Source organism: Microcoleus sp. B13-B6 (assembly GCF_036705405.1).
GTDB lineage: Bacteria > Cyanobacteriota > Cyanobacteriia > Cyanobacteriales > Microcoleaceae > Microcoleus.
On record NZ_JAUBUJ010000046.1, the window covers coordinates 1 to 56,826 of the forward strand.

Genomic DNA, 56,826 nt, shown 5'->3' on the forward strand with positions numbered 1-56,826 from the left:
CTTACTGGGCGGGCGGCACGCCCATCCCACAAGAAAAAAGGGAAATTATTTAATTGACGATCCTTATCAATTCCGCCGCTAGTGACGACAACTTCGATCGCCAAATCTGGACGTTCCCTATTAGCACCCAACTCCTATGATTTATCTGCTTCCCTTCTGACTAAACCTTCTTCGCTTTCCAATGTCATCGAACCTGTTGGAGTGTAATCTCTATCTGCTTTCATCAAATATATTTGCCGAAAATCACCTATTCTCTCCTTAGCTATTTCGTGTTTTCTTCCAGGCATTTTCTCTATCTCCAGCACTCCCGCTAAAAACGACAATTTAACACCTAGAATATCCCAAATCGGTGCTAAGATTTTGAATTATTGCCAGGTTAATCCGGGAAATAGCAGTGGCCGATCTAATTTTTCTTCTAATATTGTTGTAGTCCTAGCAAACTCGCTCCTTATTCATTAACAATTCCTGCGTTAAACACCTGTTGAGCAGTCAAGTTCAAATCTGGAAAAACAGCCGATTCAATTCTCTCCTCTCCCCGGAACTGCGTCAACTCGTACTCCCCATCAACCAATTGATAAAGCGAAAGCGTAGGTTGTTTGGGATTGCCGATGTAGCGTCTCCCGCCCAATCCCAAATAATCCACAATCCAGTATTCAAGAATGCCCATTTCTTCATAATCGCGTAGTTTAGTAAGATAGTCAGTCTGCCAGTTAGTGCTAACAACTTCTACTGCTAAACGCACCGACGAACCCATTGTGATAATTGATTCTGCTGCCCAACGCGGTTCATTTATCACTTGCTGTCGATCGAGAACGATGACATCTGGCTCATATCCTGATTCGTCGCGATCGGGTTTAAGGACACATTCTTTGGGAAGGAAATAGGGCAATCGGGCATTGCGACATACAACGCCAACTTCTATATTGAGAAAGCCAGAGATTTCTGAATGTTGGCCAGTTCCTTTGGGCATTTCAACAATTACTCCATTGTGCAGTTCGTAGCGGTATTCGGAATTTTCCGGATACCATGCAATAAATTCGTCAAATGTTACTGATTTTGTTAATGCTTGAACCATGTCAATCGCTCCTTGATTCGAGTTATATTTAAAGTTGATTTGAACTATTCCCGCAAAGCCTTAATGAATTCAGTAACAGCATCATATTGATCGAAGTAAGTTACATATCTCACTAACAAAGCAATGTCTAACTCCGGTAACAACTCGCTGCAATCGACTTTTTCGTACTCCTCCCTCAAATAATAGATACTCAGCACTCCATCTTCCCAAAACCAGACTTCAGGTATGCCTAACCGCTTGTATAGTTGAAGTTTATCGATGCCACCGCTGGTGAATACAACTTCGATCGCCAAATCGGGAATTGCCTTTTTAGTCGTCAAATTATATGATTCATCAGGCTCCTTTCTCGCCCCCAGTTCTTTACTACCCAAAGTCGGCCCGCCCTTGATATAAAACCGGATGCCCTTTTCTCTCAGGTATGCTTCTAATAAAGCCCTGATAGTACCCTTTGTCTCTTCATGTTCGGGGCTAACTGTCATAATTTCTAAAATTCCATCTAAGTAAGCAAATTTGATACCGCCGACAGACTCAAAAGCGGCTTCTAGCGATTCAAATTGCGACCAACTCACTCCTCTTAGAGTCAGGCAACTATCGGTGACAGAGTTTTTGACTGCTGTTTGTGTCATGTTTTCTCCTTATCCTTTTTTTAGATTAAGCTTTTGAGAGCGCAACTATTTTCTCAATTTTATTAACTGTTGTTCGATCGCGCGAACCCTACACCTTCAAATGCCATCAGGATCAATGCCCTGACTTCTCAAGTATGCCATTAATCGATCGGCCCTCTGGCGTTCCTCTTCGGCCCTCTGGCGTTCCTCTTCGGTCCTCTGGCGTTCCTGTTCCACCCGTTCCGCACCCCACAGCAGCAAATTGCCATTCTCATCCCACCAGCGCAACCAATAACCCGTTCTCTGAGATTTTTCACCTTCCCAAACCCCCAGAAATAAACCCATTGATTCTATCCAGAATCGCTGATTAGCATCCGGTTCTTGCAATTCGTATTCTCCCGACGCAGAGAGTCTGTACACTTCCAATACTCCCGACTTAGGTTCAAAAATTACATAAATCGGCACTTGCAAAATTCGCTCATAAAACCGCCATTTTCCGTAAGGATATGTCGGTTTATTTGAATATTCACTGCCGTCAGTATCGGATAAAAATTCCATCACTACAGCAGGTACTTCTCCCTCAGCATTGCGCGTATAACTGCGGCGAACTTCTCCTGGTTCTGCTGGCAATACCGACGGAACGTACACCCAATCAGGGGCTTTTACTACTGTTTTGCCGTTAACTTTGGCACAGAGTCCAAAATTGGAAGCTATTAGCATTGAAGCTAGGATAAATCCTGCGAGATCCAAAGCTTCTCGCAAGGCCGCAGCTAAAAGTGGTTGGTCGATGTTTTCCACGGGATCGTCTGGTAATTTAAAGTCATCTGGCAATTTTTCCCAAGTTATATTATACTGACTTTTGGTTACGTCCGGTTTCGATAATGTTTGCGTCATTGGTTTTCTTTGTTTCGATAGAAAGAGTTTTTTGTTAATAGGATTTGGACAATAACTTTAATGCCTGGGTGCGAAAGGCGCACCTTATTAACTAGCTGTAATCTGGGTGTGTATTGCGCTGGTTACTAATTAGAGTATATCGCCACTTTTGTGCAATGGCTGTTTCATTCTCACCAAAAACATGAATTTTGTAGGGGTAGCACGGCCCCTACTCCCCGTGCCTACCCCCGACCTAGAGGATTCGATCGGCAGATCAGACCAAGAGGGCCGGCACGGGGGCACGGCCCCTACCGAGAATGAAACAGCCCTGACTTTTGTGCAAGGGCGGTTATTCAATGATACCCTGTTTTAATGGGTCTTTTCGGGAGCAACTGGTTCTACTGACCGGGCAGTTTGAGAAGGTATAACAGGCAATTTGGGCTGTTTTTGCAAGCGAGGAAATCCAGGATCTACTGATGAATCTCTGGGATGTGTACTCGCATTTACTTTCTCAGAAAGGGGGGCTAATGTTTGAGTCACTTTAACTTGCTGTCGCAGTTGTTCTGTCGAACCCAACAAGCCTCCTAATCCGTTGAACAACCTGCGAATATTGTTGCGGAAAGCCGGATCTCCCGTCAAATCATCCACGTCGGAAGTAATTTTCTGCACGTTCTGAAATGTAGCTCGTGCAGAATCTAGAGTTTGCTGCAATAATAGCAAATTGGCGGGATTGTTTACTTGGCTGGATAAATCTCGCAAATTACTAGAAGCTTGGGCAGCATTCGCTGATAAAACTTCTAAATTGTTCAGCAATTGTCCTTGGTTGATTCGATTAATTGTCGGACTCAAACTGCTGACAGCTACCCGCAGTTCCTGACTGCTTTGATTGATGTTATTCAGAGTTGAGACTAAACTGCCGCGGTTGGTTGCTACTAAAGAATTGACTTGGTTGGCTGTTAATGTAATTTGATTGGCTGCTTGAGTTACTGAATTAGCAGAATTAATCGCAGCTGCAGATACGGCTTTTGTGGAACTGTCCGCCGTAGCTGCTACTTTAGAAACATCAGCGGCAACTCCTGATATTTCCGTCTTGAGCGATTGATTTAAGGTGCTTGCTTCCCCCTTTAATGATTGATTTAAGGTGCTTGCTTCCCCCTTTAATGATTGATTTAAACTTGCTATTTCAGTTTTTAATGATTGATTTAAGCTGCCAAGGTCTCCCCTTACAGATTGATTCAAATTTTTTATTTCCGCTTGTGCCGTTTTAGTTAAAGTCGATAAATCTTGAGTGAGTTTAGCTGCACCTTTAGCTGTGTTGGCTGTATTCTCGGTAAGAGATTTAAGATTGTTAAACAGGGCGGGGTCAGTGTAGAAATTAGCTAGGCGGACTGTGGATTTAATTAGTTCGTCGATAGTGACTCCCGCTTGACCTTTTAAGCGCGAATTTTGGCAGATAATCTCCGGGGGACAGTCGGCACTAACGGGATTGGCGGTAAGTAATGATTCTGGCAAAATCGAGTTGGGGGTAATGTCGATCGACGATTCGCCAATTAAACCCGATTTATTCGCTTCGATCGTAACATCCCTGGGAATCACTAAAGTACCGGGGGCAATCTCCAGCGTCACGTCTACGCCGTTGGAACCCGGTTGGAGGGCGGTAATTTTACCGACGGCAACCCCACGATACCTGATGGGCGTGCCTATTTGCATTCCTTGGGCGCTGCCAAATTCTACGGCGAATTTGTAGCTGCGGTTCCCTATTTGCACGCCCCGCAGCCAGAGCACTAAGCCGCCAAATAAACCGATTCCTACTAAAATTAAGAACCCGACAGAACCTTCTCTTACAGTTCGCGATTGCATATTACCTCCTTTGGCAGTTGATAGTTGGCAGTTGGCAGTTGGCAGTTGGCAGTTGATAGTTGGCAGTTGACAGTTGGCAGTTGGCAGTTGATAGTTGGCAGTTGATAGTTGATAGTTGGCAGTTGGCAGTTGGCAGTTGGCAGTTGTTAATTTTTGTCTGATGTGTTGCCTATAGATTTTAGATAGGCGTTTAGCCTTGGCGAGAGTTCGTCAATAATTGGCTTGAGTGTTTCTACTTGCGTACTTGTTAGTAGTTGCCTAGTATAAGCCCGTCTCAACCAGTGCTTTGTTTCATATAAAGAACCTCTGGCAATCTTGATAAATCGCCGATGATCCTGATAGCTACCTCGACCATCTCCTTCAGCAATATTAGCACCAATACTATCAGCCGATCGAATAATTTGCTTGCCGACAGTATCTTTTGCTAATGCGTCCCATTTTATAACAATATTCCAAATTTCATCAGCTAATTTTTCAGCTAATTTATAAACATCTAACTTCTGAAAGTTTGTTTGTGACATATACTATCTCCCAACAAGACAAACAATTGACCACGACCAACTGACAACGGCCAACTGACAACTGACAACTGACAATTGACAATTGACTATCCAAGCGCTTGAATTGGCCCAGTAACACTGCCGCTAAAAAATTGTCGGATAAGTAAATTATCTGTCGATGCAATGTCATTGACAGTTCCCTCCCACTGCACTTTGCCTCGATAGAGAAATACGATGCGATCGGCAGTGCGGCGGATGGTACTGTCTTGGTGAGTGACGATCGCATAAGTGCTGCAAACACCTTGGGCAGCCTGCAAGTCGCGGATTAAATCTTCAATTACCGTCGAAGCGATCGGATCTAAACCCGCCGTCGGTTCGTCGTACAGCAAAACCTCTGGATTATCCCTGTCATTATCAGGATTCGCCATGATAGCGCGGGCAAAACTTACCCGCTTCCTCATTCCCCCAGACAACTGCGCCGGATAGCGTTCGCCAATTCGCGGCAAACCCACCATCTCCAACTTTTCCTCCACCAATTCCCGAATGCGGCGGCGCGGCAGCTTAGAATGCTGGTAAAGTAAAAAACCGACATTCTCCTCCACCGTCAGCGAATCAAACAAAGCCGCTTGCTGAAACACCATCCCAATTCCGATCGGATCTGCCACGTCGTCCACCCATCCCACCCTGCGCTGTCCCTGAACAAAAACCTCACCGGCATCCGGGGCCAACAAACCCGCAATTATCCGCAAAATAGTAGATTTGCCCGTCCCCGAAGGGCCAATAATTGCCAGGGCCTCTCCCCGATAAATCCTCAGATCGACTCGATCGAGGATCTGGTTCTGGCCGAAGGACTTACTTACCCCCTTGAGTTCGATTAGTGGCTCAGCCATAGCATGTTATCAATAAGTTATCAGTCCTCAGTCATCAGTCTACCTAATGACTCATGACTCATGACTAATCACTAATTACTTAAATTGACTGCCAGAATCAAAACTCTCTTGTATTGTAAATTTGTCAGATCGAGCTGTTCCAATACCCTTAAGACTAATTAACCATGTCAATTAGTTCACTTCCTAAAGCCCTCCGTGTCTTGGCTAAAGCCAAGCAGGTTTTTGCCCAATCCAGAAATCCTTACCCCCCTTCTTTGCGGAACGGGCGAGTTCACCAGTGGTTTAAGTGGTTAGCCCCCGGACTGTTAGTGAAACGGTGGCTGCTGATTAGTGCCAGCGGCGTGGTACTTGCCACTTTGGGTTTAGCGATTTGGACTGGGATGACTCCCATTTTCTTCTTATTGCAATTATTGAGAAATTTTTTGGCGTGGATTGCGGAAGTTATTCCCAATTACGTGTCGGGCCCGATCGTGATTGCTGGCGGGATTTTATTAATTCTGTGGGGACAAACTCGCAGTTTGAACTCTATTACCCAAGTGCTGATGCCCGAAGGGAATGAGGAACTGGTCGATCGACTCCTCAACCACCGCCGCTTGCACCGCGGCCCGAAAATTGTGGCAATTGGGGGCGGTACCGGTCTTTCTAATTTGCTCAGGGGATTGAAGGACTACAGCGCCAAAATCACTGCTATTGTCACGGTGGCGGATGATGGGGGGTCTTCCGGGCGGCTGCGACGGGAAATTGGGGTATTGCCGCCGGGAGACATTCGCAATTGTTTGGCTGCTTTGGCAGATGAGGAAAAGTTATTGACTGAGTTATTTCAATATCGTTTCCGGGCTGGTGACGGTTTGGTGGGTCACAGTTTTGGGAATTTGTTTTTGACGGCGATGAGCGATATTGCTGGAGATTTGGAACAGGCGATCGCCGCGAGTTCTAAAGTTTTAGCAGTGAGGGGAGAAGTGCTGCCGGCTACTCTGAGCGACGTTTCTTTGTGGGCAGAACTGGCTGACGGCCGCAGGATTGAGGGGGAGTCCAGTATTACAAAAGCTAACGGCCAAATCATCAAAATTGGCTGCACTCCTGCTAATCCTCCGGCGTTGCCCAAGGTAGCCCAAGCACTTCGGGAAGCGGATTTTATCATTATTGGGCCGGGGAGTCTTTATACGAGTGTCATTCCGAATTTGTTGGTGCCGGAAATTGCTGATGCGATCGCCAACAGCGAAGTTCCGCGCATTTATGTTTGCAATATTATGACTCAGCCGGGGGAAACTGACGGATACAGTGTTGCAGACCACATTCGGGCGATCGACCGCGCTTGCGGCAGGCCGCTGTTCGATGCTGTAGTAGTTCAAGGAAAAGTCCCTTCTGCAAAGGCTTTGATTCGCTATTCTCAGGAGGATTCTTATCCGGTTGTACTCGATCGAGAAGCCGTAACGCAATTGGGGCGGCGAATTGTCATCGCAAATGTCATGGATGAAGATAAAAATACGGGTTTAATTCGCCACAATTCGCAAAGGTTGGCGGGGATGTTGCTGCGTTGGTACGGCCGCGCGCAAAACATTTAAGCTGCTGACAGTTGACAGTTGACAGTTGACAGTTGACAGTTGACAGTTGACTGTTCACTCATGTTATTGGCTATTGGTTATTGGCCGATCCAAACGAGTAACAAATAACAAATAACAAATGACTAATAACAGATAACAAATAACTAAAATGATACTTTCTCTTCCAGATGCTGAAGCTACGCGCAAGTTTGGTTTTGCGTTAGGTCGATCGCTCCCCCCCGGCACTGTAATCTTATTACAAGGAGATTTAGGTGCAGGCAAAACTACCTTGGTTCAAGGTATCGCTGAAGGTTTAGGAATCTCCGACTCGATCGAAAGTCCTACTTTTACGCTGATTAACGAGTATTTTGGAGGACGAATTCCGCTGTATCATCTAGATTTGTATCGACTAGAACCCCAAGAAGCCGAGGCTTTGCACTTAGAAAGTTATTGGGACGGATTAGAAAGGGATTTGGGAATTGTGGCGATCGAATGGGCGGAAAGATTGCAGTACAAACCAGAAAATTATTTGCAAATTTCTTTGAGTTATCTAGATAACGGGCGGCAAATTGAAGTAATTGGTAATGGCGAGTTATTGGATGGGCAATGGGAAAAGTGAGACAGGGCGATCGAATTTAGATGTTGCACCATTCTCACTCAGCCTGTTAAGAGAGAATGGTGTAACATCTCAGCGCGTACTTACTGCGGACGGTTGACACGAATCAATTTGCCTCTCAAACTTTCTTCACCAGCAATAGCATCATTGATGCGTGTTGCCAACATTTCTACATTCCGATTTTTGGTACAAACAATAATACCAGAGTGGTCTGGCTGTCGGTTGTGCAGCCCGATAAAATCAAACCGATTTAATGTCAAAACAGCTCTATCTTTGCTTATAGCAAATGCTAGCACCTCTGGATCTGGAATCCCAAGTCCTGCTTTTCCTGCTTCCTGAACAGTCAGGATATTGTGACCAAAAGCGCGCAGCAATTGCACAACGGGCAAAGGAAATTGTTCGTCTGCATACAAATTCAGCATGACTCAGGCTTCCTCATTCTTGCAGATTGCTTCTTCGATTTCCTCCAGATGTGCATCAGCATAAGTCCAAACATTGACTAGATCTGCCGCGCGGAGATGGGGATAAAATTGTAGAAGTTCAGCATCGCTTGAACCTTCACGGCGAAAACTTTCAAGCAGCCAAACTGGGATGCGAGTTTTGGCAATGCAAGCATCGCCGCCACACACGTCGGGAGTTTTGGTAATTCCTGGCCAGCTATTGTTTAAACTTTGGGTTAAAAGCCGTATGGCTTCAGCTTTCTCAGTCGGAGTTAAGGCCAGGAGTTGTGTTTCTAGTTCTTCGAGAAGCATGGGTAAAATCGCCTTTGCGAGCGGGAATACCCAATTATAACATTTGAGTTAAATTCATGCTTACTCAGCGTCAAATGTCAAGGCTTCTCCCCTCACATTTGTATCCAATTTACCATTTTCAAAAACAACTTTTCCTCCAACAACAGTCACAACTGGCCATCCAGTCAAATTCCATCCTTCAAAGGAACTCCAGCCGCACTTACTCGCCATCTCTGCGCCGACTACCGGGCGGTATTTCTCCAAATCAACTAAGACTAAATCTGCATCAAAACCCGGTGCAATTTGCCCTTTTTTCGGAATCTTATAAGCCTTAGCAACTGCCGCCGACATCCAATTAGCAACTTGTGCCACTGTACATCTTCCCTCTACTGCTTGGGTCAGCATCAAAGGCAAAGAAGTTTCGACACCGGGCATTCCAGACGGCGTATTCGGATAATCTTGAGCTTTTTCTGCTAATGTATGTGGCGCATGGTCGGTGGCGATAAAATCAATTACGCCGTCTAGTAAAGCTTGCCAAAGTATTTCGTTATCGCGGGGCTCGCGCAAAGGCGGATTCATCTGAGCTAAACTGCCAATTTTTTGATAGGCGCTGGTATTTAACAACAAATGCTGCGGCGTTACTTCTGCCGTTACCCAACTCGGTTTTTCCTGGCGCAAAAACTCAGCTTCTTCTCCTGTCGATAGGTGCAGAATATGCAGTCGGCGCTGATATTTATTAGAAAGTTTTACTGCTAGTTGAGTTGCCAATAAAGCTGCTTGATTGTCTTGAATTTGCGAGTGAACTGCAATATCGGTAATACCAGCAAATTCTTGACGACGCTGGTTGATTCTAGCTTGGTCTTCTGCGTGTACCGCAATTAGTCGATCGCCCTTCGCAAAAATTACCTCTAAATTTGCTGCATCATCCATCAATAAGTCCCCGTGCATCGAACCCATAAACACCTTAATTCCCGGAGTCGGATTGGCATCCAACAAATCGGGTAAAATCTCAGGAGTAGCCCCAATAAAAAAGCCGTAATTGACCAAACACTTCTCGGCAGCGCGACTTAGTTTATCATCTAAGGCAGCTTGGGTTGTGGTCAGAGGTCGCGTATTCGGCATTTCCAGAAACGATGTCACGCCGCCTTTAGCGCAAGCACAGCTAGCGGTAAATAAGTCTTCCTTGTGTTCTAAACCCGGTTCCCGGAAGTGTACCTGGGGATCAATTACTCCGGGCAACAGAGTTAAGCCTTTCGCATCTATTTCTCGATCGCCAGATTCGACAATTTCCGCAGCAACTTGGACAATTTTGCGATCGCAGATTTGCACATCTCCTACCAAAAACTCACCGTTGGGCAAAAGAATGCGAGCGCGACGGATTAACAAACTTGATTGGGTAGTCATAAGATATCCTTAATTCAGTAAACAGCGTGCTAGCATGGAAGCATTATTAAGTTTATAATTCGTATCCAGCTCAGTCACTACAATACCCTATGACTCGTCTAGACAAGTCAGCCGACGAAAAACCTCCGCAAGACACCGAAAATCCTTGGATCGAAGGAATTAAGACGATCGGCTTAGCAGCATTTTTAGCCTTTGGTATCCGCACCCTGGTTGCCGAAGCACGCTACATTCCGACCGGCTCGATGCTCCCAACCTTGCAAATTAACGATCGATTAATCATAGATAAGGTAAGCTATCGATTCCAAGAGCCCCAGCGAGGAGATATTATCGTATTTATGCCTCCTGACCAGGCTAGTTTGTGCACGGGACAGCCACCACCGATCAAAGATGCCTATATCAAGCGAGTGATCGGACTGCCGGGGGACAGTGTGGAAGTCAGAGAGGGAAAAGTTTTTATTAACAAGCAGCCGCTACAGGAAAAATATATTGAAGAAATTCCGCAGTATCCCTACGGGCCTGTAGTTGTAGCTCAAAATTCTTACTTGGTGCTCGGCGACAACCGCAACGCAAGCTGTGACAGTCATTACTGGGGCTTTGTACCCAAGCAAAATATCATCGGTAGGGCAATTGTGCGTTTTTGGCCACTCAACCGCACAGGGTCGATCGACCCCACGCCCCTTTATCCCGCTAAAAATTAGCTACAACCCGCAACCCGCAGATTAAAATCTGCGGTTGTCAGTTTAAAGTACCAATTACTTATTAGCCATTTTCCACGACCAAATAATTAATGGTTAAATGAGATTTAGTATGAGGTTTCGCGATCGAGAACTTTCACAACTTTGTTATACCTCTCCTCAGCTTCTTGCTGCGAATTGCCGATACTCGTCACTCCCAATTTGCCAAACTCCGACAAACAACCCATTAAATGAAACACACTGCCCGTCTCAGTACCGCTGTCAAAGTGCAGTTGATTGTCAGCAATAATATCCATCAAATCGTTCGGTAATAATCCCCGATAGCGCTCTTTTTTCAAATTGTCCGAAGCGACATAATATTTCGGACGGCCCTGCTGGCTGTAAAATAATCCGGTAGTACGATCGTACCGACCGTTTGTTAACAGCTTCAAAGCCATAAACGGATGAGTTGTGCCTCCTTTACGTAAGTTAATTTCTATTGCTTGAAGCTCCCATTTCCCATCGGATTGCTTTACAGCGAGAAAATCTACTCCAAATCTCTCTAAAGCCCCTTTTTTAGCTAAGTTTTGCCCTACTTTCCATCCCAATTCCTGCAACGCTATTCGATAAGATTCGTCGGCAGGAAATCGGCAACCTAAGAAAATTTGACCGTCTGGGCCTCCTAAAATTTGGTCGTGGGTTGAGAGAATTTCTACTTCGCCGCTGGGGACAATTCTGCCTTGAACGCTGGGCGAGAACTTTTCTTCTCCTTCGATAAATGCTTCGGCAATTGCCCCTAATTCGGGAATGCGGCTGCTAAAATTTTCCCAGGTTTCGCCCGTTGCTTGAAAGCGCAAATTATGGAAGCTATCGCCAATTGCCTTCGCTCTTTCTGTAGGCGCTTTACCTGCGAGGGACTTCAGATCTAAAATTGCATTCCCTTCCCCCGAAAAACCTTCATTTAACTTAATTACGATCCGCTGCAAATGTGGCTGCCGTTCCCACAACGCGCCCGCAGCTTCCGCTAAATCTTCCGCATTAAAAACCAACTCAGAACCGTCAGGATAAGGCACGCCACATTCTTTAAAAATTTGCCGGCTGCCGCTTTTTGTTCCCCAGTATAACAGATCGGGATCGCTGGCCCACAAAGGAATCCCCAATTTAACAGATAACTCGCGTTCTAAGGGCGTGGAGTTATAACAAACCATATAAGATTTTGTCGGCCGCACTGCTTGACGAATGCGCTCCATCAAGCGGGGACGGTCTAAAATTTTCTGGGTGAGGGATTTGGCGGAAGCATCGTAAGCACTGAACAGCAAAAGCCGATCGCGCGCGTGAGAAAATGGAATTCCCGGCAGCAATTGCAGGTAATAATCCACAATCATCGGGTGCAATGGCTCCGAGGTAATGTAAATTAAGCGCGTGCGGGGATTTCGCAGGCGAATCAATGAAAATAAATGCCGCTCTTCGTAGTGGTAAACACCCTCAACTTTCTGCATTTCTTGCTGATCTAAGCTGACAGAAGGAATGATAATAATGTCACAATCTCCGCCGTCGAATTCTTCGACTGCTCGCCAACGTTCGCGTAATTCTGTCTGAAGATTGCGAAACTTCTGGGCGGATTCGGAAGATGAATTATTTAACTCTTGCATTGCTTTTTATCCTAAGTATTCAAATAATTATTGCTGATGATGTCGGGTGTGTCAGCCCAGATAAGTACGGACACTGCACCGTGTCCTTCTTCGTGTCAATAAACACGTTAAACCCAGTCAGAGACTCCGGTTTGACTATTAAGCCTAGATCCCCCCTAGCCCCCCTTAAGAAGGGGGGAACCGGAAATGGCTCAAAGTCAACCCCTACTCCCCTTCTTAAGGGGGATTTAGGGGGATCTATACTTAGCGTAAAAACGAGATTTCTCAGGGCTTTCAGCTTTAAGTTGACACTCCTTGAGCAATGCCCTATCCCTACAGCGTCGGAGACGGCACGGTGCGGTATCCCTACAAATGCTCGCGTACAATCTATCTGTATCACTATCACTACTTTTGGGAATTGGTTTAAGAAGCTCGCCGCGCTCGAAAAAGTCTGGCATACTGCAAAATTGGCTCTAAGCGGCGTTGATTTTGCTTGAGTGCCGAGATCAATTTTTCCGAAGGGCGGAATACCAGAGGAGCCGAATATTTGTTCAGCATCTCCATATCTGGCGACTGGCTCATCAGCATCAGCCGCACGTCTTTGTCGAGCAAATAACTCAGAGACAGCAAATCTCCCATGTTCGTAAAATCGTTGCCGCGATCGCTAATTACAATTGTATCTTTAATCGATCGGTTAGCTATCGCCTCTTTGTTAATAATTTTCGCAACTTCAGCATTAAAATAGCTCAAGTCTTTGCTCCACCAAGTATCAGAAAAAGCGCTGACCGTACAGGATGCTACACTTGCTGTAAATACCAGGGCTAAAATGACTTGCCAAAACCGCTGCTGAGTTTTCACGTTACTTGCGAGCAAGTAAGCAACTGCTAGCTGCACTCCCGGAAAGCAGGAAATCAGATAGCGGCTGACGGCCGAACGTTTGCCGCCTAGGATTAGATCCGGTAACGCCAAGATCAAAAAAGGTACAAAAATTGATGTTAAAATAAACAGCCAAGTTGAACTGCTAGTGCGGCGGCAGATTTGGTAAATGGCAGCAGCAATTAACAGCAAAAATGGCAATCTCAGCAAATAAGTCCAGATATTATCAAAGCCTAAGTCGAAGTCAAAAAATAATGCTGTAAAGCTGAGCGTCCATAATTTAACAAGATACAGCCAACCCGGAGATACTCGCGTCCAATCTGTCGTAGCTGATGCTCGTCCCAGGTTGGTTGCCAGCACGTAAATCCACGGAAGATACAATATTAAAGCGGCTGTTACTGCTAAAAAGAATTGGGAATTAGTTACATGACCTCGCAATTTAGTTTTTTTGATAAACAACCAGTAATAAATTATAAAAACTCCGTGTCCGATGAGTGTTAAACTGAAGAAAGGGTGAGTGTAGAAACCAAGGGCGATCGCCAGCGAGTAAAATACCCAATTTTGCCAACCCCGCAACCGCACTGCTCTCAGCAGCAGCCAACTGCTGCCAATAACTATGGCTGTCAGCAAACTGTACTGCCTTGCTGTCTGAGCAAACAATAGGTCAAAGGGTGATAAAGCCAAAAGTGCTGTTGCTAATAACGCAGCCAAATTCGAGGCGAAAAGTTCCTGAGCTAAAGCGTACATCAAAGGCAGCGACAGCAAACTCAATATTGCTGGCCAACTGCGCGATGCTGTTAGAGAACTGCCAAATTCCTGCATCCACCAACGAGCCATGAGAAAGTATAAAGGCGGATGCTGCGGGTCTTCTAGTGCTAAAGAACGAATTGTGTCTGCTTCTGTAGTTCCCGGTTTAATCCGCTGATATTTTTGCAATTCTGGTGCGGGAACAATCCGGTTTTGGAATAGTTCGTCGTCGATTTCTTGGCGGGTGAAACCAGCGGCGCGGATTGATGTGTAAGCTTCGTCGTGCCAGTAAAGTTTGCGATCGATCTCAAAAAACCGAAATCCGATACCTAGTAAAATGCCGATCGCCAATAAGTTCATCAGCCAGCGGGAATTTTTGCTATTAACAGATGTGTCTTGATGTGTTGTAGATCCCATGCTTGTCCTAATTGTGGCGATTCCCTCCGGGATAGCTACGCTTCACGGAATTTGGAACTGTAGACCATCGTAAACCGCACTCCCAGAGCGATCGATACCAACTACATCCCCTAACAGACAATAATTCTACCCTCTGCCGGATGCCGAATACCTTCTAGCTCAGAGCCTTCTGAAAGCTGGCTCAGGCTGAACCACCCCAAAAATCAAGAATCTTCAGCCAGATCCTCCCAGAACCTCCAGAGCCCAAAAATAACTGCTAACATACGTGTTGTACAGTTAATCAACAAGCTCCGCAAGGGGTCTACCCGCGTACCGCAAATGGCAAAAAAAGAAGCGTCTATAAAAACTTCCACTGAAAACTCAGAAAAGCAAAAAGCCCTAACTTCCGTACTTTCCCAAATCGAGCGCAGCTTTGGCAAAGGGGCGATCGTCCGATTGGGAGACTCCACTCGCATGAGGGTAGAAACCATTCCCACCGGAGCCCTGACACTGGACATTGCTTTGGGCGGCGGTTTGCCAAAAGGCCGAGTTATTGAAATTTACGGCCCGGAAAGTTCCGGTAAAACCACTCTAGCTCTCCACGCGATCGCCGAAGTCCAAAAATCCGGCGGTATCGCAGCCTTCGTGGATGCCGAACACGCCCTCGATCCCACCTACGCCTCAGCTTTAGGCGTCGATATTGAAAATCTCTTAGTTTCCCAGCCGGATACCGGCGAAATGGCCCTAGAAATAGTCGATCAACTCGTCCGTTCCGTCGCCGTCGATATCGTAGTAATTGACTCCGTAGCCGCCCTCGTCCCCCGCGCCGAAATCGAAGGCGACATGGGCGACTCCCATATGGGTTTGCAAGCGCGCTTGATGAGCCAAGCTTTGCGGAAAATCACCGGCAACATCGGCAAATCCGGCTGTACCGTCATTTTCCTCAACCAATTGCGGCAGAAAATCGGCATAACTTACGGCAACCCGGAAACAACAACCGGCGGTAACGCACTCAAGTTCTACGCCAGCGTGCGGCTTGACATTCGCCGCATTCAAAGCTTGAAAAAAGGTACAGAAGAATACGGCAACCGCACGAAAGTTAAAGTTGCTAAAAATAAAGTTGCTCCGCCTTTCCGTATTGCCGAATTTGACATTGTATTTGGCAAAGGCATTTCTACTTTAGGCTGTCTGACTGACTTGGCCGACGAAATGGGAGTAATCATCAAAAAAGGTTCTTGGTATAGCTACAACGGAGAGAACATAGCTCAAGGACGAGACAAAGTGATCCAGCACATGGAGAAAAACATCGATTTCAAAAATGAAATTGAGGAGCTAGTTAAAAAGAAACTTGAGACTGGTGCTCTAGTTTCTGCTAATTCTGTCGCTCCTATTGAGGTAGATGATGTAGATGATGTAGATGATGTAGATGATGTAGATGATGTAGATGATGTAGAAGTTTTGGACGAAGAAATCTAAGTTTTTTAGCTAAAACAGCAGAATCCCCACACTGAATTTAGAGGGGGATTAATCGAGGCATCGCCGAGTACCCCCGATAAATCAGTGTGGGATGAATGCGCGACTGACGGAGGTTGGCGAGTCAGTCATTAAATGTCAGGAAAAGTCGATCGATCCATGCCTCTACCATCTGGGTAACAGTTTGTTCTCTCGCCGCCGCGACCGCCCTCAGTTTACTGAGATGTTTCTCCGATAGTCGAATGTGAAGATTTTTATCTGTGATTGTGCGTGTTGCTAACGCGAACACAATTATGCTATCGTAATTTTCAAGGAGGGCAACCATGATAACGGCTTACCAGTACAAATTACGTCCAACCAAACAACAGGTAGTTGAGCTAGACAGATGGCTGTCAATGCTGCGTTCGCAGTACAATTATCTGTTGGCTGACAGATTTACTTGGTACGAACAAAACCGTTCTGCTGTTAATGCTTGTCCTCTCGTTTGCTATCTACCTGAACTGCGGGACAATCCCGATTATTACTCGCAAAAGAAAACGTTACCTCAACTCAAGAAAACTCATCCTTGGTATAGCGAGATTTATTCGCAAGTCCTTCAAGATGTGGTTAAAAGAGTTAAGGTAACGTTTGACCGTTTTCTCAAAGGCGATATCAATGGAAAGCGTAGCGGTAAACCTCGTTTCAAGGGTCGCAATCGCTATCGTACTTTTACTTATCCGCAGGTAAAAGAGGAATGTTTGCAGGGCAACTTGATTAACTTACCGATGTTCGGCAAAGTTAAAGTCGTCTTGCATCGTCCTATCCCTGACGGGTATAAAATCAAAACCGCATCTGTGACTAAAAAAGCAGATGGCTATTACTTGACGCTCTCATTAGAAGATCAAACGGTTCCAGAGATCAAGCCGGACTTTAATCCTGATTCAATAACAGGTATTGATGTAGGACTGAAGGAATTCTTAACAACTTCTGATGGCGAAACAGTCGCGATTCCTCAATATTACCGCAAAGCTCAAAAACGTCTGCGAGTTGCTCAAAAACGAGTTTCACGACGCAATTCGTGCAGCAACCGGAGGAAGAAGGCAGTCAAGCAGTTAGGGAAGTGCCACAAAAAAGTAGCTGATAAGCGTAAAGATTTCCATTTCAAGACAGCGAATTGGCTGTTATCAAAATATGACGTAATCGCGCACGAGGATTTAAACGTCAAAGGTCTAGCTCGTACAAAATTAGCTAAATCTGTGTTGGACGCTGGGTGGTCAAGCAATAGTCGATTCTAACAAACAAAGCCGTAAATGCTGGTTTGCTAGCTATCCCAGTAAGCGCCTACAATACTTCACAAGATTGTTCTAATTGCGGTAAGAAAGTCCCGAAAAAGCTGCATATTCGTTGGCACGATTGCCCTCATTGTGGGTGCAGTCTCGACCGCGACCATAATGCAGCAATTGTGATTAAAAATAGAGCGGTGGGGCATTCCGTTCTTAAAGCCAAGAGCCTCCTAAGCGATAGCCGGATTGTCTTGGAAGCCCACACTATATCCGCTTCGGATTAGTGTGGGAGATGTCACTCCTCAATTATTACTCGTTTACTGGTTGTTTACTCGTCTTACTCGTTACTTTCACAAAGAACGAAAGTAACGCTCAACAGCGACAAGCGAGCCTCGAATTTAATTTTCGCTCGGCTTCGGCTCGCTTGTCGCTTAAATGGGTTAAGAAGCACAGCCCGTAAACCAGTAACACAGCCTGGAAGTAAAACCAGTAAATTATGCTTCGCCGCGATCGAATTTACTGGTTTACTCGTTTTACTCGTTACTTTCGTTCTTTGCGAAAGAAACGCTCCACAGCGACAAGCGAGCCTCGAATTTAATTTTCGCTCGGCTTCGGCTCGGACTCTAGGTATCGGTTCCCAGGCTCCAGCCATAGAACCAGTAAATTGACCGGACATGATATGAGATCCGGATTGCCAAATATATTGCGGATTGCTATACTTGTACAGTAAGTAGTACAAATGTCAAGTAGGTCAGGAACCTCAGCCTAAAGGCATGAGGCTTGAAGGAGAGATCTAACAAGCCGTTCTGACCAGCCAAGCGTCTTAATTGACTACGTTTTTTGAGTCACGATACCCTGGGATGCGTAGCTAGTCCCTTGCTCTATCGTTGAGAGTTAAACAGTTCTAAGGTCACGCTTTACAGTGCTTTGGGCCTAACAAGCTCACTAAACAAAGGCGCGTGCTAACTTTACTCCGAAAGGAGATTGAGGCAACCATACCTCACGCCTTGGGGCAACCATACCCCTCCACCCCGCTGCATCTTTTAACTCAATGTAAAGCCGTCCTAAAAGGACGGGGTTTCAAACCCCTCTTTCTGATGAATATTGTTTCTTTTAGCGAAGCGAGAAATAACCTCAAGGCTGTTTTAGACAGAGTAGTGGAAGATACGGACTATACCATCATCACGAGACGGGATGCGGAGGATGCCGTGGTGATGTCGCTAGAGTTCTTTAATAGTTTGCTGGAAACAGTTCATTTACTCAAATCTCCCGCCAATGCTGCCCATTTGGAGCGTTCTATCGCTCAGTTTAAGCAGGGGAAAGTGGTGGAGCGACATTTGTTGGATGACTAGAAAGGTAGCATGGACGGATGAGGCTTGGGGCGATTATTTATATTGGCAAGGGCAAGACAAGAAAACGTTAAAACGAATTAACAAGCTAATTGAGGCAACAATCCGATTGCCGTTTGAGGGGATGGGAAAGCCAGAACCACTGAGGGAGAATCTGGCTGGTTTTTGGTCGAGGCGAATTGATGATACGAATCGATTAGTTTATGCTGTGGATGACGAGTATCTAACGATTATCTCTTGTCGATACCACTATTCTGATTGACATCCTCCTTGGCAGGCTGTAGCTATGGTGCGACGTTTTTGTTTAACAGGAAAGTCGGCGATTCTTTGAGCACTTTAATTTTAATTTAATGACGAGAGCGAGTTTCTATTTAACGGGCGAGCGTAACTTTTGTCACCCTATGTAAGTTTTGCAGGATAAACAGGGATGAGATGGTACTCCTTTGCATGGCAATTGTTATGCAGCGATGGATTGTTTAGTAGTGAAGCCCCAAAATAACGCGGACTTCTTTTGGATTTCCTAGCTTCAATAACTCTTCAATCTACCACTCTACGCAACCCACATAATCTCGATAAGTGTCCACCCGTGAAACCTCAGTTGTATTGTCTTTTTTATACTTATAAACAGGTTCATTGTTTAGCAAATCCTGTGAAAAAAAACCTGAATTATGAAACGGATAAGCATATCGACGGTCTACATAACCCGTGCATGGTAAAAACATTCCCTCCCCATCATATTCAATAACTTCCCGAACCATAATACCAATTTAATGTGAACTTGCACATATCTCGATCCCCCTAAATCCCCCTGGTTGTTGGGGAGTAGGGGTTGACTTTGAGAAGAATCTTGTCCCCCCCTTAGTAGGGGCGGTGCGACCCCTACTCCCCGTGCCCGCCCTCTTGGCTAGGGGGGATCGGATTCTATGCAACCTCATAAAAAATTGGTATAAACCAAGTAAAGTGATGCTCTATCCCAACAGAATTGTTTTCAAAATACTCCTTGTAAACTGGATTCATGTCTTTTGGTAAGCCGCGTGGCTCTGACAGCGGAACAGGGAGCATCTCATATTTGTAAAAATACTTCTTCTGGCTCCTTCCTTCTGCCTATTGCCTCAAAACTCCAATTTCTAGCGGAGGGCTGCTTTCATTGAGATGCTCCCTATTTACTAACACTTATTCAGGCATAGAAACTGGCTGAACGTATTGAGAATTAGCGCGCACATAACAGCCTTGTCTTGTCAGCAACCAGGGTTGACCGTTCGCCATCGTAATCGCATTGGCTCCCCTGAGTTCAGCAGCAACTGTATCTTTATCCGCGCGGTAAACTTGTTGAATTGCTCCGTTTGCGGTCTTGCGGCAGTTGAGTTGTCCATCTCGCGAGGTGACTCGCCAAGCAGGCCAAGTTACAAAACCATTTGTTGGACTCGACCAAGTATTAGCATTGCTAGAAGTATAGTCGCCACTTGCATTAGGACGCGGTAAAGCTTCGACTAAATTTACTTTGAATGTCTGGCCAATAGAAGGACAATTTTCTCCTGCTTTCACCTTCCAAGTAACTTCGGCTCCCAATTGGCTGCTTCTTCCCACTTGACGCCTGACAATGGCAATATCTCCAGAACAAACAATTTTTCTGCCAGGGCCTGTCGCACTGTCTTTGAAAGTCCCATTGTAATAGTAAGAGCCTGCTGCTCCTTCGGAACGGGTAATTTGAATATTGCCAAAAAATTCCCGATTGCCTACTTTGGTTAAGTAAAAACCGCTGCGATTGTTTCCTTTTTCTGACAAGTTTAAAGTAGTTTTACCGTTAGGATTAACATAAGTGGTAGCGCTAGCAGCAGCGCACCAAATCAATGACACAACTCCTGTGGATAACAAAAGGGAAAGTTTTTTCACAGCAACACCTTGTATGAATCTCTACTTTATTTGTAGCTGTTGGTGGAAATACTTGACCAGTCGCTCAAATGAGTGACACTCATTTGAGCGACATTCTAACGACATACGGGCAACCCCCCATGATTGCCACGACAAATTCGGCAACCACGGGGGATTGGCACTACTGCGTAATTCCGAAAAATCAACTCTGCATAACTTCACCTTACTTCAGCTCCCTTCAACTCTCTTCACTTGTATGCACCTGCATCACGAGGCCTGCAAGCTTCAACTTCTGACTCATTGCAGGTTCCAATAATTAGCAGCAGAATAAATTTATATACGTAAGTAAGGGAGTTCCAGTCACCGCTAAATACTGTGGATTTTACGGGTACTTCCCGGTGGGTCAAGTTGCGATTACAAACACTAGGGCGATTTTTACAGGTAGCTGATTTCAAATCTAAGAATGCTTGTAAAGAAATGTAAAAGCTCCTGAAACCCCATTGCTGTGACAGAAAGTACGATTTTTAAGCTGAGTCGGTAAAAAAAGTCGTCTTGATTCAGCGCAAAAATGAACTTGACAAACACAAATTAATTTGCTCGAAACTTAAATCATTGTTGAAGGGAGAATAAATTATGGCTGACGGTCAATTAGGAGTTATATTAAAAATGGCTCAAACAATTAATCCTCAAATTGAGAGCGATCGACATTTTGATATAGACTTGGAGAAATTGCGCCAACTGCCAGCAGGAACATTAGGGTGTGAAGTGGCGCGATTTCTAGACGAACAAGGCTTTGAGCCGATCGCATCGGGAGACTGGATTCAGCGAAACCACGACGTTTGGCACGTTCTGACTGGTCTTTCGGCTTCAACAGAAGATGAATTTATACTTCAAGCGTTTACTCGCGCTCAAGTATTTCGTCCTTCTTGTGCGATTTTAGTGTTAGTTGGACTGCTCAGCGGCAAATGCGAGATCGGACAAATTATCAAAGGCTTAAAACACGGAAAATTAGCCACTCGGTTAATTAATTGGGACGTTGCATCTGATTGGGAAACTCCTTTATCTGAAGTTCGAGAGAAACTCGGAATTCTACCCTTAATTGATTAGATTTTAACTCGTTACCTCATTGCAAAAGTATGCAAAGCACAAGTTACAAACCGGAAATTAGCCTGAGCCCACGGGAAAGAGCGATCGCGCAATTAATAGCCCAAGGCCTGCCAAACAAATGTATTGCCAAAAATTTAAATATCAGTCACTGGACGGTTGCTACTTACGTGAGGCGGATTTTTATCAAACTCGGTGTTTGTTCCAGAACTGCGATGATTGCACTGCTGCTCCAAGAAAATTTGCTCTGGGACTAATAAATAAGTAGGGTGCGTCAGATATTAAGAACGGGCAAGATGCCCGTTCCACAAGAACATTGAATTTTTGTGGAACGGGCATCTTGCCCGTTCTTATGTGCAAGCGTTAATTTTTTTCTATGCCAAAGCCACAGAACGAGAAGAATTTCTCAGAAAACTCAGCAATTCTCGATTCACCGTTTGCGGCGCTTCCTGCTGAATCCAGTGACCACAGTGAGGAACTAATTTCAACTTAAACGGAGCCGTAATTAATCTGTCTAAACCTTCTACAAGTTTGTGGCTCAAAAACGCATCTTCTTCTCCCCAAAGCACCAAAGTAGGCACTGTCACAGGTTCTAATTTCTGCCCCAAATTCCAAAGCCTCTGCGGATGAAACATCTGCCGGTAATAATTGATAGCGGCGGCTAATACTCCCGGCTTTTCTAAAGCAGTCTGATAAATCTTAGTTTCCTCAGCGCTAAAAGATCCTTTGCGAACAGCTTGTCCTTGGAACACATTGTGAACAAAATCTTTCAAGTTTTGCCGGATCAACCATTCCGGAATGCCGGGAACCTGAAACGCCAAAACGTACCAACTGCGGCGGATTTGATCTAGATTGCTCGCCATTTCCTGCACGAATCGCTGCGGGTGCGGAGCGTTTAAAATTGCCAAGCGGTTGAGTTGTTCGGGGAATTTTTGAGCTAAGTGCCACGCGATCGCCCCTCCCCAATCATGACCTACAACGTGAGCTTTTGTATAACCGAGGCTCGCAATCAAACCGCGAATATCGGCGCTTAGCGTATCCAAATCATAGCCGCTTTCCGGCTTGTCGGAATCGTTGTAGCCCCGCAAATCCGGCACTACCACCTTGAAATGACGCGCTAAAGCAGGGATTTGATGACGCCAAGAGTACCAAAACTCTGGAAACCCATGCAGGAGGAGAACGAGCTCGCCTTCTCCTTGAGAAACGCAGTGCAGGCGGATGTTGTTGGTTTCGACAAAGATGTGTTGCTGTTCGGAATCTAAAGAATTCATAGTGGGAAAGTTAGACTTATTTTCTGGAAGTACAGAACCCGCCGACTGGTAGCAGGCTAAAACGTCCCAATGGTGTTAATTTTTCTACTTTTATTGTAGCTGCTTTTCGAGCCCCGCCGCTGCAATCTAATTAAACTTAAAACTTGTAGGGTTTTGGGGCGTCCTGTTTTTTAGGTGTAACTACTGAACTCAAGTTGCTCACCTTAAATGTATTGTTTTAGCAGCGGCGCAGGCGATTCAATAATAGCACAATTTCGTCCGTTGCCGATCGCATTTTTGCCGTCGATAGGTCAGAGTGATTGACGATAATGCTAAACACCAGCGGCTCGTAATTCGGAACTTCGATATATCCCGACAGCGCCGAAACTCCGCTCATTGTTCCTGTTTTTGCTTGCATAATTACGCGATTTGGTGTAACATTAAAGCGATTTTTCAAAGTGCCGCTCTCGCCAGCGATCGGCAGTGACTGGCGGTAAATAGATGCAGCAGGTGAATTGGCCATAAATCTCAAAGTTTCCACTAAGGCTTCTGGAGTAATTAAATTGTGGCGAGACAAGCCGGAACCGTCGGCTAATCTGTAGCTGTTTGGATTTACTCCTAATTGAGTTAAAACTGTTTTTAACTCTTTCAAACCCATTTCACCTGTATCCTCTTGTGGCACAGGCATCTTGCCTGTGAGTGTTTGTGGCACAGGCATCTTGTCTGTCACTTTTCCCAGCAATCTCAATAAAACTTCTGCATAAAGATTGTTGCTTTCGCGATTAGTTTCTCTCACCAATTCCGCCAGCGGCGGCGATTCAACAGTCGCTAATTCTTGATTTAAATTGCGAGAAGCCGATGCAACTAAAGCCTGTTTAACAGGAATTCCCTCAGCCGCCAGAACTTGTTGAAAATACTGCAAAAAATTATTAGCGGGGTTGACAACTGCGACATAAGCTGATTCAGGTTCTGCACCAACTTTCAACTGTCCGCCCACTCGAATTATAGGTCGATCGAACTCCCGACCAACTTCAATAAATTCGGATTCGTTTTGGGCGACTGTTACTGAATTGTTCTGAAGTTGCCACTGATTTGCCAGCTTTGCTTCGGCAAAAGTAACTTTCAGAGGTTGCCCGATCGCCTGGGGGGACAAGAGAAGGTCGATCGCGTTTTGATTGAAAATTAAACTGTTAATCGGCGCTCCGTAGCCAGCTTGCGCGTCTTCCCATTCCCAATTCGGATTGACTGCACTGCCTTGAAAATAGCTGTCATCGCCAATCAACTGGTTAACTTGACTGATTCCCCGCTGCTTCAACTGCTGCGCCAAGGATTTCAACTGAGCCTCAGCAATGCTCGGATCTCCCCTGCCGGCAACGTACAAACTTCCATTTTCGCCGCTGTAAACCGATGTCTTAATCCGAAAATCTGCACCGAGTTTCTGCAAAGCAGCGGCTGTAGTTAGCAGCTTGGCATTTGATGCTGGAATAAAATATTTCTGGGCGTCACGGCTGTAAAGAGTAGTAGTAGAAGATAGAGGTTGAATCAAAATGCCCCAGCGCGATCGGCTAAATTCGGGACGGTTGGCGATCGCATCTACTTGCGCTCCCAATTCCCCAAGACAAATATCCCCAGCAACCGCCGACGTTTGAGCCGCAACCGCCGACGGACGCCCCAGAATTAGGACTAACAAACTAACCGCAATTCCTTGGATTTTCAAGTCGTACATATATGCCCAACTCTGGTTGAATAACCTATTTATGATCTGATAATTGGTAGTGTGTGATTGTTAATTGGCCAGATAAAGAACCACAGCTAAGCTGCTACGCAGCTAAGAAGGAGCGCATCGGGGTTGACTGCATTACATCCCCTCCAAACGTAGGAAATGCACTCGGCCTGATGAGTCACCCGCGACAATCGTCACCCCATCCGATGCAGCCGCACAGGCAAGTAACTCATCCTCGCTACTGAAACTAGCAATCACTCTGCCACTCTGCAAATCCCAGACCCTCAGAGAGTGATCCTCTGAAGCTGAAACTGCTAGTTGTCCTTTGGGTATGATAGCAACTGCCCATACCTTGTCAGTATGCCCGATGAGGGTACGAAGTTCTTTTCCTGTTTGTAAATCCCACATTTTGAGGGTTTTATCCCTTGAAGCTGAAATAGCCTGTTGCCCATCTAGGGTGATGGCAACTGCCTCTACATAGCTGGTATGCCCTATAAGAGTATGTAGTTCTTTTCCTGTCTGTAAGTCCCAGATTTTGAGAGTGTTATCTGATGAAGCTGAAACTACTCGTTGTCCATCAGGAGTAATGGCTACTGCATTTACCATATAAGTATGCCCGATCAGGGTACGCAGTTGTTCTCCACTATGTAAATCCCAAAGTTTGACAGTGAAATCCCCTGAAGCAGAAACAGCTTTTTGCCCATCGGGAGTGATAGCAACTGATCCTACATAGCTGGTATGCCCGACGAGGGTAAGCACTTCAGTTCCTGTTTTTAAATCCCAAATTTGGAGGCTTTTATCCCACAAAGCTAAAATTGCTTTTTGACCATCAGGGGTAATAGCAACTGCCTGCACTTTGTCATTATGCTCAGTTAAGGTACGCACTTCAGTTCTATTGTGCAGGTTCCATATCTTAAGGGTTTTATCCCAGGAAGCGGAAACAGCCTGTTGCCCATCTGGAGTAATAGCGACCGTCCATACCAAATCGGTATGCCCCATGAGATTACGCTCTCTAACACTTCTATGCAAATCCCAAACTTTGATGGTCTTATTGTTTGAAACTGAAACAACTTGTTGCCCATCTGAGGTAATAGCAACAGCCTGTACCGGGTAGGTATGACCTATAAGGGTACGCAGTTGTTCTCCGGTCTGTAAATTCCAGACTTTGAGGGTGTTATCGTTTAAAGCACCAACTACCAGTTTTCCATTGGGGGTAATAGCAACCGAATTAATTGAAGCTGTATCCTCGTTGATAGTAAGCACTTCAGTTCCACTTTCTACATCCCAAACTTTGATGCTATCGCAGGAAGTGGATACAATCTGTTGCCCATCAGGAGTAATAGCAACTCCCACTATTGAGTTAGTATTCCAGTTAAAGGTACGTACTTCGCGTCCAGTGTGCAAATCCCAGACCTTGAGAGTTTTATCCCAGGAAGCAGAAACAGCCTGTAGCCCATTCGGTGTGATAGCTATGGCTTCAACAAAAAAGGTATGCCCATTCAGGGTGCTTTCTTCAGTTCCCTTCTCCAAATTCCAGACTTTAACTGTGAAATCCCCTGAAGCAGAAACAGCTTGTTTTCCATTGGCAGTGATGGCGACTGCCTCTACGAAGTTAGTATGCCCAGTGAGAGTACGTAGTTCTTCCCCACTTTGCAAATCCCAAACTCTTAGGGTGTTATCAAATGAAGCGGAAACAGCTTGTTTTCCATCGGGAGTGATAGCGACTGACCGTACTAAGCTGGTATGCCCGGTGAGAGTACGTAGTTCTTCCCCACTTTGCAAATCCCAAACTTTTAGGGTGTTATCAGATGAAGCGCAGACTACCTGATGTCCATTGGGCGTAATGGCAATTGCATCTACATCCCCGGTATGCCCAATCAGGGTACGCAGTAATGCTCCATTAGGTGGTGTTAAGTTAGATGTCAGTGGATGCAACCAGGGAGCTGCTTTACACTGCTTGGCCTGTTCCAGAAGTCCCTTAATCTCTGGCTCCTCAAAAGCCATCAAACGCCCTAACAATTGTCCTGCTAGTTGCATTTTATCCTGATCCAAAACGTGCGCGGATAACCGCAATGCGCCTTGAATCAATCTCAAATTGTTACCCTCACTCTTAACCCACTCTCCAGCATTTAAGATATCGGGAGTGAAAGCCAAGTCATAATCCTCAATCAGTGGTTGTGGCCCTAATTCAGAAATCTTAGCTTCAATGAAATCAAAATCTGTTAGGAGGATGTACAGCCGATCTACTTGTACAGCGTCTGCCAGGAGCTTTGGTAGAGCCTTCAATTTATAAACCCGGCTACCTTGCGGTAGTTGCTTTAAGCGTTCTGCTAACTTACCCATCGCCGTACAACTCCTGCCAGTTACTATCTGCCATCAGAGTTTTTATGTTCTCAATTGTTATCCCTGCTGCCTTTACATCCTCGCGGTTTTCAATAAACCGACGGTAACTATGGTGATAAAACCTGTAAAAGGTTTGTCCGTACATGATTGGGCTGTGTAAAAACTGTTTCCATCCCTTAAGTACGTATTGCACGTTAAATTCGGCCTCTTGTTCTCCCGTATATTTGATGATTTGAACAATGTCTTTATCTGGGATAAGCTCGGAAGTTTCTGATAGGATGTAAACAATTCTGAACTTGGCGATCGGTGGCGGGTCGGTGGTCATGCCCATGAGTCGCCAATGATCTTTGTAATAATTTTCTAGACCTTGGGGTAAGCTTTCAATGCTTCCATCTTGGTAAATCCCATCCTCAATTTCTACTAGCACGCAGCGCAGATACATAAAGTTGTTTTCGCTCTTGTCGGCTAGTTGGGTAATGAAATCTTCGACTGTCAAGCTGTTAGCCTGAATCCACTGGCGCAGTCGCTCATGCTCATTAACGTGCTGCCGAATATAGGTCTGGACATCTTGTAAGCTACGGTCAGCGTATTCCTTTGCCATCAGGTCAAACAGGTACTTCGGCGTATCCACCACAAAGAGAATATCGACCCCCCGCCGCCGTGAAATCACGAAGTAAACATTCTTGGGCAAGTAGCGGGGCAGGTATAGGATGTTGGCACTTTTGTCCTGGCTCTCCAAGTCAACCTCATCCAGCGCATCGACAACAATTACCAGTCGTTCTCCCGGCTTGAGTTGTTCGCTGACTTCAGACAGTAATTTTTCCAAGAAAGCCTTGTTTTGATTGGCATCTGGCGGCAACTCCGAGTAGGGCAAGCGGTATTTGGCGATCAGTTGCGTGCAAACACTCTCTAGGAATTGGCTAGTGCAATTGATTCTTCCCAGGCGATCGTTGAAATGGGCTACGCATTCATGTCGTCGGACGTACTCGGCGAGTATTGTACTTTTACCCAAGCCGGGGTCGCCTTCGATGGTGAAATAACCGTTGGGCTTGTTGCTCAGGAAATCCTCAATCTTATCGAAAACGTATTTACGACCTACGAAACCTTCTGTCTTAATGTCAATCAGTGATCGAAACTGTCTGCGCCAGTCGTCCATTTCTGCCGCGATAAGAGCGGTTGTACCAACGCTTGAATCATTAGACCTTTGTTTTTGAAGCCACTCAGGAAACTGTTTTTCCCACAACCACTTGAATGCTTGCTCCCAAGGGCTTTCACCTTTGCGGGGCTGACCTCGACCAGTTGGTTTTACAATAGGACAGCCATTTATAGACAGCACATCGCATACAGCAGTCAAGTGATCTTGGAAAGTCTGTTCCTGATTGACAATCTCCTCGTTTTTCCACAGATATTCTGCAAGTGCCTTACGCTTCTTATTCGCATTGTTCTGATCAAAACGACTTAAGAAAACATCTCGCTGCTTCCCAAAAAAACCGTAGTGGTTAGCCAGTTTATCTAGAAACATAAGCTTTAATTGTTGTGAGTCATCCTGGGAGTCCATATCACACCCGCAATAGGGAGATTATATTAAGTTATTGCCAGTCATCTTAGCATAGCAATTCATTCTTCTAATTTCGACGTAAATTCGGTTTTGACCAAAAACTCTATTAAATTCTATTTCTTCTCTATTTTAAACTTATTTAATTGACAGGTTTTCTTGATTAATCTAGATTCAGCAGTCAATCATCTACCAAAAAAGTAGATTTCACATAAAAAAATATGAACATACAACTTTCCCTTTTTCCCGAAGAATCAGGACAAGCTTTCTCAATTTCTTCCAATCAAAAACCTAAGACGACTCGCAAATCAACATCTACCAAACTCCCCAAGGAAACCAGAACGACTCAACCCGCTGCTAAAAAACGTTCAAAACCCTATATCTGGGTGACTTGGCTTTCTGGCTTAATGGCTCAAGAAAAGCAGTGCCAGTTCACAGCATGGTCGTTGGCTAACTACCAGTTCCCCAAACTACCCAGTGATTTTGACTCCTCTGCCCATGACAAGATGGTAATCCAACAGAAAATGCAACATCAAGCCCAAGGGTCTGCTGTCTATGTTGAGGATGACAATTCCTTCACAATTAACGGCAAGACTTGCGACATCGGTGGCAAGCCGGACATTGTAGTGAATGATTTTGGTCAGATCATCATAGAAGATTGTAAATCCGGCAAGCAGAAAATTGCACACAAGTATCAAGTGCTGATTTATATGCTGCTGTTTCCTCTCTCGCCAAAAGGCAAACTTCTCTGCCAAGGTCAGACTCCTGCGGGGCGGCTCGTGTATCCCGATGAAATAGTAGAAATTCCTCCATTAGATGTTGACACTAAATTCAAGGATTTCTTCCTCCAAACTGTTGCCATAATTAGTGGATCAACTCCTCCACCTCAAGCGCCGAGTCACTGGGAATGTCGCTATTGCAACGTTCCAGCAGCCTATTGTCCAGCACGAATTGAGCTAGATGCGAATAAAGGCAAACACGACCTCTTTTAAGGCGTAGATAGTTGCGACCCTCTCTCTGCCTGACAGTCAGAGGGTTTTTACCTCAGAGTAGCGGTCAAAAAGTATGTTCACACCTCCGTTAAGTGAAAGAATAGAACAGTCCCAGGCAGTCTTCGACTTAAGTGGACACCAATGATGTCAAGTCGTGTCTCTCAAGATATCGCGTGCTATGTGTAGCAACAAATTGCATAAGTTGTAGAAGTTACTGTCATTCTAACCTAATTAGCTGGAGCCAAATTTTCTCTGATTCACTTTGTCGGGTTTAGCTGCCTAGCAGCTTATTACCAGAATAATTTGGAGGGGTACAGAATTTGGATTTGGTATTAAAATTTCTCCCGAATCAAGTCAATATTAATAATAATAACGCGCATGAATTCTCGGATTGAACAGCGCCTCTACAGGTTTTCCCCCTTTGAGGTGCTCTTCCACAATCAACGGTACATCACTCGGTTTAACTCGACAATACCAAATTTCGTCTGGGGTAACTCGCACAGTCGGGCCAGTGGTGCACTGTCCCTGACAACTACAGGCCTCCACTTTCACCCCTGCAACTTGTTGAGCTTCAAAAGCAGCTAGCACTGCTGCTGAACCATTTTTCAGGCAAGATTGATACTGGCAAACCAATACACAGCGCGCTTCTGGTTGGGAGTCTGGTTCTGTGGCTGGAGATTCTGGCATTGGTAAGGATTTATCCGCTCTTTAATATATCTTAACAATCTTTTGACATCCTCACCGGCCTGAAGGCGCGGTGATTCCCTACCAGTCGAACAGAGTTAACTGTTCGTACTTTAGACGGGTTGACAGTTCATCGGGAACTGCCTCAATTGAGGTCTTACACTCCCTCCCTGCCCATTTTGAGTCGTGGATATGCCCTACCCCGACTTGTTCTATATTTTTTGAGGCGTTGTCGTCTCTGTCGTGAAGAGTGCCGCAATTCATACAGACAATTTCTCTCACCGAAAGGTCTAACTTGCCCCAGCGGTAACCACAATCCGAACAAACTTGGCTGGTTGGTTCCCATCTGCTGATGACAACTTGCCTCACGTCCAACTTTCTCCGACTTAGACTCACACATTGTTCTGAATTCCCGCCATCCAGCGGAGCTGATTGCTCTGGATAATTTGCGGTTCTTCAGGAGTCCGGAGACGTTTAAATCTTCTAGGGCGATAACTTGGTTCTCGTTTATCACCTTAGTCGATAGTTTATGCAGAAAGTCCTTGCGGATATCTCGCAGTTTTGCTTTGAGTTTCGCCACCTTCAATCGCATCCGTTCACGCCGCTTTGATGTTTTAGAGCGTCGTGATAACTTGCGTTGAGAGCGTCGAATTTTACGGTCTAACTTTGAGTAGCTGGGGCTTGCCACTCGCTCTCCCGTGCTGAGCGCCGCAAAAATTTTTATGCCCAAATCAATACCCACTGCTGGGTTAGAAGCTAGCTTGGTTTCGGGCTGCACCTCAACAACAAAACTAAGGAAGTAGCGCCCTGCGGTGTCTTTAATAACGGTGACTGAACTTGGTTCAGACGGCAGAGGTCGCGACCATTTAGTCTTAATACACCCAATTTTGGCTAAGAAAACCTTGGCAGCTTTGATGCTAAATCCCCCTTTTCGGAAACGGGCTGACTGTCTGTTTGTCCGCTGCTTAAATTTAGGGGGATTAACCTTTTTGCCTTTTCTTTTTCCCTTAATAGATGCGAAAAAGTTGTTCCAAGCTACACCTAAATCAGCAATAGATTGCTGTAATGGGATATTAGAAACCTCGCTCAACCACTCACGCTCTTGGGTCTTTTTGGCTTGAGTAATGCATATTTTTTGCAAATCTCCATTGCTAGGTAGTTTCTCCGATTTCTTACACAGTGCCAGAGCGTCGTTCCATACGACTCTCACACAACCAAAGAGCCTTGCCAGGTCTTTGCGTTGTTGCTCGGATGGATAAATTCGGTACTGGTAGCGTGATTTCATGCTAGTATTGTACACCATATATCCGTACAAACTCATGAAAAAACGATTAGATTTTAGGCTCGAAGACTTTGAATTAGAGATACTTGAAAAATATTGTGTGGCGGTTGGCAGAACTAAGTCTGATGTTCTTAGAGAGTTAATTAGGAATTTGAAAACCAAGAAAAAGCCGTCCTAGAAGGACGGGGCTTGAATCCCATTAATTTTGGTCAGACCCATCGCTCGCCGGAGTCCGGCAAAGGGCAGAATTTTATAGTGCGATCGAAAAAAACAGCAAAATTCTGGCATTCAAGCTTTTTCCTTCCTTCTACTTTCTAACGAATCCCTTCAGCAGAGCTGCCTTTCTTCAGTCTGTGCCGCCCTTTCCCTATATGATCGATTTAGAGCAACAACTCAATCAACCCCTAATCATGCCAAAAACAGTAGCCGATGTAATGAGCCGCGAGCCGATTTTGGCGCGACCCGAAATGCCCTTGAACGAAGCGATTAAAATTTTAGCCGAACGACGCATTAGCGGTCTTCCCGTCGTAGATGAGAATGACTTGTTGGTAGGAGTCATCTCCGAAACCGACTTGATGTGGCGGGAAACCGGCGTAACTCCCCCCGCTTACATAATGGTGCTCGACAGCGTAATTTATTTGGAAAATCCCTCTCGTTACGAGCGAGAACTCCACAAGGCTTTAGGACAAACAGTAGGAGAAGCCATGAGTACAGAGCCAGTTACCATCGGGCCCGACAAATCTGTCCAAGAAGCTGCCAAACTGATGCACGATCGCAGTATCCACCGATTGCCGGTGGTCGATTCGGCTGGCAAAGTAATCGGCATCCTCACTAGGGGAGATATTATTCGCTCGATGGCTGCCGAATCTTAAATTAACTGTTGCAGTTCCAGGAGTGTATCAGAAAATGAGTCGATCACTCCTTAAATCTCGCTTGCTTTTGGCAATTACCAATTACCAAATCTAAAATCTAAAATCTAAAATCTAAAATCCGATGAGCATTACCCCTGAGTCTGTCGAACAATTGCTGAATTCCGAGGATTTTGGCGAAAGACTGCGAGCAGTCAACCAACTGCGGCAACTAGAACCCGCGATCGCCTATAAACTGATTCAAATTGCGATCGGCGACAAAAACGTCCGGGTTCGCTACGCAGCAGTCAGCCAATTATCAACCCTCGGTACGCAGAATCTGCCGAACGCTTTAGAGGTACTGCGAAACAGCCTGAACAACGACCCCGAACCCGACGTGCAAGCAGCAGCAGCCGATGCTTTGGGCGCATTGAAATTAACCGATGCTTTAGAAGATTTGCAGCAAGTTTATAGCAGTACCTCTGAATGGCTGGTGCAACTAAGCATCGTCGCGGCTTTGGGAGAAATGGGAGATCCCAAAGCCTTTCCGATGTTAGAAAATGCCCTGACTTCTGAAAACGAATTGATCCAAACCATTGCCATTAGTGCATTAGGTGAATTGGGAGATAAACGGGCGCTGCCGCTGCTGCTTCCCTACGCTTCCAATGCAGATTGGCAGATCCGTTACAGAGTCGCCCAAGCTTTGGGGCGGTTGGGCGGTGCAGAAGCACAGACAGCTTTGGAAATTCTCGCCAAAGATGAGGTTGATCAAGTTGCTCAGGAGGCTAAAGTCGGACAAGAAAATAGTTTGAAATCTTGAGATTGCTTTTGCGATCCGGAACAACCCTGCGCGGTTGTGAATTGTGAATTAATTTAGAATTTTTTGTGAGGATTCTACTAAAAACTTAGTTTGCGATCGCACACATAATTCAGAAACCCGGTTTCTTCCTATATTTGTCGTTCCTCTCTGCAAAAATCGTAGAAACCGGGTTTCTAGCCAGCCAGCCAGCGGGCTGGGTGCGCCGCGTAAACCATACTAATCAGGAAAAATCTAAAATCTAAAATCTAAAATCTAAAATTGTATTGATGCCACAGGCGATCGCAAATTCTTGTGAAACTCTCCTTCAAATCGAGCGTACTCTTCCCTTTTCCAATCAGAGCCAGCCTCTTGACATCCCCACTTTGAGAACAGCTATAATCAAAATAAATACAGCAGCGGCAGGGATTAACACAATTATTCAATTGTGCCGGGCCAGCTAGCGATCGGGGAAACTATCGTTAAGAGGGTAAGTCATCTACCAGCAAAAAAAACTCTTAAAACTCTTGAACGTCCCCATGCTTGAACAACTACAAAATTCCGGTTATCAGTCCTCTGACATTTTAATAGGAGAGCGATCGGTCTCTCAAGTTGCACCAACTTCAACCACCAATCAAAACTTTATTAACAGAGTTTTAGAACTTACCAACATCGAACGCAGCAAATTAGGTTTGTCCCCGCTAACCTTAAATACTCAGTTACTAAATGCGGCGGGAAATCACAGCCAAAACATGGCACTGCAAGACTTCTTTTCCCATACCGGAAAAGATGGTTCGTCATTAGGAAGTCGGATTTCTGCAACGGGCTATCAATTCTCAGCGGCCGCAGAAAACATTGCTGCGGGTTCTTCTACACCCGAACAAGTTGTATCATCGTGGATGAACAGCAGCGGCCACCGGGCTAACATTCTTAACCCGAATCTCAAAGAAATTGGCATCGGTTACTATTTCTTAGCCGATGATACTGGCACAGAAAATTGGAATCACTATTGGACGCAAGTTTTTGCGACTTCTCTTGACGGTAGTGTCAATCCCGCACCTACTCCCACACCTACTCCCACACCTACTCCCACACCCAACACTATATCTATTACTTCGCCAATACCCAATGCTACAGGGGACGGCAGCCCGACACAAGCACCCAAAAATACAGCCAGTGGCGGCAATTATTTCCTATCAGATAGTGCCGATACTCAAATACCAGCAAATGCTGCGGGATTGCCAATTTTTGCCCTTTCCGGCAAAGATAATATCACCGGGGGAGAAGGTGTTGATAGCATTAATGGAATGCAAGGTGCGGATACAATTAATGGCGCAGGAGGCAATGACAGCTTATCCGGCGGCAAAGAATCCGATTTAATTGATGGCGGTGTTGGCAATGATTTTATCAGCGGCAACAATGATAACGATCGACTAATTGGATCTGACGGTAACAATACTATCCGTGGCGGAAAAGAAGATGATGTCTTGATTGGCGGTAACGGCGACGAGTTGTTGGCGGGCGATCGCGGGCAAGATATGCTGACGGGCGGCGGCGGAAATGATACGTTTATTTTAGCCGGAGGTTTGTCTGCTTCGGCTACTTTAATTGGGGCGGATGTGATCGTCGATTTTGGGGCTGGGGATAAAATTGGTTTGACTGACGGTATCGGATTTGCAAACTTGACTTTTGAAGCTGTGAGTTTGCAGTTGGATGGAGGTGCAAGCGTCGCATCTACGGCGATTAAGTCGGGTACCAGTTATCTGGGCATCGTGCAGGGTGTAAGTGAAAGTCAGCTTACATCTTCTGTTTTTGTCAACGCCTAAAAAACATCATATCCAGATTCCCGACTCCTCCAAGAAGTCGGGAATCTAAAAACAAGAGCGCTTTACGTTGAATTTGGAGAGGATAATCAAGGGGGCTATTTTGATAGATTGATTATTATAGTAATAATATCAAGTATTGCTACAAACTGCATCATTCATAAGAGGGATAACTATGAAAAAAGTAGCGGTGTTTGGCAACGCTGGAGGCGGTAAATCAACTCTCAGCAAGAGATTATCAGAAATCACTGGTTTGCCACTTTACCCCTTGGATAAGATTCAATATAAATCTGGGGGCGCTGAGGTTCCAAACGAAGAATATAAGCGTATCCATGAGAAAATTTTGGCTACTGACCGATGGATTATAGACGGTTTTGGTTGTATGGAAACCGTCTGGCTTCGACTCAACGAGGCGGATAGTCTGGTTTTTGTCGATCTGCCCCTATACGTGCATTTCTGGTGGGTGACTAAACGGCTGATTACAGGTAGCTTTAGGCTACCAGAAGGCTGGCCTGACAAGAGTCCGATCTTGAAGAGTTCAATTAATAGTTACCGCGTTCTTTGGTTGTGTCACAAGTATTTGACTCCCAGATATCGCGAGTATGTCGATCGCGCCCAAAATACCAAAAGTGTTTATCACATCAGATCCACTGAAGAGATTTCACAATTTTTTGCATCGATATCGCAAATGACAGTTGAAAGTTGACAGTTGGCAGTTGGCAGTTGTTAATGACTAATGACTGTTGACTGCTGACTGCTGACTACTGACTAATTGATGCTACTGCCGATCGCAAATTCCCTTGAAACTCCCCCAAAATGCGATCGCACTCTTCCTTCTCCAAATTAGTCCAGTGCATCATCAAAGCTAATTTTACAGACTTGCCACTTTTTTCGAGCAGAAAACCCGCCTCATCCCGGTTCAAATCAGTCAAATCTTGCAACATCCGCACAGCCCGATCGCGCAATTTCTTATTAGTAACCGCCACATCAACCATCCGATTGCCGTAAACCTTCCCCAGCTTCACCATTACCCCAGTCGAAATGATATTTAAAGCCATTTTTGTGACTGTACCGGCTTTCAAGCGCGTCGATCCCGCCACTACCTCCGGGCCAACCAACAACCGAATATCAACATCAGCCTCAAAATTCACTTGTTCGACGGGTACGCAGGCCATAAACACAGTTTTCGCCCCCCGCTGGCGTGCCGCCTGCAAAGCGCCCGCGACAAACGGCGTCGTACCCCCAGCCGTAATCCCGACAACTACATCTAAGTTGGTAATGTGACGGTGGGCGATCGCCTCAGCCCCATCCTCAGCCCGATCCTCCAAATCCTCCGAACTCCGCACCAAAGCCCCCGCACCCCCGGCAATTATGCCCTGTACGAGTTCTGGCGGCGTGCAGAAGGTGGGGGGACACTCGGCCGCATCCAGCACCCCCAAACGCCCGGAAGTACCCGCACCGACGTAAAACAGGCGGCCTCCTTGACGTAGAGACTCGGCTGCAATGTCGATCGCATGGGCTAACTGTTCGCGGGCGCGGGCGATCGCGCTTAAGGTTTGGGCGTCTTCCCGGTTGAACAAGTCCACTAATTCGATCGAACTGAGTTGGTCTAAATTCTCGCTGTTGGCATTCACCTGTTCCGTCAGCAGATGCCCCCGTTCTTCCAAATTCTTCATTTTTTCTCAGTTGTTAATTGTCAGTTGTCGGCATTCAAGCGAAGTCCGGAGACATACAGAGTCACAGGTTCAGCCTGGAACCCTGTATCTACAAATGGAGCCCTTGATTGATCGCGCTGGAAGATATCAAATTTATCCTTCTTCCCTCTTCTTTCTTCCTTTTTCCCTCGAACCTCAACATCCATCCGTTACATCCGAAGAAAGCGAATCCGTTGCCGAACTTCCTTCTTATTACAAAAGTCCTTCGAGTCGGCGGCGAATAGAATCCAGTTCGTTTTGGGAAACGTCAGAATCCGGCTCCGACTCCGGCTCCTGCTCCGGCTGCCACTGAGTCTGTGTTACATTGTCTTCTGGCGGGATCGCCAGCGCGCCCGCCGGCACCAGTTCCCAATCATAATCAACACTATCGCAGAACTCCTTAATTTCCTCATCGTCGATCGCCTCGACAGCGGGTTCGGGAAAATCCTGAGCTTCCAACATCACGCCAAAGCGGGTGGCGTCGTCTTCTGACTCAAACATCAGAACTTTATTGCGATCGCCGAGTTGAATGGTATGAATTCCCTCATTCTCGGTGCGGGCATTGAAGAGTAAGACGAACACTCGCATAAGTTTTAAAGACCTTCTTAACCACCGTTTTTTTATCTTAGGAGCGATCGTGCGATTTTAGATTTTAGATTTTAGATTTTAGATTGACTGTCGGTTTTAGGTGGTGTTGCGTGTTTTGATTAAGTTCGGTAAAGGTTTCTGGAGTCTACCCTGGAGGGGGACGTGTTTAGATTTTAGATTTTAGATTTTAGATTTTAGATTGACCACCGAGCCTGCACTAGCGGGATCGAGAGGATTTAGGGGAGTTGGAGGACTTGGTATTAGGTGGTGTTGCGTGTTTTGATTAAGTTTAGTAAAGGTTATTGGACTCTGCCCCGGAGTGGGACGTGAATCTTGAAATTCGATCCTCTGCGTTGGCGTAGCCCCCGTAGGGGCGGGCAACGCTTACGCCCGATCGGCACTTCCGATCTCACTTGTGAGTCTACCAAAGGCAGAAGCCACGCTGGCGGATCGCAGAAATTATACCTGTCTAAAATCGGCTGATTCCCTTAATTCCTGAATTCTCTGATTTCTGAGAAACACCCATGACTAACTCGGACGATAACAAAAATCAACTCGCACCCCGTCCCCACCGCCGCTGGTGGCGTCTGCTGCTGCTTAGCGGTACGGGATTGGGCATTCTCGCCTTGGTTGGCGCGGCGGTAGGATACCAGTGGGTGCGGGAAAAGTTAGCTCCTTTGGTGGAAACTGAAGTCAGTCAGTTGCTGAAGCGGCCCGTGCAACTCGGACGTTTGGAGGGATTTTCTCTGACAAGTTTGCGGTTTGGCCGATCGACTTTACCTGCAACTCCTACCGATCCCGATAACGTTTCTACAGAAGCAGTTAAAGTGCAGTTTTCGGTTTTGCAACTGCTGTTCACCCGCACTCTCAAATTAGATATTACCTTAGTTAAACCCAACGCTTATATCGAACAGGATGCTAAAGGCCGCTGGGTTAATCTTCCCACAGCAGAGCGGAAATCTCCGGGTTTATTTAAAACTGAAGTTGAAGCAATTAGAGCTGAAAATGCCGCCGCAGTTTTGGTGCCGCGTCCCGCACTCGGACAGACAACTTCGGCTCCTATTTCTGTAAATCTGAAAAATGGCAGTGCTCTATTTCGCGACCAAAATCAGCGCGTTCTATACGAAGTAAACGGTCAGTTTACTAACAGCGATAATTTTATACTTAAAGCTGATTCTATGTTACCTGCAGCTCTAACTAACCTGCAGTTACAAGGTCAAAATTTGCCTTTGCCCGACCTCGCTCGCTTGCTAAGACTTTCCAGCATTTCTTTACAAAGAGGTCTTGCTAATGGCAATTTGACCGTGCAAGTGCGAGAGAATAAAGTATCGGGAATTACCGGAACGGCTAGTTTTGGAGGAGTGCAAGCGAGTATTGCTCCACTGAAACAAATCATACAAAATAGCAGCGGTCAGTTGCGGTTTCAGGGAACTAATTTTATTGTCGATAGTCTGGCGGCTAATTACGGTCTAATTCCGCTGAGAATAGCAGGAACAGTTGCAACTGGAACTAATTTTAATTTGGAGAACGCTAGCTTCAATCTGACAACTAGCGTGCAACCAGTCGCTTTTGCAAGTGTTGTCAGTGCGGTGGAGACAGAGTTAGGAAAGAAAGTAGTATTGCCCGTTGCTTTTGCCGGGGAGGTGAAGGCGGATGCCAAGCTAACTGGAACCGTTGATCTGCCGGTGCTCACAGGTACGATCGCCTCGACAAAACCTGCTACGGTCGATCGACTGCAATTAAACAATATTAGCACTAATTTCAAATTGGAACGCGGGAGAATGGCTCAAACCCCAAATCCCAATCCTAAATCTTCTATTCGCCCTTTTTCCTCTTTAGCTTTGACTTTGAGCGATATTTTGGTAGTGCCGGCGGCGGGGGGTAAACTTGGCGGCAAAGGTCAAGTTGATATTGCTTTAAAAAGTAAGAATTCTCCATCTGGTTTGGTGTTTGACTTGCAAGCTGAAAACTTGCCCGCAGATAATCTCGCCCAAGTTTACGCTCTCCCGATTCCTGGTACTGTTACAATTGGCAGTGTGTCCGCAAAAGCTCAAATTTTCGGCCCGTTAGACAACATTCAAGCTAGAGTTCAATGGCAAGCACCGCAAGGGACTTTCCCCGCTGCGGGCGAAATTCGAGCCGGAGGAAATTCGGCGGATTTGCAAAATACGGTTGTGAAAATTGGCGACGCTTCTGTTAACGTGGATGCTGCGCTAAAAGACCGTCAATGGCAAGCTATGATCGAGGGCGATCGCGTGGATCTCAACATTTTGCAGCAAGCCCTGCCAGACCTTAATTTGCCTCCTGAACTAGCGGGTTTGTTCAGCGGAACCGTCGAAGCAGCAGGAACTCTGGACGATTTGAGTTTAAATGCGATCGCTGCGACGGGCAAAGGAACGCTGAATATTGCTGACAGTATTGTTGATGTTAATGGCGAACTAGAATCTGGTCGTTGGCAAGTTTTTGGCAACACAGAAAAAGTAGCTGTCAATCAATTGATTGATATTGGCTTGCCGTTTTTAACACGGGAAACGACCGCAAATCTAGACAATCTAAAATCCAAAATCGAAAATATAAAATCGTTAGGCGGACAGCTAGCAGGTGAATTTCAAGTTGCGGGAAAGGTTGACGATTTGACTGCGGGCGGAATCAATGTTACTGGCAACGGTAGGCTCAATTTTGCCGACAGCAATGTGAATTTAAACGGAGAATTGGTAGCGGGAAACTGGCAAGCAACAGCAGAAACCGATCGCACTTCCATCAGTCGCTTGGTAGATTTGACACTGCCGATTTTAGATGTGGCTTCAGCATTCAATCCCGAAAATCAGCAATCAGCCAATCTCAACAATCTCAAATCCAAAATCCAAAATCTAAAATCGATTGACGGACTGCTATCGAGTCAAATTACAGCATCGGGAAGTCTTGACAATTTGACGGCTAGCAGCATCAATGCCATCGGCAGCGGCAGACTCAATCTTGCCGGCAGTGATGTTATTTTTAAAGGAGAATTGGTAGCCGGAAACTGGCAGGGAACAGCAGAAACCGATCGCACTTCCATCAGCCGCTTGGTAGATTTAGGATTGCCGATTTTAGATGTTGGCTTAGCTTTCACTGCTGACAATCCCCAAACAGTCGCCAATATCAACAATCTAAAATCCAAAATCCAAAATCTAAAATCGATTGACGGACAAATATCCAATCAAATTCAAGCCAGCGGCAATCTTGATAATTCAACCGCCGCCGATATTTCTGTCAACAGCAGCGGCCAACTCAATATTGCCGACGGTGCTGTTGCTTTTAGAGGTAAATTAGAAGACAGACGCTGGCAAGCTTTCGCCGATGCCGATCGAGTTATTCTCAGCCGCTTAGCACTAGATTTGGGAATACCTATTTTAGATGTAGCTTCAGCATTTAATCCCGGAAGTCAGCAAACTGCCAACATCAACAATCTAAAATCCAAAATCCAAAATCTAAAATCGATTGACGGCAGAGTTAACGGCCAATTCCAAGCAGCGGGCAGTTTGGATAACTTGACAGCCAAGGGAATTAGTGGTAGCGGAGAAGGAGTGATTTTGGTCGATCGACTCGGGGCGATCGATACTACGGCAAAATTGGAAAACGGCAACTTGCAAGCATTGCTGGAAACCAACGGAATTGCCGTCAGTAATTTAGAACAAACCCTCAAACAAACAGGTTTGCTGACAGCGGATTTACCGCCAGAAATTAACGGAACCCTCGACGGCCAAGTCCGCATTTTGGGAACAGTAGATAATCTAACCGCCAAGGGCATCACCGCCAACGGCGACGGACAAATTCGACTCGCCAACGGCGGAGGAATTGTCAATGCTAAAGGCCGCGCCGCATCGGGGAATTGGCGCGCGTCAATACAGGGCGAGCAAATTGCTCTAAGTCGCTTCCAGCAAGCCTTTGAGTCGCAGCGACAAAGCTTGCAAACCGGAGATGTAGTATCTGGTGCCCAAAATCTCCCCCAGCTTGCAGGACTGTTTAACGGCAATATCAATTTATCCGGCCCGATTGCGGCGGGCACGGGGGCACCGCCCCTACAAAATGTTCGCGCCGGTGGCAGTTTCCGCATCTCGGAATTGCCGTTTTTGAAACAACCTTTTGAGGCAGTATTTAATTGGGACGGCAAACGGGTGGAAATTGAGAACGCCACAACTCCCGGTTTGACAGCAAACGGCTTTGTTAACGTCGAACTCGAAGGTAAACGAGTGCCCTCAATTTCCAACTTAGATTTGGATGTCAAACTTGCCAACTTTAATCTGGAAGCTTTACCAGCAGAACAACTAGCATTTTTGAGACCAATTGGTCTCAAAAATCCTTCAGAGAATAATCTTCCCCTGCGCGGCAATGTAGATTTTACCGGCAGCCTCACCGGAACCCTCAGCGCCCTCAGCTTAGTTGGCGACGTGGAAGTGCGGGATTTAGCAGTAAATCAAATCGCTTTTGATCCGGTACTGGCGGGGAGTGTGAATGCGGATGCTGGGAAAAGTGTAGATTTGCGTTTGGCCGGCGCCAGCGACAAAATTCAAGTAGCTTTAAATCAATCTTTTCTGCCGACATCTTTCTTACTTCAACGCGGGGAATCTGTGGCTAGCGGCCAAACCGAGGGAGAAACTTTGCGAGTTAATTTAAGCGATTTTCCCCTCGCTGCTTTGAATCTATCACCCGGTAAAGAGGCCGGTTTGGGGCCGATAACTGGTACGGTTTCGGGACAAGTAAATGTGCCCGGTTGGAAGATGCCGTTAAATCCGGCGACTTTGCAAGCAAGCGGACAAATTGCGATCGCCCAACCGGCGATCGGCTACATTAAAGGTGACAGTTTCCAAGCCGAATTCAGTTACGCTAACGGCAGCGCCACTCTCACAAATGGCATATTCCGCCAAGGCAGCGGTCAATACTTAATTTCCGGCAATGTTCAAACAGGCGCAAATCCGCAATTTGCCGGAAAAGTTAACGTCCAGCAAGGCAATTTGCAGCAGGTTTTAACCGCTTTGCAATATTTCAATTTAGGGGACTTGGCTAGAGGTATAAAACCTCCCGTTTACGGTGACAGTGGCGACGTGCAAACTGTAGCAGTGGGAGAACCCGAAGCGCCGCTAATCGAACAGTTGCGCCGTTTGGCAGAAATTGAAATACTTTTGCAGCAGCAGCAAGCAGTGGAAGCATCAGAAAAATTGCCTCCTTTATCCCAATTGCAGGGCACTTTTGGGGCGGAAATTGCTGTCGCCGGTTCTTTGCAAACGGGTGTGCAAGCTCAATTTAACGTGAAAGGTGATAACTGGCAGTGGGGAGAATATGTTGCTGAAACGTTCAGCCTTGAAGGCAGTTTTCAGGACGGAATCTTAACTGTTTTGCCTTTGGAAATTCGATCGGGAAAAAGTGCGATCGGCTTTTCTGGACAACTCGGCCAAAAAGCTCAATCCGGGCAGTTGCGGGTAGAAAATGTGCCGGTGGAAGAGTTAGCCAAACTGGTGGAATTGCCTTTTGTGGATGTCACAGGAAATTTGAATTTGCGGGCGAATTTAGCCGGCAGTTTGGAAAACCCGCAAGCCACCGGAGAATTGAGTTTGCTTGAGGGCACGCTAAACGGAGAACCGATTAAACAAGCCGACGGCAGTTTCAGTTATAGCAATGCCCGCCTGAATTTTGGCGGCAGCGCTTTGGTAACTCAAACCGAACCGATTGAGGTGCAAGGAAGTTTGCCTTTTGAGTTGCCGTTTGCAGCCGTGAAACCTGACAGCGATCAAATCGATTTGAGGGCGAATTTGCAAAATGAAGGTTTGGCAATTATTAATGTATTGACTCCGCAAGTTGCGTGGGTCAGCGGCCAGGGACAGGTGCAAATTCGCGTGGGAGGGACGCTGCAAGATCCTGTAGCGCAAGGAATTGCGAATTTTGAAAATGCAACCGTCCGCGCGCAAGCCTTCCCAGAACCGCTGACAGGGCTAACTGGGACGGTGCGCTTTGAGGGCGATCGTATTCGGGTAGAAGGAATTCGGGGACAGTTGAGTCAGGGAGAAGTTGTCGCCCAGGGCGTGATTCCGTTGTCTGTGCCGTTTGCGGAGGGCGATGTCGATGCGGATAATCCTTTGGCTGTAAATTTAGACAAGTTGGCAGTGAACCTCAGAGGATTGTACAGTGGCGGCGTAGTCGGTCAAGTGCAGGCAAGGGGCACGGCTAGGCGTCCGCAGTTGAGCGGTAATATTGAACTGTACAACGGTGAAGTATTTCTCCGAAGTCCCGGCGGCGGCAGAACTGAGTTAGCTTCTTCCTCTTCTGCTTCTGATTCTGATTCCACATCTTCTGCTTCCCCTGCGACTGAGGTTTCTGATTCCCCTTCTGCTGCGACTTCCCCTTCCCCTTCCCCTTCCCCTTCCTTTGAAGTTGGATTGAACGATTTGCGGCTGAATTTGGGCCGGGGAATTCGGGTAACGAGTGCGCCGATATTGAGTTTTCAGGCGACTGGGGGCTTGACGGTGAATGGAACTTTAGATGACCTTCGCCCGGAGGGTACGATTCGGTTGACTTCCGGGTCGGTGAATTTGTTTACAACGCAGTTTAGACTCGATCGAGGATACGCGCAGACTGCTACCTTTATACCAACACAAGGACTCGATCCGACGCTGGATGTGAGATTAGCAACTTCGGTGCAGGAGGTAACGCGGTTCCGCACTCCCGGCGCATCTGTAGCCTCTGAAATAGCAGACGAACCGACAAGTTTCGGCAATGTGCGGAGTGTCCGAGTTCAAGCGTTAGTGCAGGGAAGGGCTTCTCAGTTGGCGGAAAGTCTGGAGTTAAGGAGTTCTCCGAGTCGATCGGAAACAGAGATTGTAGCCCTATTGGGCGGCAGTTTCGTGCAGACTTTGGGACAGGGAGATAGTACACTGGCGATCGCAAATTTAGCCGGTGCGGGTTTATTGAACAACCTTCAATCTGCTATTACCAACGCCACAGGATTGAGCGAATTTCGCTTATTTCCCACTCGGATTAGAGGTAACGAAGCACAAACTGCTAGTTCCAGTTCTGGTGCGGGTTCTCTCGGTTTAGGTTTAGAAGTTGGGTTTGACATCACGCGCAATATTTCAGCCTCAATCATTCGAGTTTTGTCAGCAAATCAACCGACAGAATTTACTGTGCGCTATCGATTGAGCGATAAACTCTTACTCAGAAGTTCCAGTAATTTTCAAGGAGACAATCGCGTCACTGCTGAATATGAATTGAGGTTTTAGTTAGCCAAAAATACAGTCTCCAAAAAGCTGACGATCCTCAACCACGAGCAGAGAACGTGAAAAGAAGAAAAGCCATCAAATTGATAACAGTAAGTATTAGTTCTTTAATAGAGACAATATATTACTCGGGAGACCAATATATGCTTGGAAGTACGGTCAAAAATCATTATGACTGGATATTACTATACTGGATGCCCTATGACAATAATCTCTCAATATTCGGACAACCAATTATTCAAATGCTAAGTAAAGGTGTAAAAAATGACAAGGTTTTGGTCGTAGTACAATCAGACTTTAGTGGAGCAGCACAAGTTTCTAGAAGCATCATTAGCCCAGGTAAAGTTGATACGCAATACTTAGAAACAGCAGATAGTAGTAGCCCAGAAGTCTTGAGTGAGTATCTGACTTGGGCACAATCTCAATTTCAAGCCAAACGCTGGGCTATTGTGTTTTTAGGTCATAGTGGAACGCTTATGGAAATCAGCCCCGACGAACATCCTACCTCCCCTTATATTTCAGAAATTAGATGGATGAATCTTCAAAAAATCAATCAAGTTATATTTAATTTTAACCAATCTGTAAAGGGAAATCTAGAATTATTATTTTTTCAAAATTGTAACAAAGGAAATATTGAAGTACACCATACCTTCCAAAATACTGCTAAGTATACGCTTTCATCTCAACTCCAACTGGGAGCGCCCAATTACTATTATGAGCAATCGTTAAGTTATTTGAGCGATTATCCAGACATTGATGGTTCCCAGCTAGCTAAAAAGATTATGGATTATGAACCGCCTAATATGTACCATAGTTTGACATTAACTAACAATCATTATTTCCGCTACTTGCCTGAAAAAGTTAATGTTGTGATTGATTCTATTTTGCAAGCAGATATTGTGCCTGTAAAACTTTTTATCTCCTCAATTTTAGGGCCTGAAGTCAATTTTTCCAATAACAATACTGTAGTAGTTTATCATAGCTCTGGAGAAACCTTTGTTGATTTCGCAATTTTTTTACAAAAACTTACCCAATTATCAGGCGCAAGTCCGTCAGCTTGTAAGGATTTATTGTTATTTTTAAATGATTTTCTCCTTCAGAGAGTGCAACAGCATGGGGAATTACTGGACTCAAGAATTAGGTCTAAGTATAAAAACTTATCAGGCTTAGGTTTATTTTTACCTAGAAATCGGTCGAAACTGGAAAAGTATTTGTATTTATCGGTTTATTCAGACTTAAAGCTTGTAGAGCTTTTTGAGGCCGTTGTATTCGAGACAAAAAAGAACTAAAGATATTGGGGAGATTTTACTTTCCCGACTTCACAGAAGCAGTCAGAGAAGTAAAACAAGAGCCAGCATTCGCTCCCAATTCCCACTTCCCAATGCTATAATATAAATAGCAGAATCAAAGCCCTGCTGTTAACCCCGCGCACAAGGTTATAGGAGTTAAGTCAAATGGCAAACAAACTCCAAGTCAATACACAGTCGATCGGCTACAGCGACTTTTACTGGAACCGCTTTAGTCCGAGAGTTGCGACTATCAGCAGCGTCCGCAACGCCAATCACTGGGACGGCGGATTTATCACCTATATTGCATTTCCCACAAAAGTAGAAGCTACAGCAGCAATGAAGTATTTGCTATTGCATCAAAAAGCTGCTGATGTCGATATGCGGAAAGCCAAGCGAATGAAAGCAAAAGGCATTCGGTGGGAACTCAAAATTCGGGGTTTAGCTTTTAATGAAGTGCTGAAGCTTGCGACGATGGATATAACTGGAAAGCTAGTTATGTCACCTGCAACTACTACTGAAGCCACAGGCTGATAAAAGCATTCAGATAACAGGTTGGGTTGAGACAACAAAACCCAACCCTTCCAATATTGGCCAATATCCATCTTCCTCTCTTTTCTCTTCCTCTGCGTCCTCTGCGCCCTCTGCGGTAAAAAAAATCCTCTAAAATATATGCGTTTCATCAGCCCCAAAACAGACTTTGCATTCAAAAAAATATTCGCTTCTTCCGAACATCCAGAAATTTTAATCAGCTTCCTAAATGCAATGCTGTATAACGGAGAACCAACAATCCAAGAAATAGAAATCATTGACCCTTATTCAGCCGGCAGCGTTACAGGATTGAAAGACACTTACCTGGATGTCAAAGCCAAGATTACCGGCAACAAAACCGTGATTGTGGAAATGCAGGTACTCAACGTCGCCGCCTTTGAAAAACGGGTAGTCTACAATGCAGCCAAAACCTATTCTACTCAACTAAAAGCTGGAGAAGGTTATTTAAAATTAAATCCGGTCATTGCTTTAACCATTACCGACTTTATCTTATTTGAAAACACCGAAAAACTAATCTCTAACTTTGAATTCACAGAAACCGAAGAAAAATTCGTCTATCCCAACTGCGAGTTAAAGTTAGTGTTTGTCGAGTTACCGAAATTCAAAAAAGAATTGAACCAACTCGAAACTCTGCCGGAAAAATGGCTCTACTTTATGAAAAACGCGCCCTCTTTGGAAGCAGTACCAGATACATTGGGGTCTATTGAAGAGATTAATACCGCGCTGGGAATTGCCAACCGAGCAAATTTGACACTAGACGAATTGAATGATGTAGACAAACGAGAAATGTTTATCCAAGACCAAATCGGGTCTGTGATGAAAGGGATAGAAATTGGTATACAACAAGGAATTGAACAGGGAATACAACAAGGAATCGAACAGGGAATCGAACAAGGAATCGAAAGGGGTAAAATTGAAGGGGAAATAGGATTAATTATGCGTCAGATAGTGCGGCGGGTGGGTGAGGTGACACTGGAAGTTCAAACTCGCATCCAGGGATTATCTGGGGAACAGTTAGATGATTTGGGAGAAGCTTTGTTGGATTTTAGGAGTCAAGAGGATTTGATTGCGTGGTTGGAGTCGGCGGGATGAACTGATGAGTTAAAAAGAGACTCAACGGTTGAAACGGTCGAGTCTCATCGGGGATTTTAAACCCGGATTTGGTATAATTCCCAATCTTCCATTCATTTAAACTTTAGTATCTGCGGGAACTTCCCTCTGTACCAGCATCCAACCTAACAGCGCTAAAATAAGACCGAGAATGAGAAATCCTAAATCCCAAGCTAACTCGTTGATACCGGGTTTGACGTGGTGGATTCCCAAAATTTGATGGTCAACAATGCCTTCAACAAAGTCAAACAATCCAGCACCAATTAATATTGAACCGAAAAAAGTTTGAGTTGACAAAGGAACATCTTTGCGCTTCACAGCACTCCACAAACAGAAGATTCCCGCTAGTGTTACCAACCAATCCGCAGCGTGAAACAATCCATCTCCGAGGGTATTTAATTCTAGACCGGCAACGGTAGCATCGGTTTTAACGCTGCTAAACATATGGTGCCACTGGAGGAGTTGGTGCAGCACAATGCCGTCAAAAAAGCCTGCTTGACCGATACCGAGGAGAATTCCTGCGATAATTAGAGGTCGGCGGTTGTTAACAGCGGTGGCGGGTGAGTTTGTGCGATCGTCCAATGGAAAACCTCAGATTATTTAACTGCTGAGCCTGGGTCTGTGAAGGGATTTGCCAGTACATTTTTTAGTTTTGCTGGGGAGGAGGGGCGATCGCATCATCCGCGAGAGAGATTTCTGGATACTCTTGATGCTTAATGCCAACTACAAATCTAGTTTATAATTTGATTAACTATTCATCAACCGTCATATTCTCAAACAAAATAGGTTGAATTAGCCTCAAAACTTCCTCAATTATATCCGATCGACATTCACTAAGAAAACTTGCCTGCCTTGCGCGATAATCTTGCATAACGGAGTTGATCCGTCATAATTACACCTGTTATCGCTTCACCTTCTGGAATGGGAACATAAAACGGATTTTTGCGTTGTGTGTTGCTAATGGGACAGACGAACACAAACCCAATTTTTCGGTTAAATTTAGTTTGACTCACCACCAGTGCAGGCCTAGTCCCCATTTGTTCGTGTCCTGATTGAGGATCAAAATTGAGGCGAATAAAATGACCTCGTTCGGGGATATAGTTTACCAAACTTCCTCTCCTTCTGGTTTTCCCCAAGAGACTTCTTCGCTAGATTCTATTTCGCCTGCCAATAATTCATCTAGGGTATACTTTGATATTTTATTATTTACAGGCTCTATGACCAGTTTCCCATTTTCTATGCTGCAAATTACTGAATCTTCGGCTTTAAGGTTGAGAAACTTTACTATGTAGTCTGGTATTGGCAAAGCCAAGGAATTACCTAATTTGCTGATGTGTATTTTAGCTGTCATACATTTGCGATGTTAACACTCAGGTTTATTTATTGTAACACAATATTGGGCGGGGCGGGTTTATTGAGATTGCTGTTTATAAACATAGATGTTGGTGAACCCGCCCCTACACAACCTTTGTCTATGCAAATACTGCTTCTACGGCTTTCGGCAATGCGATGGGTACGAAATATGCGACTGGATACAAATAATCTTCGCCGGATTCGTCAATAACTCGGATAAATTGATGTTCCGCAGCGCGATTATCCGGTATTATTTGGTAGATTTTTCGCACTTCCAAGGATGCTTGATAGTCTTGATTGTTAATGCAAACTACAAATTGTGTTTCTAAGTTAAACTTCAACATATTTGCATAAAGTAGTCAGTTCAGAAGCAGTTAACTCTGTCAACAAAATCGTCCCCTCAGTTGTCAATTCCCATCTATCGCGAGGCGAACCTGTTTCTATATATCGCTGAACCAAGCCATCAGCAGCCAGTTTTTTTAAGACAACCATCATGTCAGGTTCTCGCGGTACATCTCGACGGGAAAGTGCATTCGCGAGTTCGTACCAACTCCACTTTCCTTGACCTTTAGCTACTAATTCCAGCATCACTAATTCAAGCTGGGTTAATTGAGTTAAGTTTTTCATTTTTTTTATTGTATAACTTATCCAACGCGAAAAGATTGCCCCATCGCTTGAAATTCTTGAGTCTCTTCTCGCTGCAATTGCTGTCTAATTTTGGCAAATTTCCTAACTGTTTCCACAGAGTACAACCGTTCTCCACAGCTTAGGCAAACTTCAGCGGATACTTTTAATATAGCAGTATGCTTGCCGCCCCGTAAAAGTTTATCGACTTCTTTGACAACTATTTCACCGCCGCAAATTGGGCATTTTTCTACAGATAGCATTGTTAATTTCTCCTTTGTATCCAATTAATCCATCGATTCGCATCTGGCAGATAAATCGCCTCTAAAGCTTTCACCATAGATTAAGTATAGCTTTTCTCATAAAGATGAGGTACGATTGGGTAAAAGTTAATCAGGAAAAAAAGCATTGCTCGCCCCGCACCTCCTTTAACTCAAAAGCCTCATAGTCCCTGCGATTACTTTCCCGTAGTGCAATGACATCCTTTGCTCAGTGAACCGTATTGAGATATAATGTAGTTTGAACACAACACCAATCCTTGTCCTATGAAAACCATAGACAAAAGTCAATTAACAGCTCAATTACTAGAATTTTTGCGACTTGTCGAGCTTGAAGGCGAAGAAATTTTAGTGATGGATGGGACTAAACCACTTGTGATAATTTCTCAGTATGAAAAGTCTCTTTCAACTGAAGAATTATTTAAGGATATGCGGGGTAAAGTAAAATATTTTGAAGATTTAACTACGCCAACAACTGAAGAATGGCAGGAAGTATGACAGTTGTCCTGGATACCTGCGCTCTCATCTGGTGGAGTTTAGATCCAGAGAAACTTTCTCAATCGGCAAAAGATGCTTGTCAGCAGATGGAACAAGAAAAAAATGGTTTAGTTCCATCAACGGCCATCTGGGAAATAGCTATCAAGATCAAAAATCATAAGTTAGATTTAGGAGTAAGTATTGATGACTATATTGCTACTTTAAAAAAGTCTAATGTTATTCGGATCGTTCCAATTGATGAGGACATTTGGCTAGAAAGTGTCAAATTAGAATGGGAACACCGAGATCCAGCAGATAGAGTGGTTGTAGCAGTTGCCAAAAGAAGTCAAGCTGCTATTATTACAGCCGATCAAAAAATAGCTAGTTTCTACTCTTTAGTAATTTGGTAAATCGAATGTGCCAGGTATCGGAAACGTAGAAGTGGCGCGGTTTCGTGCTTCAAGCCTTTGTTATAAATCTTCACGAAATCCTGAAACGCTTAGATGTTACACTTTACAAGTCTCGACGCGAGAGAAGAGATGCCCACCACCCCCCCCTTGCCTTACCACTTCCCCCACCATTTACCACACCCCCCAACAACCCTAACCATCTCCGCCCCCACACCTCCCCCACCCACAACCAAACCCAACCCCCCAACAACGGGAGGTGTGCTTCAGGTGCTATTGTGTTGAATTTTAGATCTTTTCCCCATTCTCCTTTCACACGCCATCCCACCCGATCGCCAAAAGCTTCCCATATTTTACTATCAAATTCCCTGGTTCCCCCCAGACTTTGATAAATGCGCTTCTGCACCGAAAAGCCGAAACGTCCATTACTGTATTTTACCCAAAGTCGGTCAATGGTGCGTAAATCTTCACAGGGAAATCGATCAATATCTTCCATTCTGAGGCAGGTCTCCTCTGTTTTCCCCGCTGCTTCCAGCATTTTTTTAACCGTTTCCTTATCGGCCTTTTGCCATTCTTGAGTTGCCAGTAAATCGCGCAACTTAGTGTAGTCTACTCCGCGTTCTGACTTGAGGGGAACATCCGACTCAATAGGAGTAGAATTAGGAGGTGCAGGTTGAGGGGATTTTTGGGTTTTAGCACGATTTTCCGAACTCGGTTGATCTGGTATAGCTGTTGGCTGTGTCTGTGAAATAGCAATTCTTTTTACTGCTTTAATCGCATCCGTATCACCAGGAGATGCAACTAATACCCGAATCCACAACTGTTCTGCTAAATCTAGATTCTTGTTGATTTCAGCTTGGGAAGCATCATACTTTAGCGTCAGCACATCAGCTAAAGTAGCGTATTTTGGCAAAAGAATTAGGTGAGATTTTTCAATAGGTTCAGCAATAGTGAGAGGTGTTTGCTTGGGTTTCCCACATTGGCGATTGAGTTCGGGTACTCGATGGATTAAATATTGATTCAATCGTTCAACAGTCGCACATTGACCTTGAGTTCCCAATCCTTCTAGTAACGCAGAAGTAAAAGCACCTTGTTGTAAATCTTCAATTTCATAAGATATCTGATTCGGACTACAGGAAGCAATGCTGATGACTCCCATTTGCCGCGCTTGTTCAGCGGTTTGACGGCCAATCCCCTCAACAGACTTTCCCTCATCACGGCAAGCATCCAGAATCAGAACAATATTATCAGCACCGCAGCGTCGCAAGCGTTGGATAATGTAATTAACTGAAATATTACTATTTGCAATATCTTCGGGAAAACCGTCAGTCGGCATCAAATAATCGCACCCATTTTGACGAACCCCGTGACCGCTGAAGAAAAACCAAAAGTTATCTCCCGCACTCATAAAAGGCTGTTCAAACATAACGTGTAACAACCGCATCACGTTCGATCTAGTAGGCAGCAACTGTTTTTCCGATGAGTCTTCCGAGAAATGGTAAACTTTCTCAAATCCCGCCTCATTGCAGAGAAAATCCCGCATTAATTCTGCATCGCGCTTAGCATATTTCAGCGGACGTTGCAGGTGTTCGTATTCATTAATACCTATGACAACAGCCCAATTTTTCGCCATTTCACTTTGATTGTTCCCGTTTAAACTTGAGCTTTATCGCTCCTTTTCCTCCCGCTGCGGCCCCGTTACCGATGATGCTAATTTGCCCCTGACCGTTAATTTCCACCGATAACTCAATTTCATCTAACTCCATCTTAGACTTGCGCTCGCGCTTCTCTTCACTGCGGATTAGGAGTCGATCGACAACTGCCAGCAAATGAGCCATTTCTTGCTCTAATGTCTCTACACTGACATTATGAATTCTAAATTCACCCGTGGCATCGGGAACTTTTGGCGTTTTAGAAGACTTTGACGGTGATTCCATATCCAAGAAAGGTGCTCCCCCCATTCCCAGACTTTTGCCACCATCAGCAGTAACGACTTGAGGCGACTCGCCCGGAATATCGCTGGTCACAATCCTAATCGTTTCATCTGGCATAACTGCTGAAAACTCCAAAGTATTTATATAATTTTGTCATATTCTAACTTATATTCTAACGAGAAATTGCAGCCAAAATCTTCATTAACCTATCTTCGCGTTCCCGGTGATGCCTGCGTAACACGACGAACCCAACCTACATCATGTGAGTGGGAGGTAGGCGAGCATTTTTATCCCAAATCCTAAATCCCAAAACCTCTTTGTCCAAACAGACCCTTTCTATGGCAACCTGAAAAATAGGAAACAGAATTTTATAGACCTTAGTAACAAAACTCTAGCAACCAGTTATGCAAACTCTGCCGAACCCCACTAAAACCCCCACCACCCAACCAACCTTCGACACCACCATCAAACGCCGCAAAACCCGGCCCGTCAAAGTCGGTAGCGTCACCATCGGCGGTGGCTACCCCGTCGTAGTTCAGTCGATGATTAACGAAGACACCCTCGACATCGACGGTTCAGTGGCCGGAATTCGGCGCTTGCACGAGATTGGCTGCGAAATCGTCCGCGTCACCGTGCCCAGCATGGCCCACGCCAAAGCTTTAGCCGAAATCAAGCAAAAACTGCACGCCACCTACCAACCCGTGCCCCTCGTCGCCGATGTCCACCACAACGGCATGAAAATTGCCCTGGAAGTCGCCAAACACGTAGACAAAGTGAGAATCAATCCCGGACTGTACGTGTTCGAGAAGCCGAAAGCCGACAGAAGCGAATACACCGAAAGCGAATTCGCGGAAATTGGCGCAAAAATCCGCGAAACCCTGGAACCTCTGGTAATTTCCCTGCGCGACCAAGGCAAAGCTTTGCGAATCGGCGTTAATCACGGTTCCCTCGCCGAACGGATGCTTTTTACCTACGGCGACACGCCCGAAGGCATGGTGGAATCGGCCCTGGAATTCATCAAAATTTGTGAATCCCTCGACTTCCGAAATATTGTAATTTCCCTGAAAGCCTCCCGCGCGCCCGTGATGGTGGCTGCTTACCGCTTGATGGTGCACCGGATGGACGAACTCGGCATGGATTACCCGCTGCATTTGGGCGTCACGGAAGCAGGAGACGGCGAATACGGCCGCATCAAATCCACCGCAGGCCTCGCACCTTTGTTAGCTGACGGCATTGGCGACACTATCCGCGTCTCGCTGACAGAGGCCCCAGAAAAGGAGATTCCCGTCTGCTACAGCATTCTGCAAGCCTTGGGACTGCGGAAAACGATGGTTGAGTATGTCGCTTGTCCTTCCTGCGGTCGCACTTTGTTTAATTTAGAGGAAGTGTTACACCAAGTGAGAGAGGCTACGAAGCATCTCACCGGTTTGGACATAGCAGTAATGGGCTGTATTGTCAATGGGCCCGGAGAAATGGCTGATGCTGATTACGGCTACGTCGGGAAGCAACCGGGTTATATTTCGCTGTACCGGGGCCGGGAAGAAATTAAGAAGGTGCCGGAAGACCGAGGCGTGGCAGAATTGATTGACTTGATTAAATCGGACGATCGCTGGGTCGATCCTTAATTGCTCTCGATCGCCCCTAATGCGTGTTTTTAAACCCGGAGATCCCCCCTAACCCCCCTTAGTAAGGGGGGGACAAGAGCGCTCAAAGTCCTTGTTAAGGGGGGGACAAGAGGGATCGAAGTAAACCCCTACTCCCCTTTTTAAGGCAGGGCTGTTTCATTCTCAGAAAAACCAGGGTTTTGTAGGGGCGGTGCCCCCGTGCCCGCCCCCCCACAGACGATTTCACAGGCGTTTGGGACATGGGGGCAACCACGGGGGGTTTGCCCCTACCGAGAATGAAACAGCCCTGCTTCTTAAGGGGGATTTAGGGGGATCGAGACTTTGATACAAACATGGAGATAGAGGGTTTCAGTCTTAAGTTGACACCGCAGAACTCGGCAAAGTTGAATAATATATGTACGCCAACTACGACCGGGCCTTGCCTGTGTTAGATTGAGCGTAATTATTCTGAACTCTTTTCGTCCCGCGCGTCAGACAAATGGTTATAACAAAACGAGGGCTTGTTCTAAGTGCAGCAGCGGTGGTACTCACTGCTGTAACTCTTGCGAACACTGGTTGCAGTTCTAAATCTCTGGCTTCTTTTCGGGGAAGCCCTAAAGAGTTGGTTGATGAAGTTTGGCAGATTATTGACAAAAGTTATGTTGATGGCACTTTTAACCAGGTTGACTGGAAAGCGGTGCGAAATGATTATTTGAACCGGACTTATACCAGCGACGACGAAGCTTACAAAGCAATTCGGGAAATGTTGAAGAAGCTGGATGATCCTTATACGCGGTTTATGGACCCTCAAGAGTTCAGAAATATGCAGGTTGAAACTTCTGGGGAACTGACAGGAGTTGGGATTCAGTTGACTCAAGATGAGGAAACTAAGAAGTTGGTGGTGATTTCGCCGATCGAAGATACCCCTGCTTTTAGTGCTGGTATTCTGGCAAAAGATATCATTACTAAGATTGACGGCAAGAGCACAGAAGGCATGGATACGAATCAAGCAGTAAGTTTGATTCGCGGTCAGGTGAATACTGAGGTGACGCTGACTATTTTGCGGGGAAACAAGGAATTAGACTTTAAACTGAAACGCGCTAAAATTGAAATTCATCCAGTGCGGAAGTCGGTGCAGAAAACTCCCATCGGAGAAGTCGGCTATATTCGCTTAAATCAGTTCAGTGCCAATGCTGCATCGGAAATGCGATCGGCAATTAAGGATTTGGAACAGAAAAAGGTGACGGGCTATATTTTAGACTTGCGTTCCAATCCCGGCGGGTTGCTGTACGGAAGTATTGAAATTGCTCGAATGTGGCTCAAAGAAGGTACGATCGTCTCGACGGTCGATCGAGTCGGTGAGGCTGATAAACAAACGGCAAATAAGGGAGCGATCACAGACAAACCGTTAGTTATACTGGTAGACGGCGGTTCAGCAAGTGCTAGCGAGATTCTATCCGGTGCTTTGCAAGACAACAAACGCGCGGTTTTGGTGGGAACAAAGACCTTTGGTAAAGGTTTAGTTCAGTCAGTACGCGGCGTGGGAAATGGTGCCGGTTTGGCGGTGACAATTGCCAAGTATTTTACTCCCAACGGCACTGATATCAACAAGGCCGGGATTGAACCGGATTTTAAGGTAGAACTCACCGAGGCTCAAAAACAGGAATTGAGGCGCGATCGCGATAAAATTGCTACGACGGCAGATCCGCAGTACGCGAAAGCTATGGAAGTTTTGACAAAGCAAGTTACTGGTAAAACAGGGAACAATAAGGCGGAGTCGAAACCGAATGCAGCGCCAGCTAAGCCGACGGCGGCGCAGGCCAAACCGAGTGTGGCACCGGCTAAATCCAAGTAGTTTTTAGTCACAAAAACTTCAGTAAAGAAGGACTAAAGTCCTCACTACGAACCTGGTTTGTAGTCAGAATTTTAGTCCTTCTTATCTTCAATCTAAAATCTAAAATCTAAAATCTAAAATTTGGTTGGTTGACATTTGCCTGCACGAATTAATCCGACGCGACGGGCGATGGCATCTTCTGCCGAATCGTAAGGGCCCCACTTTTCAATAATATTCGGGTTTTGTTCTTCGAGTTGCGCGATCCTCTGCGAGGGCTGCGCCAACGGCAAAATTTCGCAATTACCGGCAGGACGTTTGATAATATAAAATTTTGGTGTTTCTGTCATAGCCAAATTCGTCAAATAAAAGCTGGATACTAACTAGGCAATGGGATAATTATATCAGCGTTGCTGATTTACGGTATGAACGGCTAAATATGCAAATCATAAAAACCATTGTCCACAAAGCTTCTGGATTTTTGCCTGGTTCTTTTTCATACCCTGATTAAGCAACGCCAAAAATCTTTAACTATAAAGTCAATTTATGAGTTCTATGATTCAGATTACCCCCTTAACACACTTCAATCAATGGCTGGCTGCACAGAAAATCAGCCTCGCCTTCACCACCTATCAAACCAATCGGTTATTCTTGATTGGATTGAAACCCGATGGCAGGTTGTCAGTGTTCGATCGCGAATTCGATCGCCCGATGGGACTATTTGCCACCCCTGAAAGCCTCGTGATGAGTACCTGTTATCAAATCTGGCAATTTGACAATCTTTGCCGTGAGGAAGTGGGCGATTATTTAGGGTACGACAAACTCTACGTTCCCCGCATCGGCTACACCACTGGTGACATAAATACTCACGACCTAATCGTAGATAAATCGCAAAACTGGGTATTTGTCAACACCCAATTTAGTTGTCTGGCAACACGCGATCGCGACTACAGTTTTCGCCCCATCTGGCAACCGCCGTTTATCTCCTCCCTCGCCGCCGAAGATCGCTGTCACCTCAACGGTTTAGCAATGGTAGATGGCGAACCCGCTTACGTCACTG

At 45.6% G+C, this 56,826-nt stretch carries 57 protein-coding genes and 1 pseudogene (1 of these 58 only partly in view); 24 read left to right on the plus strand and 34 right to left on the minus strand.

Going from position 1 to position 56,826, the window contains the following annotated elements; translation table 11 throughout:
* Positions 1-134 precede the first annotated feature (134 nt).
* From QUB35_RS20300 to QUB35_RS20330, 7 genes are all read right to left on the minus strand, one after another.
* Positions 135-287: a hypothetical protein gene (locus QUB35_RS20300; protein ID WP_333107738.1), complete on the minus strand. Its 153-nt coding sequence runs from the start codon at positions 285-287 to the stop codon at positions 135-137.
* Positions 288-448: 161 nt separating this feature from the next.
* Positions 449-1,075 carry a Uma2 family endonuclease gene (locus tag QUB35_RS20305; RefSeq protein WP_333143567.1) on the minus strand — a complete coding sequence of 209 codons (627 nt, stop codon included), beginning with the start codon at positions 1,073-1,075 and terminating at the stop codon, positions 449-451.
* A gap of 44 nt (positions 1,076-1,119) precedes the next feature.
* Positions 1,120-1,701, minus strand: coding sequence for a Uma2 family endonuclease (locus tag QUB35_RS20310; protein WP_333143568.1), 582 nt, complete (start codon positions 1,699-1,701; stop codon positions 1,120-1,122).
* A gap of 96 nt (positions 1,702-1,797) precedes the next feature.
* Complete coding sequence (locus QUB35_RS20315; RefSeq protein ID WP_333143569.1) at positions 1,798-2,574, minus strand: Uma2 family endonuclease; 777 nt, start codon at positions 2,572-2,574, stop codon at positions 1,798-1,800.
* A 348-nt stretch (positions 2,575-2,922) separates the two neighbouring features.
* The gene (locus tag QUB35_RS20320; protein WP_333143570.1) at positions 2,923-4,413 is read right to left on the minus strand and encodes an MlaD family protein; all 1,491 of its coding nucleotides are present in this window, start codon (positions 4,411-4,413) and stop codon (positions 2,923-2,925) included.
* Between the two features lie 146 nt (positions 4,414-4,559).
* Positions 4,560-4,934 carry a four helix bundle protein gene (locus QUB35_RS20325; protein ID WP_333107743.1) on the minus strand — a complete coding sequence of 125 codons (375 nt, stop codon included), beginning with the start codon at positions 4,932-4,934 and terminating at the stop codon, positions 4,560-4,562.
* Between the two features lie 86 nt (positions 4,935-5,020).
* Entirely contained in the window at positions 5,021-5,803 is a 783-nt protein-coding gene (locus tag QUB35_RS20330) for an ATP-binding cassette domain-containing protein (RefSeq protein ID WP_333056232.1), read from the minus strand.
* Positions 5,804-5,967: 164 nt separating this feature from the next.
* Between QUB35_RS20330 and QUB35_RS20335 the strand changes: the two genes are divergently transcribed.
* Entirely contained in the window at positions 5,968-7,368 is a 1,401-nt protein-coding gene (locus QUB35_RS20335) for a gluconeogenesis factor YvcK family protein (RefSeq protein WP_333143571.1), read from the plus strand.
* Positions 7,369-7,516: 148 nt separating this feature from the next.
* Complete coding sequence (gene tsaE / locus QUB35_RS20340) at positions 7,517-7,966, plus strand: tRNA (adenosine(37)-N6)-threonylcarbamoyltransferase complex ATPase subunit type 1 TsaE (protein ID WP_333143572.1); 450 nt, start codon at positions 7,517-7,519, stop codon at positions 7,964-7,966.
* An 80-nt stretch (positions 7,967-8,046) separates the two neighbouring features.
* Here the strand turns inward: tsaE and QUB35_RS20345 are convergent, their stop codons facing one another.
* Genes QUB35_RS20345 through QUB35_RS20355 form a run of 3 tightly spaced genes read right to left on the minus strand, consistent with a single transcriptional unit; the run spans position 8,047 to position 10,098 of the window.
* Entirely contained in the window at positions 8,047-8,385 is a 339-nt protein-coding gene (locus QUB35_RS20345; RefSeq protein ID WP_333143573.1) for a DUF5615 family PIN-like protein, read from the minus strand.
* Positions 8,386-8,388: 3 nt separating this feature from the next.
* The gene (locus tag QUB35_RS20350; RefSeq protein ID WP_333143574.1) at positions 8,389-8,715 is read right to left on the minus strand and encodes a DUF433 domain-containing protein; all 327 of its coding nucleotides are present in this window, start codon (positions 8,713-8,715) and stop codon (positions 8,389-8,391) included.
* Positions 8,716-8,775: 60 nt separating this feature from the next.
* Positions 8,776-10,098 carry a dihydroorotase gene (locus QUB35_RS20355; protein WP_333143575.1) on the minus strand — a complete coding sequence of 441 codons (1,323 nt, stop codon included), beginning with the start codon at positions 10,096-10,098 and terminating at the stop codon, positions 8,776-8,778.
* A gap of 89 nt (positions 10,099-10,187) precedes the next feature.
* Here QUB35_RS20355 and lepB point away from each other — a divergent pair, with 89 nt between their 5' ends.
* Positions 10,188-10,796: a signal peptidase I gene (gene lepB / locus QUB35_RS20360; protein ID WP_333143576.1), complete on the plus strand. Its 609-nt coding sequence runs from the start codon at positions 10,188-10,190 to the stop codon at positions 10,794-10,796.
* A gap of 104 nt (positions 10,797-10,900) precedes the next feature.
* On the opposite strand, the gene QUB35_RS20365 is transcribed toward lepB, so the two are convergent.
* On the minus strand, positions 10,901-12,424 hold the full coding sequence (locus tag QUB35_RS20365; RefSeq protein ID WP_333143577.1) for a peptide ligase PGM1-related protein: 1,524 nt from the start codon (positions 12,422-12,424) through the stop codon (positions 10,901-10,903).
* Between the two features lie 402 nt (positions 12,425-12,826).
* Positions 12,827-14,443 carry a glycosyltransferase family 39 protein gene (locus QUB35_RS20370; protein ID WP_333143578.1) on the minus strand — a complete coding sequence of 539 codons (1,617 nt, stop codon included), beginning with the start codon at positions 14,441-14,443 and terminating at the stop codon, positions 12,827-12,829.
* Positions 14,444-14,761: 318 nt separating this feature from the next.
* Between QUB35_RS20370 and recA the strand changes: the two genes are divergently transcribed.
* The gene (recA, locus tag QUB35_RS20375) at positions 14,762-15,898 is read left to right on the plus strand and encodes a recombinase RecA (RefSeq protein WP_333143579.1); all 1,137 of its coding nucleotides are present in this window, start codon (positions 14,762-14,764) and stop codon (positions 15,896-15,898) included.
* A gap of 121 nt (positions 15,899-16,019) precedes the next feature.
* Here recA and QUB35_RS20380 read toward each other — a convergent pair whose 3' ends face one another.
* On the minus strand, positions 16,020-16,220 hold the full coding sequence (locus QUB35_RS20380) for a hypothetical protein (protein ID WP_333143580.1): 201 nt from the start codon (positions 16,218-16,220) through the stop codon (positions 16,020-16,022).
* On the opposite strand from QUB35_RS20380, the gene QUB35_RS20385 reads away from it, so the two are divergent.
* The 4 genes from QUB35_RS20385 to QUB35_RS20400 all read left to right on the plus strand — a co-directional run bounded on the left by QUB35_RS20385 (position 16,219) and on the right by QUB35_RS20400 (position 18,768).
* A complete protein-coding gene (locus QUB35_RS20385; RefSeq protein WP_333143581.1) occupies positions 16,219-17,169 on the plus strand; it encodes a transposase in 951 nt (316 codons plus the stop codon). The genes QUB35_RS20380 and QUB35_RS20385 overlap by 2 nt on opposite strands.
* A 23-nt stretch (positions 17,170-17,192) precedes the next feature.
* The gene (locus QUB35_RS20390) at positions 17,193-17,441 is read left to right on the plus strand and encodes a zinc ribbon domain-containing protein (protein WP_333143582.1); all 249 of its coding nucleotides are present in this window, start codon (positions 17,193-17,195) and stop codon (positions 17,439-17,441) included.
* An 813-nt stretch (positions 17,442-18,254) separates the two neighbouring features.
* Complete coding sequence (locus tag QUB35_RS20395) at positions 18,255-18,509, plus strand: type II toxin-antitoxin system prevent-host-death family antitoxin (RefSeq protein WP_333143583.1); 255 nt, start codon at positions 18,255-18,257, stop codon at positions 18,507-18,509.
* Positions 18,502-18,768, plus strand: coding sequence for a Txe/YoeB family addiction module toxin (locus QUB35_RS20400; RefSeq protein ID WP_333143584.1), 267 nt, complete (start codon positions 18,502-18,504; stop codon positions 18,766-18,768). Before QUB35_RS20395 ends, QUB35_RS20400 begins: the two co-directional genes overlap by 8 nt.
* A gap of 280 nt (positions 18,769-19,048) precedes the next feature.
* On the opposite strand, the gene QUB35_RS20405 is transcribed toward QUB35_RS20400, so the two are convergent.
* Together QUB35_RS20405 and QUB35_RS20410 are read right to left on the minus strand one after the other, a co-directional pair.
* Complete coding sequence (locus QUB35_RS20405; RefSeq protein WP_333143585.1) at positions 19,049-19,264, minus strand: hypothetical protein; 216 nt, start codon at positions 19,262-19,264, stop codon at positions 19,049-19,051.
* A 415-nt stretch (positions 19,265-19,679) separates the two neighbouring features.
* The gene (locus tag QUB35_RS20410; RefSeq protein ID WP_333143586.1) at positions 19,680-20,363 is read right to left on the minus strand and encodes a hypothetical protein; all 684 of its coding nucleotides are present in this window, start codon (positions 20,361-20,363) and stop codon (positions 19,680-19,682) included.
* Positions 20,364-21,011: 648 nt separating this feature from the next.
* Between QUB35_RS20410 and QUB35_RS20415 the strand changes: the two genes are divergently transcribed.
* Positions 21,012-21,485 (plus strand): Coq4 family protein, encoded by a 474-nt coding sequence (locus QUB35_RS20415; protein ID WP_333143587.1) that lies wholly within the window; start codon positions 21,012-21,014, stop codon positions 21,483-21,485.
* 29 nt (positions 21,486-21,514) lie between these two features.
* Positions 21,515-21,739, plus strand: a complete 225-nt coding sequence (locus QUB35_RS20420) for a helix-turn-helix transcriptional regulator (RefSeq protein ID WP_333143588.1) — start codon at positions 21,515-21,517, stop codon at positions 21,737-21,739.
* Between the two features lie 117 nt (positions 21,740-21,856).
* On the opposite strand, the gene QUB35_RS20425 is transcribed toward QUB35_RS20420, so the two are convergent.
* From QUB35_RS20425 to QUB35_RS20440, 4 genes are all read right to left on the minus strand, one after another.
* Entirely contained in the window at positions 21,857-22,753 is an 897-nt protein-coding gene (locus QUB35_RS20425; RefSeq protein ID WP_333143589.1) for an alpha/beta hydrolase, read from the minus strand.
* A gap of 217 nt (positions 22,754-22,970) precedes the next feature.
* The gene (dacB, locus tag QUB35_RS20430; RefSeq protein WP_333143590.1) at positions 22,971-24,458 is read right to left on the minus strand and encodes a D-alanyl-D-alanine carboxypeptidase/D-alanyl-D-alanine endopeptidase; all 1,488 of its coding nucleotides are present in this window, start codon (positions 24,456-24,458) and stop codon (positions 22,971-22,973) included.
* Positions 24,459-24,590: 132 nt separating this feature from the next.
* Positions 24,591-26,798, minus strand: a complete 2,208-nt coding sequence (locus QUB35_RS20435) for a beta-propeller domain-containing protein (protein WP_333143591.1) — start codon at positions 26,796-26,798, stop codon at positions 24,591-24,593.
* On the minus strand, positions 26,791-28,320 hold the full coding sequence (locus tag QUB35_RS20440; protein ID WP_333143592.1) for an ATP-binding protein: 1,530 nt from the start codon (positions 28,318-28,320) through the stop codon (positions 26,791-26,793). The genes QUB35_RS20435 and QUB35_RS20440 overlap by 8 nt, the downstream gene beginning before the upstream one ends.
* Positions 28,321-28,574: 254 nt before the next feature.
* Between QUB35_RS20440 and QUB35_RS20445 the strand changes: the two genes are divergently transcribed.
* The gene (locus QUB35_RS20445) at positions 28,575-29,345 is read left to right on the plus strand and encodes a PD-(D/E)XK nuclease family protein (protein ID WP_333143593.1); all 771 of its coding nucleotides are present in this window, start codon (positions 28,575-28,577) and stop codon (positions 29,343-29,345) included.
* A gap of 360 nt (positions 29,346-29,705) precedes the next feature.
* Here QUB35_RS20445 and QUB35_RS20450 read toward each other — a convergent pair whose 3' ends face one another.
* The 3 genes and pseudogenes from QUB35_RS20450 to QUB35_RS20460 form a co-directional block, all read right to left on the minus strand.
* Complete coding sequence (locus QUB35_RS20450; protein WP_333143594.1) at positions 29,706-30,032, minus strand: (2Fe-2S) ferredoxin domain-containing protein; 327 nt, start codon at positions 30,030-30,032, stop codon at positions 29,706-29,708.
* A 78-nt stretch (positions 30,033-30,110) separates the two neighbouring features.
* Positions 30,111-30,425 (minus strand): zinc ribbon domain-containing protein, encoded by a 315-nt coding sequence (locus tag QUB35_RS20455; RefSeq protein ID WP_333143595.1) that lies wholly within the window; start codon positions 30,423-30,425, stop codon positions 30,111-30,113.
* A 28-nt stretch (positions 30,426-30,453) separates the two neighbouring features.
* Positions 30,454-31,350, minus strand: a pseudogene (locus QUB35_RS20460) (RNA-guided endonuclease InsQ/TnpB family protein); the annotation flags it as partial.
* A gap of 371 nt (positions 31,351-31,721) precedes the next feature.
* Here QUB35_RS20460 and QUB35_RS20465 point away from each other — a divergent pair.
* The 4 genes from QUB35_RS20465 to QUB35_RS20480 all read left to right on the plus strand — a co-directional run bounded on the left by QUB35_RS20465 (position 31,722) and on the right by QUB35_RS20480 (position 35,484).
* Entirely contained in the window at positions 31,722-32,183 is a 462-nt protein-coding gene (locus QUB35_RS20465) for a CBS domain-containing protein (protein WP_333143596.1), read from the plus strand.
* Between the two features lie 121 nt (positions 32,184-32,304).
* The gene (nblB, locus tag QUB35_RS20470; protein WP_333143597.1) at positions 32,305-32,979 is read left to right on the plus strand and encodes a phycobilisome degradation protein NblB; all 675 of its coding nucleotides are present in this window, start codon (positions 32,305-32,307) and stop codon (positions 32,977-32,979) included.
* A 515-nt stretch (positions 32,980-33,494) separates the two neighbouring features.
* Positions 33,495-34,781: a CAP domain-containing protein gene (locus tag QUB35_RS20475; RefSeq protein WP_333143598.1), complete on the plus strand. Its 1,287-nt coding sequence runs from the start codon at positions 33,495-33,497 to the stop codon at positions 34,779-34,781.
* 172 nt (positions 34,782-34,953) lie between these two features.
* Positions 34,954-35,484 (plus strand): adenylate kinase, encoded by a 531-nt coding sequence (locus QUB35_RS20480; RefSeq protein WP_333143599.1) that lies wholly within the window; start codon positions 34,954-34,956, stop codon positions 35,482-35,484.
* Between the two features lie 55 nt (positions 35,485-35,539).
* On the opposite strand, the gene murQ is transcribed toward QUB35_RS20480, so the two are convergent.
* Genes murQ through QUB35_RS20495 form a run of 3 tightly spaced genes read right to left on the minus strand, consistent with a single transcriptional unit; the run spans position 35,540 to position 37,060 of the window.
* Positions 35,540-36,454, minus strand: coding sequence for an N-acetylmuramic acid 6-phosphate etherase (gene murQ, locus QUB35_RS20485; protein WP_333143600.1), 915 nt, complete (start codon positions 36,452-36,454; stop codon positions 35,540-35,542).
* A 20-nt stretch (positions 36,455-36,474) separates the two neighbouring features.
* Positions 36,475-36,639, minus strand: coding sequence for a hypothetical protein (locus QUB35_RS20490; protein WP_333143601.1), 165 nt, complete (start codon positions 36,637-36,639; stop codon positions 36,475-36,477).
* Between the two features lie 46 nt (positions 36,640-36,685).
* Positions 36,686-37,060 carry a DUF3110 domain-containing protein gene (locus QUB35_RS20495; RefSeq protein WP_333143602.1) on the minus strand — a complete coding sequence of 125 codons (375 nt, stop codon included), beginning with the start codon at positions 37,058-37,060 and terminating at the stop codon, positions 36,686-36,688.
* Between the two features lie 524 nt (positions 37,061-37,584).
* Here QUB35_RS20495 and QUB35_RS20500 point away from each other — a divergent pair.
* From QUB35_RS20500 to QUB35_RS20515, 4 genes are all read left to right on the plus strand, one after another.
* Positions 37,585-44,313: a translocation/assembly module TamB domain-containing protein gene (locus QUB35_RS20500; protein WP_333143603.1), complete on the plus strand. Its 6,729-nt coding sequence runs from the start codon at positions 37,585-37,587 to the stop codon at positions 44,311-44,313.
* A gap of 140 nt (positions 44,314-44,453) precedes the next feature.
* Complete coding sequence (locus tag QUB35_RS20505) at positions 44,454-45,599, plus strand: clostripain-related cysteine peptidase (RefSeq protein ID WP_333143604.1); 1,146 nt, start codon at positions 44,454-44,456, stop codon at positions 45,597-45,599.
* 165 nt (positions 45,600-45,764) lie between these two features.
* Complete coding sequence (locus QUB35_RS20510) at positions 45,765-46,130, plus strand: hypothetical protein (protein ID WP_172192314.1); 366 nt, start codon at positions 45,765-45,767, stop codon at positions 46,128-46,130.
* 138 nt (positions 46,131-46,268) lie between these two features.
* Positions 46,269-47,240: an Rpn family recombination-promoting nuclease/putative transposase gene (locus QUB35_RS20515; protein WP_333143605.1), complete on the plus strand. Its 972-nt coding sequence runs from the start codon at positions 46,269-46,271 to the stop codon at positions 47,238-47,240.
* 96 nt (positions 47,241-47,336) lie between these two features.
* Here QUB35_RS20515 and QUB35_RS20520 read toward each other — a convergent pair whose 3' ends face one another.
* The 6 genes from QUB35_RS20520 to QUB35_RS20545 form a co-directional block, all read right to left on the minus strand.
* Entirely contained in the window at positions 47,337-47,840 is a 504-nt protein-coding gene (locus QUB35_RS20520; protein WP_333143606.1) for a DUF2243 domain-containing protein, read from the minus strand.
* A 251-nt stretch (positions 47,841-48,091) separates the two neighbouring features.
* Positions 48,092-48,367: a type II toxin-antitoxin system PemK/MazF family toxin gene (locus QUB35_RS20525; protein ID WP_333143607.1), complete on the minus strand. Its 276-nt coding sequence runs from the start codon at positions 48,365-48,367 to the stop codon at positions 48,092-48,094.
* Positions 48,361-48,609 (minus strand): AbrB/MazE/SpoVT family DNA-binding domain-containing protein, encoded by a 249-nt coding sequence (locus QUB35_RS20530; protein WP_015174616.1) that lies wholly within the window; start codon positions 48,607-48,609, stop codon positions 48,361-48,363. Before QUB35_RS20530 ends, QUB35_RS20525 begins: the two co-directional genes overlap by 7 nt.
* A 121-nt stretch (positions 48,610-48,730) precedes the next feature.
* Positions 48,731-48,955 (minus strand): hypothetical protein, encoded by a 225-nt coding sequence (locus QUB35_RS20535; protein WP_333143608.1) that lies wholly within the window; start codon positions 48,953-48,955, stop codon positions 48,731-48,733.
* A complete protein-coding gene (locus QUB35_RS20540; RefSeq protein ID WP_333143609.1) occupies positions 48,942-49,238 on the minus strand; it encodes a hypothetical protein in 297 nt (98 codons plus the stop codon). Before QUB35_RS20540 ends, QUB35_RS20535 begins: the two co-directional genes overlap by 14 nt.
* Before the next feature lie 17 nt (positions 49,239-49,255).
* A complete protein-coding gene (locus QUB35_RS20545; protein ID WP_333143610.1) occupies positions 49,256-49,498 on the minus strand; it encodes a YgiT-type zinc finger protein in 243 nt (80 codons plus the stop codon).
* 282 nt (positions 49,499-49,780) lie between these two features.
* Here QUB35_RS20545 and QUB35_RS20550 point away from each other — a divergent pair, with 282 nt between their 5' ends.
* Together QUB35_RS20550 and QUB35_RS20555 are read left to right on the plus strand one after the other, a co-directional pair.
* The gene (locus tag QUB35_RS20550; RefSeq protein ID WP_333143611.1) at positions 49,781-50,011 is read left to right on the plus strand and encodes a prevent-host-death protein; all 231 of its coding nucleotides are present in this window, start codon (positions 49,781-49,783) and stop codon (positions 50,009-50,011) included.
* A complete protein-coding gene (locus QUB35_RS20555; protein WP_333143612.1) occupies positions 50,008-50,400 on the plus strand; it encodes a type II toxin-antitoxin system VapC family toxin in 393 nt (130 codons plus the stop codon). Before QUB35_RS20550 ends, QUB35_RS20555 begins: the two co-directional genes overlap by 4 nt.
* 103 nt (positions 50,401-50,503) lie before the next feature.
* Here QUB35_RS20555 and QUB35_RS20560 read toward each other — a convergent pair whose 3' ends face one another.
* Positions 50,504-52,030 (minus strand): GUN4 domain-containing protein, encoded by a 1,527-nt coding sequence (locus QUB35_RS20560; RefSeq protein WP_333143613.1) that lies wholly within the window; start codon positions 52,028-52,030, stop codon positions 50,504-50,506.
* 1 nt (position 52,031) lies between these two features.
* Positions 52,032-52,448, minus strand: a complete 417-nt coding sequence (locus QUB35_RS20565; RefSeq protein WP_333143614.1) for a Pepco domain-containing protein — start codon at positions 52,446-52,448, stop codon at positions 52,032-52,034.
* Between the two features lie 287 nt (positions 52,449-52,735).
* Here QUB35_RS20565 and ispG point away from each other — a divergent pair, with 287 nt between their 5' ends.
* Together ispG and ctpC are read left to right on the plus strand one after the other, a co-directional pair.
* On the plus strand, positions 52,736-53,956 hold the full coding sequence (ispG, locus tag QUB35_RS20570) for a (E)-4-hydroxy-3-methylbut-2-enyl-diphosphate synthase (protein WP_333143615.1): 1,221 nt from the start codon (positions 52,736-52,738) through the stop codon (positions 53,954-53,956).
* A gap of 478 nt (positions 53,957-54,434) precedes the next feature.
* Positions 54,435-55,790: a carboxyl-terminal processing protease CtpC gene (gene ctpC, locus QUB35_RS20575; RefSeq protein ID WP_333143616.1), complete on the plus strand. Its 1,356-nt coding sequence runs from the start codon at positions 54,435-54,437 to the stop codon at positions 55,788-55,790.
* A 113-nt stretch (positions 55,791-55,903) separates the two neighbouring features.
* Here ctpC and QUB35_RS20580 read toward each other — a convergent pair whose 3' ends face one another.
* Positions 55,904-56,116 (minus strand): DDE transposase family protein, encoded by a 213-nt coding sequence (locus QUB35_RS20580; RefSeq protein WP_333143617.1) that lies wholly within the window; start codon positions 56,114-56,116, stop codon positions 55,904-55,906.
* A 196-nt stretch (positions 56,117-56,312) separates the two neighbouring features.
* On the opposite strand from QUB35_RS20580, the gene QUB35_RS20585 reads away from it, so the two are divergent.
* Positions 56,313-56,826, plus strand: the beginning of a protein-coding gene (locus QUB35_RS20585; protein WP_333143618.1) for a TIGR03032 family protein. 2,039 nt of this gene lie beyond the right edge of the window; the window shows 514 of its 2,553 coding nt (coding positions 1-514); its start codon is at positions 56,313-56,315; its stop codon lies off the right edge, out of view.

Bases quoted from the DNA above. Each gene is read 5' to 3' on its own strand.
- recA (WP_333143579.1), top strand. From the start codon at position 14,762: ATGGCAAAAAAAGAAGCGTCTATAAAAACTTCCACTGAAAACTCAGAA.
- QUB35_RS20555 (WP_333143612.1), top strand. From the start codon at position 50,008: ATGACAGTTGTCCTGGATACCTGCGCTCTCATCTGGTGGAGTTTAGAT.
- QUB35_RS20535 (WP_333143608.1), bottom strand. From the start codon at position 48,955: ATGTTGAAGTTTAACTTAGAAACACAATTTGTAGTTTGCATTAACAAT.
- QUB35_RS20365 (WP_333143577.1), bottom strand. From the start codon at position 12,424: ATGCAAGAGTTAAATAATTCATCTTCCGAATCCGCCCAGAAGTTTCGC.
- QUB35_RS20545 (WP_333143610.1), bottom strand. From the start codon at position 49,498: ATGCTATCTGTAGAAAAATGCCCAATTTGCGGCGGTGAAATAGTTGTC.
- QUB35_RS20405 (WP_333143585.1), bottom strand. From the start codon at position 19,264: ATGGTTCGGGAAGTTATTGAATATGATGGGGAGGGAATGTTTTTACCA.
- QUB35_RS20495 (WP_333143602.1), bottom strand. From the start codon at position 37,060: ATGCGAGTGTTCGTCTTACTCTTCAATGCCCGCACCGAGAATGAGGGA.
- QUB35_RS20475 (WP_333143598.1), top strand. From the start codon at position 33,495: ATGCTTGAACAACTACAAAATTCCGGTTATCAGTCCTCTGACATTTTA.
- QUB35_RS20380 (WP_333143580.1), bottom strand. From the start codon at position 16,220: ATGGTTGCCCTCCTTGAAAATTACGATAGCATAATTGTGTTCGCGTTA.
- QUB35_RS20305 (WP_333143567.1), bottom strand. From the start codon at position 1,075: ATGGTTCAAGCATTAACAAAATCAGTAACATTTGACGAATTTATTGCA.
- QUB35_RS20395 (WP_333143583.1), top strand. From the start codon at position 18,255: ATGAATATTGTTTCTTTTAGCGAAGCGAGAAATAACCTCAAGGCTGTT.
- QUB35_RS20515 (WP_333143605.1), top strand. From the start codon at position 46,269: ATGCGTTTCATCAGCCCCAAAACAGACTTTGCATTCAAAAAAATATTC.
- QUB35_RS20450 (WP_333143594.1), bottom strand. From the start codon at position 30,032: ATGCCAGAATCTCCAGCCACAGAACCAGACTCCCAACCAGAAGCGCGC.
- QUB35_RS20320 (WP_333143570.1), bottom strand. From the start codon at position 4,413: ATGCAATCGCGAACTGTAAGAGAAGGTTCTGTCGGGTTCTTAATTTTA.
- QUB35_RS20540 (WP_333143609.1), bottom strand. From the start codon at position 49,238: ATGAAAAACTTAACTCAATTAACCCAGCTTGAATTAGTGATGCTGGAA.
- QUB35_RS20350 (WP_333143574.1), bottom strand. From the start codon at position 8,715: ATGCTTCTCGAAGAACTAGAAACACAACTCCTGGCCTTAACTCCGACT.
- QUB35_RS20385 (WP_333143581.1), top strand. From the start codon at position 16,219: ATGATAACGGCTTACCAGTACAAATTACGTCCAACCAAACAACAGGTA.
- QUB35_RS20500 (WP_333143603.1), top strand. From the start codon at position 37,585: ATGACTAACTCGGACGATAACAAAAATCAACTCGCACCCCGTCCCCAC.
- QUB35_RS20505 (WP_333143604.1), top strand. From the start codon at position 44,454: ATGCTTGGAAGTACGGTCAAAAATCATTATGACTGGATATTACTATAC.
- QUB35_RS20445 (WP_333143593.1), top strand. From the start codon at position 28,575: ATGAACATACAACTTTCCCTTTTTCCCGAAGAATCAGGACAAGCTTTC.
- lepB (WP_333143576.1), top strand. From the start codon at position 10,188: ATGACTCGTCTAGACAAGTCAGCCGACGAAAAACCTCCGCAAGACACC.
- QUB35_RS20580 (WP_333143617.1), bottom strand. From the start codon at position 56,116: ATGACAGAAACACCAAAATTTTATATTATCAAACGTCCTGCCGGTAAT.
- QUB35_RS20530 (WP_015174616.1), bottom strand. From the start codon at position 48,609: ATGACAGCTAAAATACACATCAGCAAATTAGGTAATTCCTTGGCTTTG.
- QUB35_RS20420 (WP_333143588.1), top strand. From the start codon at position 21,515: ATGCAAAGCACAAGTTACAAACCGGAAATTAGCCTGAGCCCACGGGAA.
- murQ (WP_333143600.1), bottom strand. From the start codon at position 36,454: ATGAAGAATTTGGAAGAACGGGGGCATCTGCTGACGGAACAGGTGAAT.
- QUB35_RS20370 (WP_333143578.1), bottom strand. From the start codon at position 14,443: ATGGGATCTACAACACATCAAGACACATCTGTTAATAGCAAAAATTCC.
- nblB (WP_333143597.1), top strand. From the start codon at position 32,305: ATGAGCATTACCCCTGAGTCTGTCGAACAATTGCTGAATTCCGAGGAT.
- QUB35_RS20335 (WP_333143571.1), top strand. From the start codon at position 5,968: ATGTCAATTAGTTCACTTCCTAAAGCCCTCCGTGTCTTGGCTAAAGCC.
- QUB35_RS20550 (WP_333143611.1), top strand. From the start codon at position 49,781: ATGAAAACCATAGACAAAAGTCAATTAACAGCTCAATTACTAGAATTT.
- QUB35_RS20330 (WP_333056232.1), bottom strand. From the start codon at position 5,803: ATGGCTGAGCCACTAATCGAACTCAAGGGGGTAAGTAAGTCCTTCGGC.
- QUB35_RS20440 (WP_333143592.1), bottom strand. From the start codon at position 28,320: ATGTTTCTAGATAAACTGGCTAACCACTACGGTTTTTTTGGGAAGCAG.
- QUB35_RS20465 (WP_333143596.1), top strand. From the start codon at position 31,722: ATGCCAAAAACAGTAGCCGATGTAATGAGCCGCGAGCCGATTTTGGCG.
- QUB35_RS20400 (WP_333143584.1), top strand. From the start codon at position 18,502: ATGACTAGAAAGGTAGCATGGACGGATGAGGCTTGGGGCGATTATTTA.
- QUB35_RS20325 (WP_333107743.1), bottom strand. From the start codon at position 4,934: ATGTCACAAACAAACTTTCAGAAGTTAGATGTTTATAAATTAGCTGAA.
- QUB35_RS20560 (WP_333143613.1), bottom strand. From the start codon at position 52,030: ATGGCGAAAAATTGGGCTGTTGTCATAGGTATTAATGAATACGAACAC.
- dacB (WP_333143590.1), bottom strand. From the start codon at position 24,458: ATGTACGACTTGAAAATCCAAGGAATTGCGGTTAGTTTGTTAGTCCTA.
- QUB35_RS20300 (WP_333107738.1), bottom strand. From the start codon at position 287: ATGCCTGGAAGAAAACACGAAATAGCTAAGGAGAGAATAGGTGATTTT.
- QUB35_RS20510 (WP_172192314.1), top strand. From the start codon at position 45,765: ATGGCAAACAAACTCCAAGTCAATACACAGTCGATCGGCTACAGCGAC.
- ispG (WP_333143615.1), top strand. From the start codon at position 52,736: ATGCAAACTCTGCCGAACCCCACTAAAACCCCCACCACCCAACCAACC.
- QUB35_RS20435 (WP_333143591.1), bottom strand. From the start codon at position 26,798: ATGGGTAAGTTAGCAGAACGCTTAAAGCAACTACCGCAAGGTAGCCGG.
- QUB35_RS20490 (WP_333143601.1), bottom strand. From the start codon at position 36,639: ATGGATGTTGAGGTTCGAGGGAAAAAGGAAGAAAGAAGAGGGAAGAAG.
- ctpC (WP_333143616.1), top strand. From the start codon at position 54,435: ATGGTTATAACAAAACGAGGGCTTGTTCTAAGTGCAGCAGCGGTGGTA.
- QUB35_RS20480 (WP_333143599.1), top strand. From the start codon at position 34,954: ATGAAAAAAGTAGCGGTGTTTGGCAACGCTGGAGGCGGTAAATCAACT.
- QUB35_RS20425 (WP_333143589.1), bottom strand. From the start codon at position 22,753: ATGAATTCTTTAGATTCCGAACAGCAACACATCTTTGTCGAAACCAAC.
- QUB35_RS20355 (WP_333143575.1), bottom strand. From the start codon at position 10,098: ATGACTACCCAATCAAGTTTGTTAATCCGTCGCGCTCGCATTCTTTTG.
- tsaE (WP_333143572.1), top strand. From the start codon at position 7,517: ATGATACTTTCTCTTCCAGATGCTGAAGCTACGCGCAAGTTTGGTTTT.
- QUB35_RS20315 (WP_333143569.1), bottom strand. From the start codon at position 2,574: ATGACGCAAACATTATCGAAACCGGACGTAACCAAAAGTCAGTATAAT.
- QUB35_RS20345 (WP_333143573.1), bottom strand. From the start codon at position 8,385: ATGCTGAATTTGTATGCAGACGAACAATTTCCTTTGCCCGTTGTGCAA.
- QUB35_RS20565 (WP_333143614.1), bottom strand. From the start codon at position 52,448: ATGCCAGATGAAACGATTAGGATTGTGACCAGCGATATTCCGGGCGAG.
- QUB35_RS20415 (WP_333143587.1), top strand. From the start codon at position 21,012: ATGGCTGACGGTCAATTAGGAGTTATATTAAAAATGGCTCAAACAATT.
- QUB35_RS20310 (WP_333143568.1), bottom strand. From the start codon at position 1,701: ATGACACAAACAGCAGTCAAAAACTCTGTCACCGATAGTTGCCTGACT.